General features: G+C 64.8%; 64 protein-coding genes (1 of these 64 only partly in view). 27 read left to right on the plus strand and 37 right to left on the minus strand.

The features are described from left to right. The 3 genes from LHL23_RS17675 to LHL23_RS17685 all read right to left on the minus strand — a co-directional run. The coding region (locus LHL23_RS17675) for a GTP-binding protein (protein ID WP_264181279.1) at positions 1–141 on the minus strand (141 nt) is incomplete at its 3' end. 125 nt (positions 142–266) lie between these two features. Continuing rightward, on the minus strand, positions 267–866 hold the full coding sequence (locus tag LHL23_RS17680) for a hypothetical protein (protein WP_226430913.1): 600 nt from the start codon (positions 864–866) through the stop codon (positions 267–269). Positions 867–995: 129 nt separating this feature from the next. Beyond that, positions 996–3,344: a DNA topoisomerase IV subunit A gene (locus tag LHL23_RS17685; protein WP_226430914.1), complete on the minus strand. Its 2,349-nt coding sequence runs from the start codon at positions 3,342–3,344 to the stop codon at positions 996–998. Positions 3,345–3,575: 231 nt separating this feature from the next. On the opposite strand from LHL23_RS17685, the gene LHL23_RS17690 reads away from it, so the two are divergent. From LHL23_RS17690 to LHL23_RS17715, 6 genes are all read left to right on the plus strand, one after another. Then, a complete protein-coding gene (locus LHL23_RS17690; protein ID WP_226430915.1) occupies positions 3,576–4,214 on the plus strand; it encodes an SH3 domain-containing protein in 639 nt (212 codons plus the stop codon). Between the two features lie 35 nt (positions 4,215–4,249). Then, complete coding sequence (locus tag LHL23_RS17695) at positions 4,250–5,080, plus strand: SDR family NAD(P)-dependent oxidoreductase (RefSeq protein WP_226430916.1); 831 nt, start codon at positions 4,250–4,252, stop codon at positions 5,078–5,080. A 73-nt stretch (positions 5,081–5,153) separates the two neighbouring features. Then, a complete protein-coding gene (locus LHL23_RS17700; protein ID WP_222481618.1) occupies positions 5,154–5,357 on the plus strand; it encodes a twin transmembrane helix small protein in 204 nt (67 codons plus the stop codon). Positions 5,358–5,363: 6 nt separating this feature from the next. Next, complete coding sequence (locus tag LHL23_RS17705; protein WP_226430917.1) at positions 5,364–5,936, plus strand: cob(I)yrinic acid a,c-diamide adenosyltransferase; 573 nt, start codon at positions 5,364–5,366, stop codon at positions 5,934–5,936. A 297-nt stretch (positions 5,937–6,233) separates the two neighbouring features. Beyond that, positions 6,234–6,992, plus strand: coding sequence for an electron transfer flavoprotein subunit beta/FixA family protein (locus LHL23_RS17710; protein ID WP_222481614.1), 759 nt, complete (start codon positions 6,234–6,236; stop codon positions 6,990–6,992). Next, on the plus strand, positions 6,992–7,921 hold the full coding sequence (locus LHL23_RS17715; RefSeq protein ID WP_222481611.1) for an electron transfer flavoprotein subunit alpha/FixB family protein: 930 nt from the start codon (positions 6,992–6,994) through the stop codon (positions 7,919–7,921). Before LHL23_RS17710 ends, LHL23_RS17715 begins: the two co-directional genes overlap by 1 nt. Positions 7,922–7,997: 76 nt before the next feature. On the opposite strand, the gene LHL23_RS17720 is transcribed toward LHL23_RS17715, so the two are convergent. Further along, positions 7,998–8,819 carry a DUF6473 family protein gene (locus tag LHL23_RS17720; protein ID WP_226430918.1) on the minus strand — a complete coding sequence of 274 codons (822 nt, stop codon included), beginning with the start codon at positions 8,817–8,819 and terminating at the stop codon, positions 7,998–8,000. 153 nt (positions 8,820–8,972) lie between these two features. On the opposite strand from LHL23_RS17720, the gene LHL23_RS17725 reads away from it, so the two are divergent. Then, entirely contained in the window at positions 8,973–9,848 is an 876-nt protein-coding gene (locus LHL23_RS17725; RefSeq protein WP_222481608.1) for a 3-hydroxybutyryl-CoA dehydrogenase, read from the plus strand. Between the two features lie 69 nt (positions 9,849–9,917). On the opposite strand, the gene LHL23_RS17730 is transcribed toward LHL23_RS17725, so the two are convergent. From LHL23_RS17730 to LHL23_RS17760, 7 genes are read right to left on the minus strand one after another with little or no spacing between them, the layout of a single operon-like run. Continuing rightward, the gene (locus LHL23_RS17730) at positions 9,918–10,811 is read right to left on the minus strand and encodes a lysophospholipid acyltransferase family protein (RefSeq protein WP_226430919.1); all 894 of its coding nucleotides are present in this window, start codon (positions 10,809–10,811) and stop codon (positions 9,918–9,920) included. A gap of 32 nt (positions 10,812–10,843) precedes the next feature. Beyond that, positions 10,844–11,113 (minus strand): HPr family phosphocarrier protein, encoded by a 270-nt coding sequence (locus LHL23_RS17735; protein ID WP_019296580.1) that lies wholly within the window; start codon positions 11,111–11,113, stop codon positions 10,844–10,846. After that, positions 11,114–11,521, minus strand: coding sequence for a PTS sugar transporter subunit IIA (locus tag LHL23_RS17740; RefSeq protein WP_226430920.1), 408 nt, complete (start codon positions 11,519–11,521; stop codon positions 11,114–11,116). 9 nt (positions 11,522–11,530) lie between these two features. Further along, positions 11,531–12,409: an RNase adapter RapZ gene (gene rapZ, locus LHL23_RS17745; protein WP_222481601.1), complete on the minus strand. Its 879-nt coding sequence runs from the start codon at positions 12,407–12,409 to the stop codon at positions 11,531–11,533. Then, a complete protein-coding gene (locus LHL23_RS17750) occupies positions 12,402–12,839 on the minus strand; it encodes an HPr kinase/phosphorylase (protein WP_226430921.1) in 438 nt (145 codons plus the stop codon). The genes rapZ and LHL23_RS17750 overlap by 8 nt, the downstream gene beginning before the upstream one ends. 14 nt (positions 12,840–12,853) lie before the next feature. After that, positions 12,854–14,566 carry a sensor histidine kinase gene (locus tag LHL23_RS17755; RefSeq protein WP_226430922.1) on the minus strand — a complete coding sequence of 571 codons (1,713 nt, stop codon included), beginning with the start codon at positions 14,564–14,566 and terminating at the stop codon, positions 12,854–12,856. Positions 14,567–14,616: 50 nt separating this feature from the next. Further along, entirely contained in the window at positions 14,617–15,321 is a 705-nt protein-coding gene (locus tag LHL23_RS17760) for a response regulator transcription factor (protein WP_222481596.1), read from the minus strand. A 350-nt stretch (positions 15,322–15,671) separates the two neighbouring features. Between LHL23_RS17760 and LHL23_RS17765 the strand changes: the two genes are divergently transcribed. Together LHL23_RS17765 and LHL23_RS17770 are read left to right on the plus strand one after the other, a co-directional pair. Then, complete coding sequence (locus LHL23_RS17765) at positions 15,672–17,270, plus strand: phosphoenolpyruvate carboxykinase (protein WP_222481594.1); 1,599 nt, start codon at positions 15,672–15,674, stop codon at positions 17,268–17,270. Positions 17,271–17,446: 176 nt separating this feature from the next. Beyond that, the gene (locus LHL23_RS17770) at positions 17,447–18,130 is read left to right on the plus strand and encodes a methyl-accepting chemotaxis protein (RefSeq protein WP_226430923.1); all 684 of its coding nucleotides are present in this window, start codon (positions 17,447–17,449) and stop codon (positions 18,128–18,130) included. On the opposite strand, the gene dgt is transcribed toward LHL23_RS17770, so the two are convergent. The 3 genes from dgt to LHL23_RS17785 all read right to left on the minus strand — a co-directional run bounded on the left by dgt (position 18,121) and on the right by LHL23_RS17785 (position 21,229). After that, on the minus strand, positions 18,121–19,482 hold the full coding sequence (dgt, locus tag LHL23_RS17775; protein ID WP_226430924.1) for a dGTP triphosphohydrolase: 1,362 nt from the start codon (positions 19,480–19,482) through the stop codon (positions 18,121–18,123). The genes LHL23_RS17770 and dgt overlap by 10 nt on opposite strands. Positions 19,483–19,545: 63 nt before the next feature. Continuing rightward, a complete protein-coding gene (locus LHL23_RS17780; RefSeq protein ID WP_226430925.1) occupies positions 19,546–20,442 on the minus strand; it encodes a cation diffusion facilitator family transporter in 897 nt (298 codons plus the stop codon). Positions 20,443–20,461: 19 nt separating this feature from the next. Then, positions 20,462–21,229 carry a sulfite exporter TauE/SafE family protein gene (locus tag LHL23_RS17785; protein WP_226430926.1) on the minus strand — a complete coding sequence of 256 codons (768 nt, stop codon included), beginning with the start codon at positions 21,227–21,229 and terminating at the stop codon, positions 20,462–20,464. On the opposite strand from LHL23_RS17785, the gene LHL23_RS17790 reads away from it, so the two are divergent. From LHL23_RS17790 to LHL23_RS17805, 4 genes are all read left to right on the plus strand, one after another. Continuing rightward, complete coding sequence (locus LHL23_RS17790; RefSeq protein ID WP_226430927.1) at positions 21,228–21,371, plus strand: hypothetical protein; 144 nt, start codon at positions 21,228–21,230, stop codon at positions 21,369–21,371. The two genes, LHL23_RS17785 and LHL23_RS17790, sit on opposite strands and share 2 nt — an antisense overlap. A 3-nt stretch (positions 21,372–21,374) precedes the next feature. Continuing rightward, a complete protein-coding gene (locus tag LHL23_RS17795) occupies positions 21,375–23,060 on the plus strand; it encodes an acyl-CoA dehydrogenase family protein (RefSeq protein WP_222481584.1) in 1,686 nt (561 codons plus the stop codon). Between the two features lie 186 nt (positions 23,061–23,246). Beyond that, positions 23,247–23,921, plus strand: a complete 675-nt coding sequence (locus LHL23_RS17800; protein ID WP_413229485.1) for an SGNH/GDSL hydrolase family protein — start codon at positions 23,247–23,249, stop codon at positions 23,919–23,921. 88 nt (positions 23,922–24,009) lie between these two features. Beyond that, positions 24,010–24,402, plus strand: a complete 393-nt coding sequence (locus tag LHL23_RS17805) for an META domain-containing protein (protein WP_226430929.1) — start codon at positions 24,010–24,012, stop codon at positions 24,400–24,402. Here the strand turns inward: LHL23_RS17805 and recO are convergent. The 3 genes from recO to era all read right to left on the minus strand — a co-directional run bounded on the left by recO (position 24,386) and on the right by era (position 26,504). Further along, on the minus strand, positions 24,386–25,111 hold the full coding sequence (gene recO / locus LHL23_RS17810) for a DNA repair protein RecO (protein WP_226430930.1): 726 nt from the start codon (positions 25,109–25,111) through the stop codon (positions 24,386–24,388). The two genes, LHL23_RS17805 and recO, sit on opposite strands and share 17 nt — an antisense overlap. Before the next feature lie 69 nt (positions 25,112–25,180). Continuing rightward, positions 25,181–25,510 carry a DUF1491 family protein gene (locus LHL23_RS17815; protein ID WP_226430931.1) on the minus strand — a complete coding sequence of 110 codons (330 nt, stop codon included), beginning with the start codon at positions 25,508–25,510 and terminating at the stop codon, positions 25,181–25,183. 88 nt (positions 25,511–25,598) lie between these two features. After that, positions 25,599–26,504: a GTPase Era gene (era, locus tag LHL23_RS17820; RefSeq protein WP_226430932.1), complete on the minus strand. Its 906-nt coding sequence runs from the start codon at positions 26,502–26,504 to the stop codon at positions 25,599–25,601. A 203-nt stretch (positions 26,505–26,707) separates the two neighbouring features. Here era and LHL23_RS17825 point away from each other — a divergent pair, with 203 nt between their 5' ends. Further along, positions 26,708–28,090 carry a multicopper oxidase family protein gene (locus LHL23_RS17825; RefSeq protein ID WP_226430933.1) on the plus strand — a complete coding sequence of 461 codons (1,383 nt, stop codon included), beginning with the start codon at positions 26,708–26,710 and terminating at the stop codon, positions 28,088–28,090. 3 nt (positions 28,091–28,093) lie between these two features. On the opposite strand, the gene rnc is transcribed toward LHL23_RS17825, so the two are convergent. Genes rnc through LHL23_RS17850 form a run of 5 tightly spaced genes read right to left on the minus strand, consistent with a single transcriptional unit; the run spans position 28,094 to position 31,094 of the window. Next, the gene (gene rnc, locus LHL23_RS17830; RefSeq protein ID WP_226430934.1) at positions 28,094–28,771 is read right to left on the minus strand and encodes a ribonuclease III; all 678 of its coding nucleotides are present in this window, start codon (positions 28,769–28,771) and stop codon (positions 28,094–28,096) included. Continuing rightward, positions 28,768–29,604, minus strand: coding sequence for a signal peptidase I (lepB, locus tag LHL23_RS17835; protein WP_226430935.1), 837 nt, complete (start codon positions 29,602–29,604; stop codon positions 28,768–28,770). The genes rnc and lepB overlap by 4 nt, the downstream gene beginning before the upstream one ends. 58 nt (positions 29,605–29,662) lie before the next feature. Beyond that, on the minus strand, positions 29,663–30,094 hold the full coding sequence (gene acpS / locus LHL23_RS17840; RefSeq protein ID WP_226430936.1) for a holo-ACP synthase: 432 nt from the start codon (positions 30,092–30,094) through the stop codon (positions 29,663–29,665). After that, positions 30,091–30,510: an ABZJ_00895 family protein gene (locus LHL23_RS17845; RefSeq protein ID WP_226430937.1), complete on the minus strand. Its 420-nt coding sequence runs from the start codon at positions 30,508–30,510 to the stop codon at positions 30,091–30,093. Before LHL23_RS17845 ends, acpS begins: the two co-directional genes overlap by 4 nt. A gap of 2 nt (positions 30,511–30,512) precedes the next feature. Next, positions 30,513–31,094 (minus strand): MarR family winged helix-turn-helix transcriptional regulator, encoded by a 582-nt coding sequence (locus LHL23_RS17850; protein ID WP_226430938.1) that lies wholly within the window; start codon positions 31,092–31,094, stop codon positions 30,513–30,515. 90 nt (positions 31,095–31,184) lie between these two features. Between LHL23_RS17850 and LHL23_RS17855 the strand changes: the two genes are divergently transcribed. Next, positions 31,185–31,925: a hypothetical protein gene (locus tag LHL23_RS17855; RefSeq protein WP_226430939.1), complete on the plus strand. Its 741-nt coding sequence runs from the start codon at positions 31,185–31,187 to the stop codon at positions 31,923–31,925. Between the two features lie 77 nt (positions 31,926–32,002). On the opposite strand, the gene LHL23_RS17860 is transcribed toward LHL23_RS17855, so the two are convergent. From LHL23_RS17860 to folK, 5 genes are all read right to left on the minus strand, one after another. Beyond that, positions 32,003–32,749, minus strand: a complete 747-nt coding sequence (locus LHL23_RS17860; protein WP_226430940.1) for a pyridoxine 5'-phosphate synthase — start codon at positions 32,747–32,749, stop codon at positions 32,003–32,005. A gap of 105 nt (positions 32,750–32,854) precedes the next feature. Beyond that, on the minus strand, positions 32,855–33,496 hold the full coding sequence (locus LHL23_RS17865; RefSeq protein WP_222481556.1) for a DUF2062 domain-containing protein: 642 nt from the start codon (positions 33,494–33,496) through the stop codon (positions 32,855–32,857). A gap of 43 nt (positions 33,497–33,539) precedes the next feature. Further along, positions 33,540–35,672, minus strand: a complete 2,133-nt coding sequence (locus LHL23_RS17870) for a RelA/SpoT family protein (protein WP_222481554.1) — start codon at positions 35,670–35,672, stop codon at positions 33,540–33,542. A 36-nt stretch (positions 35,673–35,708) separates the two neighbouring features. Beyond that, complete coding sequence (rpoZ, locus tag LHL23_RS17875) at positions 35,709–36,062, minus strand: DNA-directed RNA polymerase subunit omega (RefSeq protein WP_222481552.1); 354 nt, start codon at positions 36,060–36,062, stop codon at positions 35,709–35,711. A gap of 93 nt (positions 36,063–36,155) precedes the next feature. Beyond that, on the minus strand, positions 36,156–36,725 hold the full coding sequence (folK, locus tag LHL23_RS17880; RefSeq protein ID WP_226430941.1) for a 2-amino-4-hydroxy-6-hydroxymethyldihydropteridine diphosphokinase: 570 nt from the start codon (positions 36,723–36,725) through the stop codon (positions 36,156–36,158). Between the two features lie 138 nt (positions 36,726–36,863). Between folK and LHL23_RS17885 the strand changes: the two genes are divergently transcribed. Continuing rightward, entirely contained in the window at positions 36,864–37,433 is a 570-nt protein-coding gene (locus LHL23_RS17885) for a LabA-like NYN domain-containing protein (protein WP_222481548.1), read from the plus strand. 66 nt (positions 37,434–37,499) lie between these two features. Here the strand turns inward: LHL23_RS17885 and LHL23_RS17890 are convergent, their stop codons facing one another. Beyond that, positions 37,500–37,958, minus strand: coding sequence for a c-type cytochrome (locus LHL23_RS17890; protein WP_226430942.1), 459 nt, complete (start codon positions 37,956–37,958; stop codon positions 37,500–37,502). A 140-nt stretch (positions 37,959–38,098) separates the two neighbouring features. On the opposite strand from LHL23_RS17890, the gene ispH reads away from it, so the two are divergent. The 5 genes from ispH to LHL23_RS17915 all read left to right on the plus strand — a co-directional run bounded on the left by ispH (position 38,099) and on the right by LHL23_RS17915 (position 41,482). Next, on the plus strand, positions 38,099–39,049 hold the full coding sequence (gene ispH, locus LHL23_RS17895; protein WP_226430943.1) for a 4-hydroxy-3-methylbut-2-enyl diphosphate reductase: 951 nt from the start codon (positions 38,099–38,101) through the stop codon (positions 39,047–39,049). 101 nt (positions 39,050–39,150) lie between these two features. Next, entirely contained in the window at positions 39,151–39,765 is a 615-nt protein-coding gene (locus LHL23_RS17900; protein ID WP_222481543.1) for a LysE family translocator, read from the plus strand. A gap of 23 nt (positions 39,766–39,788) precedes the next feature. Continuing rightward, on the plus strand, positions 39,789–40,388 hold the full coding sequence (locus LHL23_RS17905) for a class I SAM-dependent DNA methyltransferase (RefSeq protein WP_226430944.1): 600 nt from the start codon (positions 39,789–39,791) through the stop codon (positions 40,386–40,388). Beyond that, positions 40,381–40,842: a ribonuclease HI gene (gene rnhA / locus LHL23_RS17910; RefSeq protein WP_226430945.1), complete on the plus strand. Its 462-nt coding sequence runs from the start codon at positions 40,381–40,383 to the stop codon at positions 40,840–40,842. Before LHL23_RS17905 ends, rnhA begins: the two co-directional genes overlap by 8 nt. 16 nt (positions 40,843–40,858) lie before the next feature. After that, the gene (locus tag LHL23_RS17915; protein WP_222481536.1) at positions 40,859–41,482 is read left to right on the plus strand and encodes a trimeric intracellular cation channel family protein; all 624 of its coding nucleotides are present in this window, start codon (positions 40,859–40,861) and stop codon (positions 41,480–41,482) included. 21 nt (positions 41,483–41,503) lie between these two features. Here the strand turns inward: LHL23_RS17915 and LHL23_RS17920 are convergent, their stop codons facing one another. The 5 genes from LHL23_RS17920 to def (LHL23_RS17940) form a co-directional block, all read right to left on the minus strand. Further along, complete coding sequence (locus tag LHL23_RS17920; RefSeq protein WP_226430946.1) at positions 41,504–42,496, minus strand: glycosyltransferase family 2 protein; 993 nt, start codon at positions 42,494–42,496, stop codon at positions 41,504–41,506. A 129-nt stretch (positions 42,497–42,625) separates the two neighbouring features. Continuing rightward, complete coding sequence (locus tag LHL23_RS17925) at positions 42,626–42,862, minus strand: GlsB/YeaQ/YmgE family stress response membrane protein (RefSeq protein ID WP_222481532.1); 237 nt, start codon at positions 42,860–42,862, stop codon at positions 42,626–42,628. 12 nt (positions 42,863–42,874) lie between these two features. Next, positions 42,875–43,780 carry a methionyl-tRNA formyltransferase gene (fmt, locus tag LHL23_RS17930; RefSeq protein WP_226430947.1) on the minus strand — a complete coding sequence of 302 codons (906 nt, stop codon included), beginning with the start codon at positions 43,778–43,780 and terminating at the stop codon, positions 42,875–42,877. Between the two features lie 165 nt (positions 43,781–43,945). Beyond that, entirely contained in the window at positions 43,946–44,443 is a 498-nt protein-coding gene (def, locus tag LHL23_RS17935; RefSeq protein WP_222481528.1) for a peptide deformylase, read from the minus strand. A gap of 14 nt (positions 44,444–44,457) precedes the next feature. Then, on the minus strand, positions 44,458–44,976 hold the full coding sequence (def, locus tag LHL23_RS17940; protein ID WP_226430948.1) for a peptide deformylase: 519 nt from the start codon (positions 44,974–44,976) through the stop codon (positions 44,458–44,460). Between the two features lie 99 nt (positions 44,977–45,075). Between def (LHL23_RS17940) and LHL23_RS17945 the strand changes: the two genes are divergently transcribed. Next, on the plus strand, positions 45,076–46,248 hold the full coding sequence (locus tag LHL23_RS17945; protein ID WP_226430949.1) for a MalY/PatB family protein: 1,173 nt from the start codon (positions 45,076–45,078) through the stop codon (positions 46,246–46,248). Between the two features lie 2 nt (positions 46,249–46,250). Next, positions 46,251–46,781: a L,D-transpeptidase family protein gene (locus LHL23_RS17950; RefSeq protein WP_226430950.1), complete on the plus strand. Its 531-nt coding sequence runs from the start codon at positions 46,251–46,253 to the stop codon at positions 46,779–46,781. A 16-nt stretch (positions 46,782–46,797) separates the two neighbouring features. Here the strand turns inward: LHL23_RS17950 and LHL23_RS17955 are convergent, their stop codons facing one another. Further along, positions 46,798–47,166, minus strand: a complete 369-nt coding sequence (locus LHL23_RS17955) for a hypothetical protein (RefSeq protein ID WP_222481520.1) — start codon at positions 47,164–47,166, stop codon at positions 46,798–46,800. Between the two features lie 215 nt (positions 47,167–47,381). On the opposite strand from LHL23_RS17955, the gene LHL23_RS17960 reads away from it, so the two are divergent. The 4 genes from LHL23_RS17960 (at position 47,382) to LHL23_RS17975 (ending at position 51,571) form a co-directional block, all read left to right on the plus strand. After that, positions 47,382–48,356, plus strand: a complete 975-nt coding sequence (locus LHL23_RS17960; RefSeq protein WP_226430951.1) for a glutathione S-transferase family protein — start codon at positions 47,382–47,384, stop codon at positions 48,354–48,356. Between the two features lie 128 nt (positions 48,357–48,484). Beyond that, positions 48,485–49,447, plus strand: a complete 963-nt coding sequence (locus tag LHL23_RS17965) for a threonine-phosphate decarboxylase (RefSeq protein WP_226430952.1) — start codon at positions 48,485–48,487, stop codon at positions 49,445–49,447. Further along, positions 49,444–50,355, plus strand: coding sequence for an adenosylcobinamide-phosphate synthase CbiB (gene cbiB / locus LHL23_RS17970; RefSeq protein ID WP_226430953.1), 912 nt, complete (start codon positions 49,444–49,446; stop codon positions 50,353–50,355). The genes LHL23_RS17965 and cbiB overlap by 4 nt, the downstream gene beginning before the upstream one ends. 46 nt (positions 50,356–50,401) lie before the next feature. Continuing rightward, positions 50,402–51,571, plus strand: coding sequence for a lytic murein transglycosylase (locus LHL23_RS17975; RefSeq protein ID WP_226430954.1), 1,170 nt, complete (start codon positions 50,402–50,404; stop codon positions 51,569–51,571). Here the strand turns inward: LHL23_RS17975 and LHL23_RS17980 are convergent. The 3 genes from LHL23_RS17980 to LHL23_RS17990 all read right to left on the minus strand — a co-directional run. Next, positions 51,568–51,912 (minus strand): hypothetical protein, encoded by a 345-nt coding sequence (locus LHL23_RS17980; RefSeq protein ID WP_319005219.1) that lies wholly within the window; start codon positions 51,910–51,912, stop codon positions 51,568–51,570. The genes LHL23_RS17975 and LHL23_RS17980 overlap by 4 nt on opposite strands. 70 nt (positions 51,913–51,982) lie before the next feature. Then, positions 51,983–52,450, minus strand: a complete 468-nt coding sequence (locus LHL23_RS17985) for a YbjN domain-containing protein (protein WP_226430956.1) — start codon at positions 52,448–52,450, stop codon at positions 51,983–51,985. A 65-nt stretch (positions 52,451–52,515) separates the two neighbouring features. Next, positions 52,516–53,433, minus strand: the end of a protein-coding gene (locus LHL23_RS17990; RefSeq protein WP_226430957.1) for a chromosome segregation SMC family protein. Its footprint extends 2,538 nt past the window's final position; 918 of the gene's 3,456 nt are visible here — the last part of the coding sequence; its start codon lies beyond the right edge, outside the window; it ends in the stop codon at positions 52,516–52,518.

Genomic DNA, 53,433 nt, shown 5'->3' on the forward strand with positions numbered 1-53,433 from the left:
GCCGTCGATCTGGTCGTAGGCTTTGAAGTCACCGAAGTATTTGGTGATAGCCGCGGTCAGAGTGGTCTTGCCGTGGTCAACGTGGCCAACGGTGCCGATATTGACGTGCGGTTTATTACGTTCAAACTTTTCCTTAGCCATTGCTTAGGCGCCCTTTTGAAATGAGGGGTCGCTTGCCGACCCGGTTTCCTCTGCGCCGGCGGATTATTTGGTTTGCCGGCAAAAATCAACCCGTTCCTGCTTGACAGCAGCGGTTTTCGCAGGGCTCAGCCAGCCGGTGCCGCTTTGGCCACAGCCGCGTCCGTGCCGCTGCCGCTTTCCGCCGCCGCGCGGGGGGCAAACCAGCCCTCCGCTTCGTGCTGTTCGGCCATCCATTCCTCGACCTTGTCGGCGATATTGACCGCCAGACCCTGGATCTGCTCCTGCTTGGTGCGGGCATGGCCGGAGCCCAAGAGCGCGCTTTCGCCGGTGGTGCTTTCGAAGATTTCCATCTGGTGCTTCTTGGCGAGGAATTTCTCCTGCGCCACGTCGTAGACAAAGACGTTCACCACCACCGCGCTTTTGGGGGAGAACAGCACCGGCACCCCGGCGGGCGCCAGCATGAAGCCTTCGAGCGTCACCGCCACGTCGTACTCCTGCGCGCCCTCGTAGCGGCGCAGGCGGGTGTTCAGCGCGTTCTCGATCGGGGCGGTCCATTCGCTGTGGTCGGCGTCGCGCGACATCGGCCATTGCAGCGCCTTTTCGGTATAGACATGAGTCACGCGGGCCTGGAACGCGCCCAGATCCTCCGGCGCCTCATCCAGGCGGGTTTCACCGCAGGCGGCAAGCAAGGCCAACGCAGCCAGCATGGAAAGAATGCGGATCATGGAAATCCCCCAAGAGAAATTCGGTCCCGCCCAGATAGCCGGGAGCGGCGGTTAGGGTAAAGGCCCGGAAGCAGCAACCCCCGCGCCGGTGGCGCGGGGGGCACAGGCAGGCGGCAGCTTTCTGCCGCCCTACTTGAACTTGTAGTTGCGCGGGAAGCCGTGCGGCGGGCGCTTGCCGACGCCGGCGCGCTTGCCGAGCCACTGGGTGAGGTCAGCCTCGTGGCGGGTCTTGCCGCCGCCCATTTCCCACTTGAGCCCGTCGTCCCAGTTGAAAGTGGTGATATCGCTGAGGCCGCCGTCCAGTTCCAGCGAGCCCTGCTTGCCGCGGGCCATGTTGTATTTCTGCAGGCGCACGCCCTTGCCGCGGGTCAGCTCGGGCATTTCCTCGACTGCGAAAACCAGGAACTTGCCGTTCTCGGAGACCACGGCGACGTGGTCGCCCTCGACGGGGATGCAGATCTTGGCGCGCTCGTCGTCCTTGACGTTCAGCACCTGCTTGCCGCTGCGGGTCTGGGCGACGATTTCCTTTTCGGCGCAGATGAAGCCGTTGCCCGCATCCGAGGCGACCAGCAAGCGGCCTTCGGGGTTGTGGATCAGGAGATCGACGATCTCGGCCTCGTTCGGCAGGTCGACCATCAGGCGCAGCGGTTCGCCCATGCCGCGCCCGCCCGGCAGGTTGGCGGCCGACAGGGTGTAGAAGCGGCCGTTGGAGCCGAACACCAGGAGGCGGTCGGTGGTTTCGGCGTGGAAGATGAAGCGCGGGCCGTCGCCGTCCTTGAACTTCAGTTCGCGACCCAGGTCGATATGGCCGGTCATCGCCCGGATCCAGCCCATCTGGGAGCAGACCACGGTGATCGGCTCGCGGTCGATCATCGCCTCCAGCGGCACGTCTTCCACTTCGCCTGCTTCGGCAAACAACGTGCGGCGGGCGCCGCCTGCGTAGTCCTTGCCGAACTGCTTCTTGGTTTCCTTCAGCTGTTCGGAGATGCGGGACCACTGCAGGTCTTCGGAGGCCAGCAGTTCGACCAGCCCGGCGCGCTCTTCGCGCAGGGCGTCGCGTTCGCGGACCAGTTCGATCTCTTCCAGTTTGCGCAAGCTGCGCAGGCGCATGTTGAGGATCGCCTCGGCCTGCACCTCGGTCAGCTCGCCGGTGCCGGGGGCCGGAGAGACATACTCAGCCTCGGTGAAGGCGCGGGGGTGGTCCTTGCTCCAGTCCTCGCGGATCAGCGCTGCCTTGGGGTCCTCGTCATAGCGGATGATGTCGATCACCCGATCGAGGTTCAGGAAGGCAATGATGAAGCCCTCCAAGACCTCCAGCCGGTGGTCGATCTTTTCCATCCGGTGGCGTGAGCGGCGCTGCAGCACGTCGCGGCGATGGTCTAGGAAGGCGCGCAGCACCTCCTTCATCGAGCAGACCTTGGGGGTCACACCGTCGATCAGCACGTTCATGTTGAGGCTGAAGCGGATTTCCAGGTCCGAATTGCGGAACATCATGTTCATCAGAACCTCGGGGTCCACGTTCTTGGACTTGGGTTCCAGGATGATGCGGATGTCGTCCGCCGATTCGTCGCGCACGTCGGCGAGGATCGGCACCTTCTTGGTCTGGATCAGCTCGGCGATCTTCTCGATCAGCTTGGACTTCTGGACCTGATAGGGGATTTCGGTGACAACGACCTGCCACTGGCCGCGGCCCAGGTCCTCGACCTCATGCTTGCAGCGCAGGCGGAAGGAGCCGCGGCCGGTGCTGTAGGCCTTGGCGATGTTTTCCTTGGGCTCGACGATGATGCCGCCGGTCGGGAAGTCCGGGCCGGGCACGTAGTTCAAGAGCGTGTCGTCGCGGGCGTCGGGCGTCCGGATCAGATGCAGGCAGGCGTCGATCAGCTCGGCAATGTTGTGCGGCGGGATGTTGGTCGCCATGCCCACCGCGATGCCGGCCGCGCCGTTGGCCAGGATGTTCGGGAAGGTCGCGGGCAGCACCGCCGGCTCAGTGAGGCGGCCGTCGTAGTTGTCGCGGAAATCGACCGAATCCTCGTTGAGGCCTTCCAGCATCGCCTCGGCCACAAAGGTCATCCGCGCCTCGGTGTAGCGCGAGGCCGCCGGGTTGTCGCCGTCGATGTTGCCGAAGTTGCCCTGGCCGTCGACCAGCGGGTAGCGGACGTTGAAGTCCTGCGCCAGGCGCGCCATCGCGTCATAGATCGCGGCGTCGCCGTGGGGGTGGAAATCGCCCATGGTGTCGCCGGAAATCTTGGCCGACTTCAGAAAGCCGCCGGTGGAGCTGAGGCGCAGGCGGTTCATCGCATAGAGGATGCGCCGGTGCACCGGCTTCAGCCCGTCGCGGGCGTCGGGCAGCGCCCGGTGCATGATGGTGCTGAGCGCATAGGTCAGATAGCGCTCGCCAATGGCGCGGCGCAGCGGTTCCAGGATTTCACCCTGTTCGGGGGCAGACGGCATGTCGGGATCTTCTACCAGGTCGGTCATGAAATCGTGATACTGCCGCCGCCGGAATTGGTAAAGCGGGCGCGCGCGAATTTCACGAGGTGCAGCGCGGCGCCAACGCATTGCGGGGGAGAATACGCGCGACTCTCCCCTGTTTCCCCGCCGTTAACTTGCCCTAGATAGAAGGGAACCAGGCAGCCGCGCCGCGCGTTTACTTCCAAACCAATGCAATTCAGTGCAGCTGCCCGCGTGGTGGTACTAGGGGGACCTGTTATGTCGCGTTTTATTTTTGTGTCTTTCGCTTTTCTGGGCTGGGGCTTTTATGAGCTGAGCGGAGGTACGGATTTCACGCCGCCTGAACGGCCGGAGCCGGTGGCCGCCGCTGAACCAGCCGCCCAAGCGCCGAAGCCCGCAAGAATCACCGCAGCATCGCTGGCCGCGCAGCCGGTCCTGACCCGGCGCACCGAAGCCCCGGCACCTGCCCGCCCGGCAGCGGACCCGAACTTGCGCCAGCGTGTGGCCGCCAGCCACTTGGTCAGCGCATCCGGTGTGCTGGCATCGACGCAGACAGCGTTTTCGGCGGCCGCAGAACCCGCGGGATTGCAGCTTGCCTCGCTGGATGGCGGGCTGGCGGCAATTGCCGCCGCGCCGGCCCCGCTGGCACCGGAGACGGCTGCGGCACCCGCCTCACCCGCTCCCGAAACCTATATCGACCGCCGCAGCATCCGCGCTTCGCGCGTGAACATGCGCCAGGGGCCGGGCACCAATTATCCGGTGATTGCCCGCCTGCTCGGCGGCGAGGAAGTGATCGTGTTCGAGGACAGCGGCACCGGCTGGCTGCACCTTCGGGCGCCCGGCAAGGGTAAGGTGGGCTGGATTGCCGCTTCCCTGGTGAGCAAGAAACGCCCATAACTGCACCGGAGTTTTCCGGGCAGAAGGGCACAACTGTGAAAAAGTCGATTCTGATTACGGGCTGCTCCTCCGGCATCGGCCTGGATGCGGCCCGCGGCATGCGCGCGCGCGGCTGGCGGGTGTTTGCCTCCTGCCGGCAGCAGCGCGACTGCGACCGGATGCGGGCCGAAGGATTCGAGAGCCCGCGCATCGACTATACCGACCCGGAAAGCATCACCGCAGGCCTGGCCGAGGTGCTGGAGGCCACCGGAGGCACCCTGGATGCACTGTTCAACAACGGTGCGCACGGGCTGCCCGGCGCGGTGGAGGATCTGCCGACAGACGGGCTGCGCACGATTTTCGAGGCCAATTTCTTTGGCTGGCACGAGCTGACCCGGCAGGTGATTCCGGTGATGCGCAAGCAGGGGCACGGGCGGATCGTGCAAAACTCCTCGATCCTGGGCTTTGTCACCTTCCCCTGGCGCGGCGCCTATGTGGCGACGAAATACGCGCTGGAAGGGCTGACCGACACCCTGCGGGTGGAGCTGCAGGGCAGCGGCATCCATCTGGTGCTGATCGAGCCGGGACCGGTCACATCGAAGATCCGCGAGAATTCCATCCCGCATTTCGAGCGCTTCATCGACTGGAAGGCGTCGCCGCTGCGCGAACTCTACGAAACCCGGCTGCTGAAGCGGCTTTACGAAAGCAGCGGCCCGGACCGGTTTGAGCTGCCGGCCTCTGCCGTGACGGCCAAGCTGGCCCATGCCTGCGAATCCCGGCGCCCGCGGCCGCGCTATTACGTGACCACCCCGACCCATATCGCGGGATTCCTGCGCCGCATCCTGAGCACCCGGGCAATTGACCGCATCCTGGTGCGGCTCGGCTGACGCATTTGCGGTCGCCAATGGCCCGGCCTCAAGTTAGATGAAGGCAACGGAATAAACGCGCGTGGGGGACAGGATGAGCGATCCGCTGTATTATCTGGCACTGGCAGCCGTGGCGGCTGTGGTTGTGGCGCTGGTCATCGGCATTGGCGGCTTTGGCAAGGGCGGCGAGTTCAACCGCCGCAATGCAAACAAGATGATGCGGCTGCGCATCCTGTTCCAGTTCGTTGCGGTGGTGCTGGTGCTGACCTACGTCTATCTGCGCAACCAGGGAGGATAAGCGGCGATGGTCGTTCTGAACAAGATTTACACCCGTACCGGCGACAAGGGTGAAACCGCGCTCGGCAACGGCGAGCGGGTGGCCAAGCATTCGGCGCGGGTCAATGCCTATGGCACCTCGGATGAGCTGAACTCCTTTGTCGGCGTCGCCCGGCTGGAAGCGGACGGCGAAATGGATGCGGCGCTGGCGCGCATCCAGAACGATCTGTTCGACCTGGGCGCCGACCTGTGCCGGCCGGAGATGGAAAAGGACGCCGATGCCGAATACCCGCCGCTGCGGGTTGCGGCGGCGCAGGTCGAGCGGCTGGAGGCCGAGATCGACGTCATGAATAAGGATCTGGAAGCGCTGCGCAGCTTCATCCTGCCCGGCGGATCCAAGCTGGCGGCGCATCTGCATGTCTGCCGCACCGTGGCACGCCGCGCCGAGCGCCTGGCCACCGACCTCAGCACAACTGAGGACGTGAACCAGGCGGCGGTGAAATACCTGAACCGCCTTTCCGACTGGTTCTTTGTTGCCGCCCGCACCGCCAACAACGGCGGCAAGGACGATGTTCTGTGGGTGCCCGGCGCCAACCGCTGAGGGCCCCTGCCCCGGCTTGATCGCGGTCTGATTCGCCCTTTGGCGCCGGATTTTTGCGAATCCGGCGTCAAACGCGTCATGCAGGCCGCCTGCGCCCTGCCGTCGCGGCAGGTGGATTTCCCACCGGAAACATTCTTGCAAAAATGATGTTCCAAATGAGCAAACGCGACGTCGGCGTGCGCTAACGTGACGATTTTGCCCTGTTGCAGGCGCACACCAGCCGGTATCAACGCTGCGAGAGCATAGAGGGGGAGTCGCCCTGGGGCGGCTTGCCGTTTGTTAAGGAGAGAACGCAAAATGAAGGTACTTGTGCCTGTCAAACGCGTGATTGACTACAACGTGAAGGTCCGCGTCAAAGCGGACGGCAGCGGTGTCGATCTCGCCAACGTGAAAATGTCGATGAACCCCTTCGACGAAATCGCTGTCGAAGAAGCCATCCGCCTGAAAGAAGCCGGCAAGGCTGACGAGGTGGTTGCGGTTTCGATCGGCGTGAAGCAGGCCCAGGAAACCCTGCGCACCGCGCTGGCAATGGGCGCGGACCGCGCCATCCTCGTGGTTGCTGCCGACGACGTGCACACCGACATCGAGCCGCTGGCCGTTGCGAAAATCCTGGCCAAAGTGGTCGAGGAAGAGCAGCCCGGCATCGTGCTCTGCGGCAAGCAGGCGATCGACAACGACATGAACGCAACCGGCCAGATGCTGTCGGCGCTGCTGGGCTGGTCCCAGGGCACCTTCGCCTCCGAGCTGGACATCGAAGGCGAAAGCGCCAAGGTGACCCGCGAGGTCGACGGCGGCCTGCAGACCATCTCTGTGAAGATGCCCGCCATCATCACCGTGGACCTGCGCCTGAACGAGCCGCGCTATGCGTCGCTGCCGAACATCATGAAGGCGAAGAAAAAGCCGCTGGACGAGAAAACCGCCGCCGACTACGGCGTCGACGTCACCCCGCGCCTGGAAATCGTCAAGACCGAAGAGCCGCCGGCACGCGCCGCAGGCATCGTGGTCGGTTCGGTGGACGAGCTGGTTGAGAAACTCAAAGAAGCGGGGGCTGTGTAATGGCTGTTCTTCTCCTTGCTGAAGTGACCGACGGCGCGCTGGCGCTGGACGCGACCGCAAAAGCCGTTGCCGCTGCCTCCAAGCTGGGCGACGTGACCGTTCTGGCCGCCGGCGCCTCCGCTGCCGCGGCTGGCGAAGAAGCTGCCAAGATCGCAGGCGTTGCCAAGGTGCTGGTCGCCGAGGACGCATCGCTGGGCCACCGCCTGGCGGAGCCGACCGCGGCGCTGATCGCAGGCCTGGCCTCCGACTATGAGCACATCGTTGCTCCGGCCACCACCGACGCCAAGAACGTTCTGCCGCGCGTTGCAGCGCTGCTGGACGTGATGGTGATCTCGGACGTGTCCGGCGTTGTCGACGGCAACACCTTCGAGCGCCCGATCTATGCCGGCAACGCAATCCAGACCGTGAAGTCCAGCGACGCCAAGAAAGTCGTCTCCTTCCGCACCGCGTCTTTCGACGCGGCCGGCGAAGGCGGCTCGGCATCGGTCGAGACCATCTCGGCTGCTGACAACCCCGGCCTGTCCGAGTGGATCGAAGACAAGGTTGCCGCAAGCGACCGTCCCGAGCTGACCTCGGCCGGCATCGTTGTCTCCGGCGGCCGCGGCGTCGGCTCCGAGGAAGACTTCAAACTGATCGAAAACCTGGCCGACAAGCTGGGCGCCGCTGTTGGCGCATCCCGCGCGGCTGTCGACTCGGGCTATGCCCCGAACGACTGGCAGGTGGGTCAGACCGGCAAGGTTGTTGCACCGGACCTGTATGTTGCCATCGGTATCTCCGGCGCCATTCAGCACCTGGCCGGCATGAAGGACTCCAAGGTCATCGTGGCGATCAACAAGGACGAAGAAGCACCGATCTTCCAGGTTGCGGACTTTGGCCTGGTTGCCGACCTGTTCGAAGCCGTCCCGGCCCTGACCGAGAAACTGGGCTGAGCCCAGCCGGTCAGCTGACCAAAAGGAAGGCCCGCCATCTGGCGGGCCTTTTTCCGTTCGGGCGGTTCGGGCGGTGTTATCTGCGCAGCAGCGGGTCCAGATCGCGGGCCAGCGCCTCTGCGATTTTCAGGTGTTCCTTGGGGCCGATCATGTGCCGCGCAGCCGGCAGTTCCATCGGGCCGAAAATCATGCCGGAGATGTCCTGCGCCGCTGCAGCAGATGCAGCCTTGATCTCCAGGATGCCCTGCACCTTGGGGCGCAGCGCCTCAGCCATGGCGCGGTCGACCAGCACCGGCTCCTCCGGGAAGCCGGCACCGGCGTCCAGCTCGTAGCGCAGCCACAACAGCAGAACGCGGCCGTCCAGCTGGTCGATCAGCGCCGTCATCCGCTCCACCCAGCTGCGCTGAAGCTGGTCGCGCACCTGCTCGAACCGCTGGGCCGAGATGTCGCGCAGGGTGCACAGCAGGTGCTTGTTGAAGTGGAACTCCGTGAAGTCGACCTCAGGATACAGCGTCTTAAGCGCGGGATGGGCCTGCAGGAACCGGTCGTTGCGGCGCGGATGCACCCGGTAATAGGGGTTTGAGATATTTTGCGCCCCGAGCATCTGCACCACGGTCAGCCGGGCCTTGCGGGCAACTTCGATCAGGGTGTCGTCCTGCGCAAAACTGTCCAGGCCCGCATTCACGCTGCCCAGGTTGACGCAGTCCACCCCCAGCCGGGCCTGCAGCGAGTCGACAAACGGAAATTCAACGAATCGCCCGTAGACTTCGGTTCCGCCGAGGAAGGCAACGTAGGGTTCATCCAGGGGCTTCCGCGGCCCCCGCACCAGCAGTCTGGATTGACCATACCTGCACGGTTCCCCCGCAAGCGCCCCCGCGCTTTTGAGTTCATAGCTCATAGTACCACCAATTTTTCACCCGAGACTCACTCTGGCGGGCAAGCATTGCAATTTCCCTAAAGTGAGAATTTGCCTCAAATCCGGGCCAGCTACCCTTGTGTCTGCCCTTCCCCGGCCAGTAAGGTTGCCGCAGATATTTCAGGAGCCTGAGGCATGGAAATTCAGAAGGTTGGAGTGATCGGCGCCGGGCAGATGGGCAATGGCATTGCCCATGTCATGGCGCTGGCCGGGTATGATGTTGTGCTGAATGATGTCAGCCAGCAGGCGCTGGACGGGGCGCTGAGCCTGATCCACAAGAACATGGAGCGCCAGGCCGGCAAGGGAAAGATCACCGAGGCGGACATGAAGGAGGCGCTGGCGCGCATCCAGCCCTCGCTGAAACTGGCGGACGTGGGCGCAACCGATCTGGTGATCGAGGCGGCGACCGAGCGGGAGACCGTGAAACAGGCGATTTTCGAAGACCTGCAGCCGCACCTGCAGCCGCATACGATCCTGACCTCGAACACCTCCTCGATCTCGATCACCCGGCTGGCCAGCCGCACCGACCGCCCCGAGCGCTTCATGGGGTTCCATTTCATGAACCCGGTGCCGGTGATGCAGCTGGTGGAGCTGATCCGCGGCATCGCCACCGACGAGCCGACCTTCAACGCCTGCCAGGAAGTGGTGGCGCGGCTGGGCAAGACCTCGGCCAGCGCCGAGGATTTCCCGGCCTTCATCGTCAACCGCATCCTGATGCCGATGATCAACGAGGCGGTCTATACGCTCTATGAGGGCGTGGGGTCGGTGAAGTCGATCGACGAATCGATGAAGCTGGGCGCCAACCACCCGATGGGGCCGCTGGAGCTGGCGGATTTCATCGGCCTGGACACCTGCCTGGCGATCATGAACGTGCTGCACGACGGCCTGGCGGACACCAAGTACCGCCCCTGCCCGCTGCTGACCAAATACGTCGAGGCGGGCTGGCTGGGCCGCAAGACCCAGCGCGGGTTCTATGACTACCGCGGCGAGGTGCCGGTCCCGACCCGGTAACTGCCCGGACAGAACAAAGAAGCGCCCCGCGGGGCGCTTTTTCGTTTGCGGCAGCGTGATCAGGCGGGCTCAGCCCTGCTTGCCGAGGCTCAGCGTGTGCTCGCGCAGCCAGGCCATGAAGCCGCGCGGATCGGTGTGCAGCTGCTCCATCTGCTCATCCGTCAGCGGCTTGCCGACCACCGGTGCCTGCGGCTTGTTGCAGGAGCGGACGATCTCGTGCAGCAGCAGGCCTTGGCGCAGGATCGGCGAGACCTGGCAGGCGATCTGGTACCAGCGCGAGTTCGAGCCGGGGAAGTAGATCGGCACCACCCGGGCGCCGGAACGGCGGATCAGCTGGGCGGTGAAAACGTTCCATTCGCGCTCTACTGCGGGGCCGAACCAGCTGTCAGAGGACATCACCACGCCGGACGGGAACAGCGCCACGGCGCCGCCTTCCTTGAGGAACGCCATGGTCTTGGCCCGCATGTCCACCATCTTGCGCTGCGCTTCGGGGTCATGCGGGAAGGGCACCGGGATCATGAAGGAGGTTGCGGCCTCGTCCAGGCCGGTAAGCACCGAGCGGGTCAGAATCCGGTAGTCCAGGCGGCGGCGGCCGATGAGATCGGCAAAGATCATGCCGTCGACCATCCCGTGCGGGTGGTTGGCGACGATCACCACCGGGCCGTCGGCGGGGATATTTTCGATCTGCTCCTGCGGGGTCTGCAGGTCGATGCCCATGATGTTGAGCGCGCCGCGCCAGAACTTCTGGCCGCGGTAGTTTGCGTTCTGCTTCTCGAACCGGTTGACCATGCGCAGAATCGACAGTTTGCCGGTCAGCCATTCGATGGTCTTGATTGCCAGCGACGTCCAGCGGTCGTCGAAAGAATTGGCATAGGTCAGCGTGCGCCGGTCATAGACCTCGCCGGTCTGATCAGCGGTCTCCGGCGCGACGCCGGTATTCCTGTCGTGTGCGGTATCCGCCAATGTGCCTTATCCCGTTCCGCTGCCGGCGCGGCCTAGTAGCCCTCGCCGAACTTGTCGGCCACCAGGGCCTCCAGCGCATGCGCCAGCGCATCAGCATCGGGCCCCGAGGTCTCGACGTCAATAGTCGTTCCTTTCGAGGCTGCCAACATCAAAAGGCCCATAATGCTGTCGCCGGACGCGGACATTCCGTCCTTCAGCACCTCCGCGGTGGCGTCAAACGCTTCGACCACCTCCACCAGCTTGGCGGAGGCGCGGGCGTGCAGCCCCTTTTCATTGATGATTTTCAGCGTCTTCAGAGCCATTTAATGTGCCTGCTCCCCGTCAGGGTTTACGTTCTGGGCGTTGATGTACTTGCGCCCGGCCTCCATCGCCTGCCGCACCGCGTCGGCAACCGGCAGATGGCGGGATTTTGCCAGTTTGATCAGCATGGGCAGGTTGGCGCCATAGAGGATTCGCCGGTCCGCGGGCGCGCAGGCCTTGAGACTGAGGTTGGAGGGCGACCCGCCGAACAGATCGGTCACCACCACAACACCGCCGCCGCTGTCGACCTTGTTGGCTGCCGCGCAAATCTCGTCCTGCTTGGCGGCCCGGTCGTCGTCCGGGCCGATGGCGATGGCCATCAGGCTGGGCTGCGGACCCACGACGTGTTCCACCGCGGCGAGGTACTCCCTAGCCAGTCCGCCATGCGCTACAATCACAATCCCGATCAACCCGGCCTCTCACTTCTTTTGCTGGCCTTGCAGCTCGCGGTGTCTAATTGACACTTGCAGGCCGTCTTCCGCAAGGGCCTTGGCCAGGGTTTCCGCCATTGTGACCGATCTGTGCTGGCCGCCGGTACAGCCGAAGGCGATGGAAAAATGCGACTTTCCTTCCTCGCGGTAGGCCGGCAGCAGCAGACGGGTCAGATCCAGCACCCGGTCGAAGAACGGGGCGAAGCGGTCATCCGCCTTGACGTAGGCCTGCACCGCGGCATCGGTTCCGTTGCGCTGGCGCAGCTCCGGCTTCCAGTACGGATTGGCCAGGAACCGGCAGTCGAACACCATGTCGATGCCATGCGGCATGCCGCGCTTGTAGGAGAAGCTTTGCACCGACAGCGCCAGGGTGCGCCCGCCGGGGGCGAACCAGCGTTCGATCTCTGCCTTCAGCTGGTGGACGTTCATGTCGGAGGTGTCCAGCAGGATATCGGCGCGGTCGCGGATCAGCGCCATCAGATCCAGCTCGCGGCGCACCCCTTCCGCCGGGGATTCGGCGGGTGCCAGCGGGTGGCGACGGCGGGTCTCGGAGTAGCGGCGCAGCAGCACGTCGGGGTGCGAATCGAGGTAGAGCACGGTCAGCTCCAGCTCGCGGCGGCCGGACAGCATGTCGATCACATCCAACAGCGCGCGCGGCGAGAAATCCCGGTTGCGGCTGTCCAGCCCCAGCGCCATCGGCCGCGGCGCGGCGGCGGCGTCGAACAGGCCTGGCAGCAGCCGCAGCGGCAGGTTGTCGATCGCCTCAAACCCGAGATCCTCGAGCACGTTGATCGCGGTGGTCCGGCCGGCCCCGGAGGGGCCGGTGACCAGAACCGCCGGAACGGCCTTGTTCTTCTGTTCAGGCATCCGGATCCAGTGCTCCGCATCTGAGGAATTGCATCAGGGCGGGGGCGAAATGCGCGCCGTCCACCCGTTTGACCCGGGCGACCTCCTGCCCCAGCAGCCGGGTGGTATGGCGCACCGGCAGGCGTTCGGTCTCGGCCTCGTCCAGATCAGCCAGCAGGGCCACCGGCACCGGGCTGCGGATCTGCGCGTGCAGCAAGCCCATGAAGCGGGCCTCGACCAGGCCGCGGATCGGTTCCGGGGCGCTGGCAACCACCTGCCCGTCCATCCGCCGCAGCAGCACCCGGTCGTCCGCCACCAGCTGGGCGCCATAAGCCATCAGCTGCAGCGCCAGGGCCGACTTGCCCTGGCCGGAGGTGCCGGTGATCAAAAGCCCCCGCCCCTCCAGCGCGACGCAGGAGGCATGCAGAATGAGGCTTTGTGTTTCAGGCATGGGCTAAATCGGCTTCAGACAGGCAAGCCTACCACAAAACGCGCGCCAAGCGGCTCAGAAGTGACGTCAGCCTCGGTGGGACGGATGTTTTCGGCCCAGATCACGCCGCCATGCGCCTCGACGATCTGCTTGGAGATCGCCAGGCCGAGGCCCGAGTTATTGCCGAAATGCTCCACCGGGCGCTGCGAGTAGAAGCGTTTGAAGATCTTCGACAGCGCCTGGTCCGGGATGCCGGGGCCGGTGTCCTCGACCACCACCAGAACCCGGTTGGCGCGGCGGCGTGCCCAGACGCGGATGGCGTCGCCTTCCTCGCAGAAGGAAATGGCGTTGGTGATCAGGTTGACAAAGACCTGCGCCAGCCGCGCCTCCAGGCCCTGCAGCAGAATCGGCTGGGCGGGCAGATCGGTGATGTAGTCGATCCCCTTGGCGCGGGCGTCTTCGCCCAGGTACTGGTTCAGGTTGCCCAGCATCGCTAGCAGGTCGAAATCCTCTTCCTCCTCCTTCACCAGCTCGGCGTCGAGCCGCGAGGCGTTGGAGATGTCGCTGACCAGCCGGTCGAGGCGGCGCACGTCGTGCTCGATCACGTCCATCAGCTTTTCGCGCTGGTCGTCGCGGCGGACCATGCGCAGGGTGCCAACCGCAGATTGCAGGCTCGCCAGCGGGTTCTTGATCTCATGCGCGACGTCGGCCGCAAACTGCTCGTTGCTGTCGATCCGGGAATACAGCGCCTTGACCATGCCGCGCAGGGCACGGCTGAGGCGGCCGATTTCGTCGGGGCGGGCCGACAGGTCCGGGATCCGGATCCGGCCCGGGTTGGATTTGCGGCTGCCGCGCTCGCGGCCGAGCTCAGCCGCCTCTGCCAGATCGGCGAGCGGGTTGGCAATGGTGGAGGCCAGCACCAGGCTGAGGCCGACAGATACCAGCAGGGCCACCACGAACATCTGCAGCACCCGCTCCTGCTCGCCGCGCACCAGCGCGTCCACCTCGCCGGTGGGCGAGGTCAGGGCAATCACCCCGACGGCGGTGCCGTTGTGCATGATCGGGGTGGCCGCGGAAATCACCCGGCTGCCGCCGGTGTCCACCACGGTTTCAACCCCGGTGCCGCCGTTCATCGCCCGGTCGACCAGCCCGCTGAGGCGGGTCTCCAGCGACAGGCCGCCGGCGGCAGGGTCGGCGTCCGGCGCGCCGCCGTCGGCAATCCCCCACAGGCGCGACAGCGCATCGCTGATCAGCGTCGGGCGCTTGCCGCTGTCATTGAGCACGTTCAGGGCATCGCTGCGGTCCACGCCCTTGATGCTGGAAATCAGGTTGCCGGTGGTGTCGAACACAAAGGCCTCGACCCCGCCGCGCAGGCTGAGGCCGGCCAGCGTGTCCTCCACCTGGATGCCGTCGCCGGCGGCAAAGCTGACGGCCCCCGCGGCCGGCATCTCCGCCTCGAACACATCTGCGGCCAGCATCGCCTCCGACACAAGCGCGCCGGCGCGCTGCTGCACCAAGCTTTGCCGCGACGAGTTCAGGTAGAGGATGCCCGCGACCAGGATGATCAGCGCAATCAGGTTGAAGGTGATGATCTTGCGGGTCAGCGGCGAGCCCTTGAGCGACAACAGCCCCCGGCGGGCGCGCTTGACCTGCATTTCCCGCGCGACCGACTGATCGGGGGTGACCCAGTCCTCCCCCAGAACCACATCGCCGTCCTGCTGGCGTTGCATAACACTGGTATCGCGCATCCGCGCCGCTCCCCTGGCCGGGGGCACTTGGCCCCGCTTAGATGTGCCGCTTATTCTTCATTATAACGGTAACCGATACCATAAAGGGTTTCGATCGCCGCAAAATCCGAATCCGCGCTGCGCATCTTCTTGCGCAGGCGCTTGATATGGCTGTCGATGGTGCGGTCGTCCACATAGACCTGGTCATCATAGGCCACGTCCATCAGCTGGTCGCGGCTTTTGACAAAGCCGGGCCGCTGGGCGAGCGCCTGCAGCAGCAGGAATTCGGTCACCGTCAGCGACACGTCCTTGCCCTTCCAGCTGACCGCGTGGCGCAGCGGGTCCATCCGCAGGTTGCCGCGCTCCATCACCTTGGCCTCGGGCGAGGCGCTGCCGGCGGCATCGCTGCTGATCGCCTCCTGGCGGCGCAAGAGCGCCCGGATCCGTTCCACCAGCAACCGCTGCGAAAACGGTTTCTTGACGTAATCGTCCGCGCCCATGCGCAGGCCCAGCACCTCGTCGATCTCATCGTCCTTGGAGGTGAGGAAGATCACCGGCATCTGGGTTTTCTGGCGCAGCCGCTGCAACAGGTCCATGCCGTCCATGCGCGGCATCTTGATGTCCAGCACGGCCATATCCGGAAGCTTCTTGTTGAATGCATCCAGCGCGGCCTGGCCGTCGTTATACGTTTCGACCTCGAAGCCCTCGGCCTCAAGCGTCATGGAAACCGATGTCAGGATATTCCTGTCATCGTCAACCAAAGCAATCTTCGACATCGGAATTGCCCCTAATCTGCTCTGTTCTGTTTGTTTTTACCACTTTCATCGCCGTTATAGTGCGCCGAATCAATCCCATTTGAAGAATCGGGGCTATCTTTGGGCCCGATTAGGGCAAAAATACCTTAGCGCCAGCTGAACAGAGCCAAACATTCAGGCAGCTGCCTGCGGCGAAATCAATGGTTGCGCTAAACATTGGCTTGGTGGCGCTAACTAGATGAAACCGGCCTGTTCACCGCCTAAAACGCCATGTTAAGACCTTCGCACCGGCAGCGATGCCGTTTCTATTGCCCCATTGGCGCAGCCGCGCAGCCTGCGTGCCGCCCGCGCCGCCACAGGAGAAAAAACGCATGACATCTGGACGGGTTAACCCGCAATTCCGCCTCGAAGATCAGGGCATCGAGGGTCTGGGCAATGTCTATTACAACTTCATGGAGCCGGCGCTGATCGAAGCCGCGCTGCAGCGCGGCGAAGGCACGCTGGGCAATGGCGGCGCCTTCCTGGTCACCACCGGCAAATTCACCGGCCGCTCGCCCAAGGACAAGCATGTCGTCAAAACCGACAGCGTGCGCGACACCATCTGGTGGGACAACAACGCGGCGATGAGCGCCGAGGGCTTTGACGCACTCTATGCCGACATGCTGGAGCACATGAAGGGCAAGGACTACTACGTCCAGGACCTGGTGGGCGGTGCCGACCCGGCGCATGCGATCAACGTCCGCATGGTGACCGAGCTGGCCTGGCACAACCTGTTCATCCGCACCATGCTGCGCCGTCCGGACCGCGAAGACCTGGATGATTTCATCGCCGATTTCACCGTCATCAACTGCCCCAGCTTCCAGGCCGACCCCAAGCGGCACGACTGCCGCAGCGAGACGGTCATCGCGATGAACTTCGACAAGAAGATGATCCTGATCGGCGGCACCGAATACGCGGGCGAAAACAAGAAATCGGTGTTCACCCTGCTGAACTACCTGCTGCCTGAAAAAGGCATCATGCCGATGCACTGCTCCGCCAACCACGCCAAGGGCAACCCGGTCGATACCGCCGTGTTCTTTGGCCTCTCGGGCACCGGCAAGACCACCCTGTCGGCCGACCCGGACCGGGTGCTGATCGGCGATGACGAGCATGGCTGGGCCAATAACGGCACCTTCAATTTCGAGGGCGGCTGCTATGCCAAGACCATCAACCTGAACCCCGAGGCAGAGCCGGAAATCTACGCCACCACCTCCAAGTTCGGCACCGTGATCGAGAACATGGTGTTCGACCCGGAGACCAAGGAGCTGGATTTCAACGACGACAGCCTGACGGCCAACATGCGCTGCGCCTACCCGCTGCATTACATCTCCAATGCATCGTCCAGCGCCCGCGGCGGCCACCCGAAGAACATTATCATGCTGACCTGCGATGCCTTCGGCGTGCTGCCCCCGATCGCGCGGCTGACCCCGGCGCAGGCGATGTACCACTTCCTGTCCGGCTTCACCTCCAAGGTGGCCGGCACCGAGCGCGGCGTGACCGAGCCGGAGCCGACCTTCTCCACCTGCTTCGGCGCGCCGTTCATGCCGCGCCGCCCGGAGGTTTACGGCAACCTGCTGCGCGAGAAGATCGCCCAGCACGGCGCCACCTGCTGGCTGGTGAACACCGGCTGGACCGGCGGCGCCTATGGCACCGGCAGCCGGATGCCGATCAAGGCAACCCGCGCGCTGCTGACCGCGGCACTGGACGGCTCGCTGGCGGATGCGGAATTCCGCAAGGACGCGAACTTCGGCTTTGACGTGCCGGTCAACGTGCCGGGCGTGCCGGAACTGCTGCTGGATCCGCGCCGCACCTGGGACGACAAGGACGCCTACGACACCCAGGCGGCCAAGCTGGTGCAGATGTTCTCTGACAACTTCGAGCAGTACCTGCCGTTCATTGACGAGGACGTGAAGGCCGCAGCCATCGGCTGACGCTTCGCAAATTCCTCTGAGTAAAGAAAACCCCGGCCTTTTGGCTGGGGTTTTTCATTTCAGGAAATAAAATTTCACGGAAACCATTTCTTAACCCTTTCCTCCGCAAATTTTCCGCAAGCACAGCTTTGCGGCTGTTTCTTTCAGATTTGCGCCGCACCCAGGGAGGGGCCAGAATGGACAAAGAGGCTTTGACAGTTTTCAACAGCATTTTCAGCTCCGGCAGCGCCTTTGTGTACCGCTGCGCCAATGACGAGAATTTCACGATGCAGTTCATGGCCGGGCAGGTCGAGAAGCTGTGCGGCTGCCCGAAATCAGACATTATTGGAAATTCGAAGGTGTCATACGTCGGCTTGACCCATGCCGACGACATTGATCGCGTTTATGCCGACGTGGACGCCGCCATAGAAGCCGGGGAGAACTGGGACGTTGCCTACCGGCTGCACCGGGCCGACGGCTCAGCCGCCTGGGTCCGCGAGCGCGGCAACGCAGTCTACGACGACAGCGGAGAGATGGTTTTCCTCGAAGGGCTGGTGGTGGATGCCTCGGCCGAAGTCAGCCTGCGCAAGCAGCTGGAAGTCACCCTGCAGAAGACCGAAGCGGACAATGCCGAAATCCTGAAATTGGCAGAGAACATCCTGCGGTCGGTACAGAAACTGTCCATTCTGGCCATCAACGCGGGAATCGAGGCTGCCCGGGCCGGGAAAGCCGGCCAAGGTTTTGCCTTTCTGGCGCGTGAGATCAAGGCGCTGGCGGACGAGAACAACGCCTGGGCAAACCGGATCACCGATCAGATGGCGGGCCGCGACAGCGCGGCCCGGGAAAAGATCATGCGCGCCAGGGAAGCCGATCAGGCCTGAAGGGACCCGGAAACCATGTCCCGGACCTTGACCGCGTAGCGGTCGGTCATGCCGGAGACGAAATCCGCCAGCGAATGCATGGCGGTATATGGGTCCTCCACCCCGCGCAGGTCCAGGTCCACGGCGCGGATCAGCTGTGCCCAGTGGGGATGCTCCTTGCCGAGCCTGGCCGGGTCCCAGCCGCAGGCGGCAAGGTCAGTGTACAGCCCGTGGAAGTGATCAAGGATGCGGTGCAGGACCTGGCGGCCCGCGACCTCAAGCTCTGTCTTGCGGCGGGCGGCAAAGATCCGCTCCACCGACAGGCGCTGCAGCTCGGCAAAGGCGTCGGCCTTGGCGGATGCGCCGATCAGGTCACCGTCGAATTCGCCGCTCATGATGGCGTCGTAATTGTCCAGGAAGGCCTGCATGGCGGCGCTGGTGGCGGCGCCGATGGCCAGTGCACGCAACAAGGCGACACGCTCGCCCAGCGGCATTGCGGCGTCTTCCTCGCGGTTGCGCTTGCCGGTGATGTCTTCCAGCACCGCGGCCACGTCCGCGCGGTCCAGATCGCCCACCGCGCCTGCGTCCTCGATATCCATGATCCGGTAGCAGATGTCGTCCGCAGCTTCGACCAGGAAGGCGAGCGGATGGCGGCGGTACCAGCCGGCGCCTTCGCGGATCATGCCGGTGGCGGCGCAGATTTCATCCAGCAGCGCGGTGTCGGAGGCAAAGACGCCGAATTTCTTGAGGCCCGCGTAGGGCGCCGGGCCATCGCCGCAAACGGCATCGCGCACCTGGCGGGTGCAAGGATATTTCAGAAAGGCGGCCAATGTCGCGTAGCTGAGCCGCATACCGCCCTCGCGCCGGGCCATTTCCAGCCGCCCGGCGATGCGCAGGCCCTGGGCGTTGCCCTCGAAATGGGCAAACTCGGCCTGCTGGGCTGCCGGCACCTGAGAGGCCAAGCCCTTGTCTGCGCGGAACTGCATCGCGAACCAGCCGCCGATGCTGTCCTCGCCGGAATGGCCGAAGGGCGGGTTGCCGATGTCATGCAGCAGGCAGGCGGCCTGAACGTGGCCCGCTATGCGCAGCACTTGATCGGGGGTGATGCGGTCTGCCACCAGCAGCGCCTGGCCGACACCGGAACCCAGCGAGCGGCCGACGCTGCAGGTCTCCATGCTGTGAATCATCCGGTGGTGCACGTGGTCGTGGCTGTAAAGCGGGTGCACCTGGGTTTTCTGCGCCAGTCGGCGGAACGGCTCGGAGAACAGGATGCGGTCATAGTCCTGCAGATAGGCCTCGCGCCCCGGGGCTTCGGGATACTCCGGGCGGCACAGCCGCCCCGGGTTCAGCAGCCTGTTCCACTCCATTGCCATGTGCCTGCTCCTTTGCCTGTTTGAGAGCGCTTAAACGGGAGGCGGCAAGGAAATGCAAACGCTTCAGCGCGGCGCGATCCCGGCGGGCTCCAGCTTGTGCTCCGGCTCCACGTGAATCACCACCTGCATGCCCGGGATGGCGGCGCGCAGGGCGGCCTCTAGGCGGTCGCAGATGTCATGGGCGGCGCGCACCGTCATGGCACCATCGACCACCATGTGGAACTCGACAAACAACGCGCGGCCGGCGCGGCGGGTTTTCAGCCCGTGCACCTGCATCGCGCCATTGGCGGTGCGGTGGATGATCTCCTCGATCCGGGCGCGCTCGCCTTCGGGGGCAGCGGTGTCCATCAGGCCGTTCACGGATGCGGCGATCACCAGCCAGCCCTCGCGCAGGATGTTGACGCCGACCAGCAGCGCCAGCAGCGGATCGAGCACCGCCCAGCCGGTGGCAAGCGCCAGCCCCAGCCCCGCCAGCACCCCGGCGGAGGTCCAGACATCGCTCATCAGGTGGCGGCCGCCGGCTGACAGGGCCGGGGATTTCAGCCGCCCGCCTGCGCGCAGCAGAACCCGCGCCCAGGCCAGGTTCACCAGCATCGCCAGCGCGTTCACCCCCATGCCCGCCGCGCCCCAGTCGGCATCACTTGCGCGGGTCAGCGCGCTGATGGCCTCATGCAGGATCACTAGGGCAGCAATCACGATCAGGATGCCCTCGATCACCGCCGAGAAGTATTCGGCCTTGTGGTGGCCGTAGGGGTGGCCTGCATCGGGAGGCCGCTGGGCATAGCGCACCGCGAACCAGGCCATCACCGCGCCGCCGATGTTCACCAGCGATTCCAGCGCGTCCGACAAGAGCGCCACGGAGCCGGTCATCATCCAGGCAGCAACCTTCAGCGCCATGACCGAAAGCGCGACCAGGATGGAACCGGTTGCCAGCTGTTCTGCGCTGAGCCGTTGATGCATGGCGCCCCTGCCCTTCCCGCTACATCAGCAAGCCGCGGCGCAGCAGGTTCAGACCGGCGATCAGCAGCACCACCAGCGTCACCCGCCGGAACAGCGCCTGGTCGATCCGGTCGTGCATCTGCCCGCCGATCCACATGCCCGCCACGGCCGGAACAATCAGCGCCAGTGAGAAAGGCGCGGTTTCCGCCCGCATCACGCCCGACCCGATGTGGGCCACCAGCAGCGCCACCGCGCCGAGACCGTAGATCACCCCCTGAACCCGGATCTGCTCTGTCTTTTCAGTATTCAGGGCCGTGAGGTATGCAACCGTCGGCGGTCCCCAGACGCCGGAAACACCGCCAATCAGACCCGCGATACCGCCCACCACGGCCTCGCTGCGGCGGGAGGGGTTGGAGATGGAGAATGTCATTCCCATCAGTTGGATACAGGCAAAGACCGTGACCGGCAGGCCGATCACCAGGAGCAGCGCCTGCTGCGGCAGCAGCCGCACCGTCTGGGCGCTCAGCAGCAGGCAGACAAGGCCGATCAGCAGAAACACCCGGAACTTGCGGATCGAGGCCGCCGCCGCGCCCGGCCCCTGCCGCAGCGCCTGCATCCCGTTGGTGATCAAGGTGGGCAGGATCAGGCCGGCCAGCGCCAGATCCGGTGCCAGAAACATGCTGAGGCCGGAGATCAGGATCATCGGCATGGCAAAGCCAACCAGCCCCTTGACCGTGCCGGCCAGCAGCGCAATGCCAAAACCCGCTGCCAGCTCTGCCGGGGAAAGAAGCGAAAACAATGCAGTCATGCCTCCGCTCTATCACATCTTCCGCGTGCTGCACGGGCAAAATCAGCACGCAAGATTTGATCCAAATGACGCACCGATGAGTATTTTTGTTGCGCTGCACCTGCAAAATGATTTACCACCGGGCGACCGAAGAAGGATCTGATTCATGGCCCACGACGGACAGGACTTGCATATGAAACCGACTCTCATTCCCGACCTGCTGGCGCTGACCGCCGCATCGCTGGAACCGCTGGACCAGCTGTTTGAGGCCGCGCGCGCCTCGGTCCGGGACATGGTGAGCGAGGAAGGCCGGGTATCCGGCCGCCTGATCGAGGAAAACCAGGTGGCGGCACACGGGCTGTCGTGGCTTGCCACCTACGTCTACTGCCTGCGGCAGATGCAGAAATGGGCGGAGAAGCTGCAGGCCGAGGGCAAGTTCGGCGAGATGGAGCAGCTGATCCACCAGATCGGTTTCGGCGAGTACCTGCTGCAGGTGAGCGGCGGCATCCAGATGAACCAGGGCGAGATCATCCGCCTGCAGGATCTGGGCGTGGGCCAGGAGTCCCTCAGCGGCCTGAATGTGCCTGCGGTGGAAACGCTCTGCGCCCAAGGCAACAGCCAGGCCGCCCGCACCCGGCTGGTGGAGCTGATGGAGGAACAGGCCGGTTCCACCATGTTCGGCAACTCCGGCCTGGAGGAAGAGCTGGAGATGATCCGCGACCAGTTCCGCCGCTACGCGGTGGAGAAGGTCGAGCCGAATGCCCACGAGTGGCACCTGAAGGATGAGCTGATCCCGATGGAAGTGATCGAGGAACTGGCCGAGATGGGCGTCTTCGGCCTGACCATCCCGGAGGAATACGGCGGGTTCGGCCTGTCGAAGGCCTCGATGGTGGTGGTCTCCGAGGAGCTGTCGCGCGGCTATATCGGTGTTGGCTCGCTGGGCACCCGCTCTGAAATCGCGGCGGAGCTGATCCTGTGCGGCGGCACCGACGAGCAGAAGGCCAACTGGCTGCCGAAACTGGCCAGCGCCGAGATCCTGCCGACCGCCGTCTTCACAGAGCCGAACACCGGCTCCGACCTCGGCTCCCTGCGCACCCGCGCGGTGAAGGACGAGAACGGTGATTACAAGATCACCGGCAACAAGACCTGGATCACCCACGCCGCCCGCACCCATGTGATGACTCTGCTGGCGCGCACCGATCCGAACACCACCGACCACCGCGGATTGTCGATGTTCCTGGCGGAAAAGACCCCGGGCACCGACGAGGCCCCCTTCCCCACCCCGGGCATGACCGGCGGCGAGATCGAGGTGCTGGGCTACCGCGGCATGAAGGAATACGAGCTTGGCTTCGACAATTTCCACGTGAAGCAGGAAAACCTGCTGGGCGGCGAGGAGAACAAGGGTTTCAAGCAGCTGATGGAGACCTTTGAATCGGCCCGCATCCAGACCGCGGCCCGTGCCATCGGCGTGGCGCAGTCGGCGCTGGATATCGCCATGCAATACGCGCAGGAGCGCAAGCAGTTCGGCAAGTCGCTGATCAACTTCCCGCGCGTATCAGGCAAGCTGGCGATGATGGCGGTGGAGATCATGATCGCCCGGCAGCTGACCTATTTCTCGGCCTGGGAAAAGGACCACGGCCACCGCTGCGACCTGGAGGCCGGCATGGCCAAGCTCCTGGGCGCGCGGGTTGCCTGGGCGGCCGCCGACAACGGGCTGCAGATCCACGGCGGCAACGGTTTTGCGATGGAATACAAAATCTCCCGCGTGCTGTGCGACGCCCGTATCCTTAACATCTTCGAGGGCGCTGCGGAGATCCAGGCGCAGGTCATTGCCCGCCGCCTGCTGGGCTGAGCGCCGCCAGTTACTACCGCAGGGGAGCAATCCCCTTCTTGCCCGGCGTTCGCGCCGGGCTTTTTTGCGCCGCACGGAACTGCGCTGCATGCGTCCGGCCTGCAACCGCAGCGCAAAATAAATCTGTTTCCGTTTCGGGCTGTTCGCACCCGGGGGAAACCTGTTTATCAAGGGGGCATGACACTTTTGCGCCGCCTCCTTCTGCCGTTTCTGCTTCTGCTGTCCGCCTGCGGCAGTGCGGTGCCGCCGGACCAGTCCCCCCGCATTCTGGCGATGGGGGATTCCCTTCTGGCCTGGCACAGCCTCGCGGGCAATTCCATCTCGGACACGGTGTCGCGGGAATTGCAGGAACCGGTGGTGGACCGTTCGGTTTCAGCCGCGCGGATTCTTTACAAGCTGCCCATATCGGGGGCCGCCGGGATGAACATCGGCAAACAGTACACCCCCGGGGAATGGGACTGGGTGATCGTGAACGGCGGCGGCAACGACCTGTGGCTCGGCTGCGGCTGCTTTGCCTGCGACCGCAAGATGGACAAGCTGATCTCGGCTGACGGGCGCAACGGGGCCATTCCCGCGATGCTGTCGGAGCTGCGCGCGACCGGCGCCAGGGTGATCTATATCGGCTACCTGCGCAGCCCCGGGGTGGGGTCGATGATCGAGCATTGCCGCGACGAGGGCAACGAGTTGGAAGCCCGAATTGGCAGGATGGCGGAACAGGATGAGGGCATCTACTTCCTGTCGAACAAGGACATGGTGCCCTATGGCGACCGTTCCTATCACGCGCTGGACATGATCCACCCGTCAGTCAAGGCCAGCAGCGAGATCGGCCGCAAGGTCGCTGAAATCATTCGCGCGAACTGAGGCTGTGTGACCACTTTCCCGGTTCCGGTCTTGTGTTGCCTGCTGCCGCCTTTCAAACTGCGCCTGTCCATGGCTGCTGGAGGCCCTGATGCGGTGTGCCGCCCTGATCTGTTCCATGCTGCTGGCCAGTGCCTGCACCGGCGATGAAACCCTGTCGGCCTATGGCGCCGCGGGCAAGACGTGGCAGCTGCACAGCATTGATGGCGACCCGTTTGCCGCCGCCGCTACCCTGTCCTTCCCTGAACCCGGCAGGATTGCCGGCCGCGCACCCTGCAACAGCTTTCACGGCGGCCAGACCGCGCCCTATCCCTGGTTCGAGACCGGGCCGCTGGCGGTGACCCGCGCAGCCTGCCCGCAGCTGGCAGAGGAGGCGGTATTTCTCAAGGCGCTGGAGGAAATGTCGCTGTCGGAAGTGTCCGGCGATGTGCTGATCCTCAGCAATGAGGAAGGGCGCGAGATGCTGTTCAAAGCCGGCGGCTGAGCAAATCCAGCAGCCGGCCGCGCGCCTCCGGCGGCGGGTGGTTGCCCAGCGACGGTGCCAGATGCGCCTCCAGGAAATAGCCAGTGGTGCGCAGCGCCAGCACGATTTCGGCATCTTCTGCATCGCCCTGGCCCAGCATCACCGGCGGCAGCGGCAGCAGCCGGTCCGCCCAGCCGCCAGCGCCTTCACGTGAAACAGCCCGCCCCGTTTTCGGCGAGACATAAGCCAGCCCGAAGCGGCTGCCCGTCACGGCGCAGGCCGACAGGTCCAGTCCAAAGCCCATCTCCTCCAAGAGCGCCATCTCCCAGCGCAGGTAGGCGAGCGGCCAGAGCGCCTCATTTCCCAGAAGATCCAGCAGCCGTTCGCTGCGGGTATATAGGTCCGGATGCGGCTCGCGTTCCGGCAAGCAGAAGGACAAGAGCGCGGTGACCGTATTGAGCCCCGCCAGCGCCAGCCGCCCGGACAGCGCCGCCGCCGCCCGGCTGCGCAGCGGTTCGGCGTGGTAGCTGCCGAGGTGATCCTCCAGCCGCGCCCGCCAGGTCACGTCCAGCTGTGCACCGGGCTGCAGGATGGGCGCCATTTTGCGGCTGGCGCCGCCGCGGACCATGCCCGCGTGACGCCCGTGTTCCTCGGTGAAGACGTCAATGATGGCCGAGCTTTCGCCGTGGCGGCGCACCGAAAGCAATATGCCGTGATCACGCCACTCCAACACCGGGCCTCCCTGTCCTGCGGTCCGCCCCACCAGAGCGCATTGCCGGGCGGGCTGCAAGCGGCAGGGTCATTCCAGACCGGGTTCGTCCAGCAGGTGGCGGCCCTGCCGGTCCTCGACCTCAATCACCCAGAGGTCGGGGTCGAATTGGCGCTGGCGGCGGATGGAACCGTCGACCTCTGCCTCGCCCCCGGCGGCCAGTTCATCCCATTTGCGGTTACCGCTCATCAGGTCATAGGTGCGGTGAAAGGCGCGGGCCTGGCCGTCCAGCGTGTTGAGCTTGACCAGCACCGCGCCGGCGGTGTCGTCGCCATGAGAGGTGATGAAGGCCGGGATGTCCTGAAACCGCAGGCGGGCCAGGTAGGCGTCAACCCAGAACCGGGCGGTGAGGCGGGTCATGCCGCACCTTCGCCAGCGCCCGCGCGCAAGGCGAGTGCGGGCGCCTCCGGCGGGAGTATTTCTGCAAAGGTGAAATGCATGGGCGGCGTCAATTGCCGTCCTTGAAGTCGAGGCCCATTTCGGAATAGCGCTCGGCCTCTTCCAGCCAGTTCGGGCGCACCTTCACCTGCAGGAACAGGTGCACCTTGCGGCCCAGGAATTCCTCCAGCTCGGCGCGGGCGGCCTGGGAGACGGACTTGATGGTCTCGCCGCGCTTGCCCAGAACGATGCCCTTATGGCCGTCGCGGACCACATAGATGATCTGGTCGACCCGGGCGGAGCCGTCCTTGCGCTCTTCCCATTTCTCGGTCTCGACGGTCAGCTGGTAGGGCAGCTCCTGGTGCAGGCGCAGGGTCAGCTTCTCGCGGGTCATTTCCGCCGCGATCATCCGCATCGGCAGATCGGCGATCTGGTCCTCGGGGTAGAGCCAGGGGCTTTCCGGCAGCTTGCCCGCCAGCCACTGGCGCAGGTCGTCGACGCCGTGGCCGCGCTCTGCCGAGATCATGAAGGTTTCGGCAAAGGTGTAGCGGCTGTTCAGATCCTGGGTGAGGCCCAGCAGTTTTTCGGCCGGCACCTTGTCGATCTTGTTGATTGCCAGGGCCACGGTGCGGCCCTCGCCGATTTCAGCAAGGCCTTCGAGGATGGTTTCAACGCCTTCGGTAATGCCGCGGTGGGCCTCCACCATCAGCACCACAACGTCAGCGTCCGCGGCACCGCCCCAAGCGGCGGCCACCATCGCGCGGTCCAGGCGGCGGCGGGGCTTGAACAGGCCGGGGGTGTCAACGAACACCAGCTGCGCGTCGCCCTCCATCGCCACGCCGCGGATGCGGGCGCGGGTGGTCTGTACCTTGTGGGTCACGATCGAGACCTTGGCCCCGACCATGCGGTTCAGAAGGGTGGATTTGCCCGCGTTGGGCTCTCCGATCAGGGCAACGAATCCGGCGCGTGTGGTCATCAATACACATCCTGTTTGCAGAGCCGATCCCCTACAGGATTTTACCCACAGGGGCCAGAGGCGTTTTGAAACCGGGTTTCAGGCGCAATCTCACAGGCTTGCCCTATGTCAAAGACCTGTGGCAGATCCCGTGTGAAAACCGCAGCGCCAAGCCAATCCGACAGCCAGGCCTTTCTTCGAGAGCACACAAGGGGGCCTGCCTGATGAACCGCCGGGACTTTCTGTTTAGCACTGCTGCATCTGCCGGGGCGCTTGGCGCGGGGGGATGGAGCCTCGCGGGCGCGCCTGCAGCGCATCAGCTGACGATCCAGCCTGCCAGCTTTACTTTCCGTGAGACGCCGACCCAGGGGTTGGTGAGCCTGTCGCCGGATGCGCCGCCGCCGGTTCTGTATGGCACCCGGGGCAAGCCCATGCGGCTGCGGGTGGCCAATGGCACCGAAGATTACACCGCGATGCATTGGCACGGGCTGCGGATTGCCAACGCGATGGACGGGGTGCCGTACCTGACCCAGATGCCGATCGCGGGCGGCGAGGTGTTCGAGTATGAATTCACCCCGCCGGATGCCGGCACCTATTGGTATCACCCGCACTGCATGACCATGGCGCAGATGGCGCATGGGCTGACCGGCGTGATGGTGATCCGGGAAGCGGAAGATCCCGGGTTCGACGCCGATCAGGCGGTTAACCTGCGGGATTTCCGGCTGGATGAGGACGGCGCCTTCCTGCCCTATTACACCGCGCGCGGGGCCGCACGCGGCGGGACACATGGCAATGTGCTGACCGCGAACTGGCTGCAAGCGCCGGTCTATGATCATCCGGCCGGCGGTTTGGTGCGGCTCAGGGTGGTGAACTCCGACACCACCCGGATCTACAAACTGCACCTCAGCACCGCTCAGGCGCGGATCATTGCCTGGGACGGGCATCCGGTAGCGATTGAGCTGCCCCTGCCCTCGGCCAAGGAGCCGTTGCTGGTTGGCCCCGGACAGCGGGTGGATTTTGCAGTGCGGATGCCCGCAGACGAGGGGCAGTCGGCGGAGCTGCTGGCAGAGCTTCCAGGCCAGCCCACGCGCACCATGGCGCGGCTGAGGTCCGTTGGCGCGGACCTGGTGCGGGATTTGCGGGAGCTGAAGCCGCTGCCTGCCAACCCGGTTTCCAGGCCGGACCTGGCACAGGCTGAGGTTCATGATTTCGTCTTTGGCTGGACGCCGGAGGGCGGGCCGCCGAATGACGGCTACTGCGGCTCGATGGGCTACAGCTTCTGGTCGATCAACCGCACCCCCTGGGCCGGCGATGCGGCCAAGGGCACTGGCCCGCTTGCCACCCTGAAGCGGGGCAAGAGCTATGTGCTGCGGCTCAGGAACGAATCGCCGAACCTGCACCCGATCCATCTGCATGGGCTGGCCTTTGTGCCGATCCGCTCCAACCTGCGGACACTGCCGCCGCTGGTGACCGACACAATGCTGCTGCTGAAGGACGAGGTGGCCGAGATTGCCCTGGTCGCGGACAATCCCGGCGACTGGGCGTTCCACTGCCATGTGATCGAGCACCAGAAAACCGGGCTTGCGGGCTATATCCGCGTGGTCTGAGACTTAGCCCAGCTGTTCCAGCAGCGCCTTGGCGGCAGCCTGTTCGGCCTGACGCTTGGAGCCTGCGGTGGCCTGCGCCTCGGTGCCGTCCTGAAGGCGCGCCGCGATGGTGAAGACCGGCGCGTGGTCCGGGCCGCTGCGGGAAACCTCAACATAGGCCGGCGGCTTCTGCCCGCGCGCCTGCGCCCATTCCTGAAGCGAGGTCTTGGCATCGCGCGCATCGCTTTCGACCTGATGGATGCGATTGCCCCACAGGCGCAGGATCATCTCCGCCGCTGCGTCAAAGCCCGCGTCCTTGTAGACTGCGGCAATCACCGCCTCCATCGCATCGCCCAGCAGCGCCTGCTTGCGGCGGCCGCCGGACATCATCTCGGAGCGGCCCAGCTTCAGCACCGCGCCAAGGTCGATTTCCTTGGCGACATCGGCGCAGGCCTCCTTGCGCACCAGCGCGTTGAAACGCGGCGCCAGCTGGCCTTCGCTGGCGGTCTTGTCGTGCTCCAGGAGCGCGGTGGCCATCACCAGCCCCAGCACCCGGTCACCCAGAAACTCCAGCCGCTGGTTGTCCTTGCGGGTGGAGGAGGAGACGGAGGCATGGGTCACGGCGCGCTGCAGCAGGTCGGGGCGGGCAAACTTGTGCCCGATCCGCTCCTCGAACGCGCGCAGTTCCTTGGACAGCTTCACTGGATCCCCTTGAAGAAACGGTCGCTCCGCCAGGTCCAGAAATAGAGCATCGAACGCCCGGCAGAGGAGAACATGATCCGGTCGGCGCGGCCGATCAGGTTTTCAAACGGCACGAAACCCACACCGCCCGCGGACTGCGGCAGGCGGCTGTCCGAGGAGTTGTCGCGGTTGTCGCCCATGAAGAAGTAATGCCCTTCGGGCACCTGGTAGACGCTGGTGTGGTCCATGCCCTGGTTGGTGATGTTCAGGATCACATGCTCGTTGCCGCCGGGCAGGGTTTCGACCTGGCGCGACTTCTTGCAGACGGCGCCCTGGCCCACCGGCGCGTTTTCGCAGCGCGGCATCGAGCCCTGCGGCCCCTGGCGCTCCATCACTTCCTCGAACTCGCCGGCATCCTGCAGCTTCACCGCTTCACCGTTGATGAACAGCACCCCGTTCTTCATCTGGATCTTGTCGCCCGGAAGGCCGATCAGGCGCTTGATGAAGTCATTGCCGTTCACCGGATGGCGGAACACCACCACATCGCCGCGCTCCGGCTCGCCGCCCATCAGGCGGGTGTTGTCGCCGTCCAGGAAGCCGCAGATGTTCTTGGCGTCGATGTTCAGGCCGACCGCCGGGAAACGGATGCTGGGGCAGGAGGCATAGGAATAGCCATAGGCCATCTTGTTCACGAACAGGAAATCCCCGATCAGCAGGGTTTCCTTCATCGAACCGGACGGAATCCAGAAGGGCTGGAAGAACAGGGTGCGGAAGACACCGGCGATCAGCAGCGCGTAGACGATGGTCTTCACCGTCTCGAGGATCGAACTGCCGGTCTTTGCTTTGGCCGTCATCAGGCTCTCCGGTTTGGAAACAGGGTCCGGGGCTACATGCGGGCCTGAAGGGGGCAAGTCAAGTTCCGGAGGGCAATTCCGCCGGGTTCACGGCAATGGGACGGGCTTCGATCAGCACAAAGGCCTGCGCCCAGGGGTGGTCATCGGTCAATGTCACGTGAATCACCGCCTCGTGGCCGGGCGGGGTCATCTCTTGCAGCCGCTCCGCGGCCCAGCCGGTCACATGCATCACCGGCTGGCCGGTGCGCAGGTTGGTGACCGCCATGTCCTTCCAGGCGATGCCCATGCGCAGGCCGGTCCCCAGCGCCTTGGAGCAGGCCTCCTTGGCGGCCCAGCGCTTGGCGTAGGTGCCGGCCACGTCGCGGCGGCGCTCGGCCTTGCGCTGCTCGGTCTCGGTGAACACCCGGTTGCGGAAGCGGTCGCCGAACCGGTCCAGCGTGCGCTGGATGCGCTCGATATTGGCGAGGTCGGTTCCGATGCCCAGGATCATTCTTCCAGCCGCTTCAGACCCAGTTTGATGCCATGGCCCAGGAAAAGGCGGTTGACCATCAGGATGACGGCCAGCAGGAGCAGGAAAATGCCCGCGAGGTAGACAAAGGGAATTGTCTGCCGCGCCTCTGTCACCATCGGGCTGTTCCAGTAGAGCGGCAGCTGGATGATGGTCAGCACCGCCACCACCCCGGTCATTGCCGCGGCGCAGAACCAGGCATCCCTGCCCGGCAGGGGTGCGCGGGTCGCCCGGGCAATGCGCATCCCTTCCACAACAGAGGCGATCATCGGCGGCAGCACCGTCGCCAGCCCTGCGGGCATGGCGATCCCGAACTGCCCCAGCAGGAGGCCTGCCAGCAGCATCGCGACAGAGGCCCCCATCCACCAAAGACCGTAACGGATCAGATTGACTTGCATATTCACCTTCCCCCCGCATCGCAGCCATCGGCCTGCGTATTTTCAGCGCTGCCCGACTCATGCTCCTGGCAGATCTGCGTTGTTTCCTCGTCTTGCAGCGGCACGTCCAGCAGCGCGCAATGGGCGCCCTGAGCAGACGTCCGGTGATGGCGGCAGCTGCGGCACAGGCCGAAGCTGCGCCCGCCGCGGGCTTTGATCATGCCCCTGACCAGTTGCTGCAGCGCATCCCGGACGTCCTCCATCTGGCGGTCCGGCAGGTCCACGGGCGGCGTAGCGTCCAGCGCATCGGCCACAGCCCGGCCTTGCGGTGTCAGGTCATAACGCCGTGAACGCCGGTCGCTGCCGCCCGGCCCTTCCTCGGCCAGCCCCTTGGCGGCCAGCGACTTCAGCGTCTGGGAAACCGTGCCGCGGGTGGCTGACAGGTAATCGGCCACCGCCGACGGCGTCCGGGAGAACCGGTTGGCGCGCGCGAGGTAGTCCAGCGCCGACGCCTGCGCCGGATTGAGCCCGGCGGCCCGGCGCCCGGTGCCATGCAGGCGCGAGAGCCGGTCAAGGAGGCTGGCGATTTCATGTGCCGCTGTCATGCAAGCTTGATAGCGAGTCAAAATTACCATTGCAATATTATCGACTCGCTACTATCAAAATGACGTCGAGTCGAAACCAAGGAGGTCGAAATGAAACTCGCGTATTTTGCGGCGGCGCTTACCGCCTTAGCAGCCGGGCAAACAGCACAGGCGGGCGGCAGCCACGCCGCTGCCCATGCAGAGCCGCTGCTGTCGGAAGCAAAGGAGGGAATTGCGCCGGACACCGACATCCGCAGCGTGCAGGCCAGCCGCAGCGGCGGGCATGTCACCTTCCGGATGGCAACCGGCGGTGAGGCCGGCAGCACCGTGCCGGCCGCCACAGGCTCGCTGGGCGGTGCCGGGGTGCAGGCCTATGTCTGGCCGCTGTCGCTGGATCCGTCAGCCGCGGGCTTTGAGGCTGGCAGCGGCACGCTGGCGCTGGTTGCCACCGCGCATCCGGATTTTGACGACACGCCGCTGTTTGACGAGAACGGCGATGGCGATCTGGCCAACGATGGTGCCGGCTGGCACAGCCATTGGGTCGTGCTGACCCCCAACGATGGCTGCGGCGAAGGGATGCTGTCGGTCAAGGACATCCCCGAAGGTGCGGCGCCTGCGCTGCCCGCGACGTGGCCGGGTCTGCCGCTCTACATCGACAGCCCCGGGTATTCCCCGGTCCTGAACGGCAAGGAGGTCAGCCTGACGGTGCCGCTGGCGGCTGAGGCGCTGGCCTTTGACGGGGTAACGGCAGGACTGCAGGTCAATGAAAACATCCACGCCCCGCTGCTGTGCGTGACCGATGTGTTCGATATCGCATCAGGCGACCTGAGCCTGCCCGGCAAGCTGGAGTGACCACCCCCGCGAGGAAAAGAACTGGCCCGGGGCAGCGGCAATTGCCTGCCCCGGCTTCATATTTTGACCGGCAGCTCTCAGCCGCGCGCCGCGTCCATCAGGCGGCGCATTTCCTGCACCGCCGGCGTGAGGCCGCAAAAGATGGCCTCGCCGATCAGGAAGTGGCCGATGTTCAGCTCTTTCACCTCCGGGAAGGCCGCAACCGGCTGCACGGTGTCAAAGGTAAGGCCATGGCCCGCGTGCACCTCCAGTCCCAATGCATGCGCATAGGCGGACATTTCGAGCAGCGCCTCCAGCTCGCGGTCGCGGTCTTCAAACCGGCCTTCGGCGTGGTAGTCGCAATAGGCGCCGGTGTGCAGCTCGATGACCTCGGCGCCGATGCGGTGGGCGGCGTCGATCTGCCTGCGGTCGGCAGCAATGAAAATCGACACCCGGCAGCCCGCATCGCGCAGCGGCGCGATGAAATGGGCCAGGCGGTTTTCCTCCCGAGCCACGTCCAGCCCGCCCTCGGTGGTGCGCTCCTCGCGCTTTTCCGGCACGATGCAAACCGCGTGCGGCCTGTGGCGCAGGGCGATCCTCTGCATTTCCTCCGTCGCCGCCATCTCGAAGTTCAGCGGCACGTTCAGCGCCGCCATCAGCGCATCGATGTCGGCATCTGTGATGTGGCGGCGGTCTTCGCGCAGATGCGCGGTGATACCGTCGGCGCCTGCCTCTTCCGCCAGTTTTGCGGCGCGGACCGGATCCGGATATGCGCCGCCGCGGGCGTTGCGCACGGTGGCCACATGATCGATGTTCACGCCCAGGCGCAGCTGATTTTTTGCCATGAGAGATATCTCATCCGTCTGAAGTCAAAGCCTTGCCAGAAAGACTAGACAGACGGCAGGCAAGAGCAAGCCTGCAGGCAATAATGGTACAATCCGGCGGGCGGCTCAGGCGCCGCTGTCGACTTCGGCGCGCTTCTTGATCGCGTCGAACTTGGCCTTGATCTTGGCCCTGCGGCGCTGCTGGTAGACCCGGATCACCGGCAGGCTGAGCATATAGCAGACCGTCGCCGAGATGACGCCGGGAATGATGCCGCCGATCATGTAGGGATAGAACACCTCGTTATAGAACAGGTGCAGGCCCTGCCAGTCGGCGGGCCGGTCCATGAACAGGGCGATCAGGTTGTCCTTGAGGTCGCCCCCGGCGGCCAGGAACTTGCCCACCAGGGATTTGTCGACCTCCTGATCGAATTCGGTTCCCAAAATCCAGTGCCCCGTCTGCAAGGACGCGACGCCAATCGGCACATAGGTGAGCGGATTGCCGAAGAATGTGGCGCTGAGCGAGGCCAGAATGTTGCCGTTCATCATCCGCGCGATGAAAGCAGCGATGAAGAAATGCAGGCCGTAGAACGGTGTGAAGGTGGTGAATACCCCGGCCCAGATGCCGCGGGCGATGCGTTCGGGGGAATCGGGCAGCCGCCGCACCCGGTGCTTCACATACAGGAACGCACGGCCCCAGCCGCCGCGCGGCCAGAGGAAGTCAGCCAGCGCCCGGAGGGGCGGACGTCTGTCCCGGCGCCTGAATACCAAAGCTGTCCGTCCTTCCCAGTTCCCGGCTCAGAGTTTCGGCGGCTTATCCCGTATAGTGGCGCTCTTCCGGTTTGTTCCGGAACCGCGCCACCGCGGCAACATCGCTTTCCGCCTCGAGCGTCAGCATCAGCGAGTGCAACTGCTCCACATCCCGCAGCTCCACATTGATCATAAGCCGGTAAAAGTCTGGTTTCCTGTCTACAAATTCCAGATCCGAGATATTGGCCTTTTTCTCGCCGATCAATGTGCAAATGCGCCCCAGCACGCCGGCGTCGTTGCCGATGGTCAGCTCCAGCGTGGTGCCATAGACAGCCGGATGGGTGCCGCTGTGCCATTGCACGTCCATCCAGCGCTCCGGCTGGTCCTCGAACTCGCCCAGCTTGTCGCAATCAGCGGAATGCACCACCACCCCGCGGCCGCGGTAGGTGATGCCGATGATGCGCTCCCCCGGCAGAGGCTGGCAGCAGGGCGCGCGCTCAAAGCTCTGCCCCGGCTCCAGGCCGATCACCGCCCTGCGCGGCGAGATTTCGTCGCCGTCGCCGGTGGTCAGTTCCGGATAGACCGACTGCACCACATCATGGGCGGTGATTTCGGCCGCGCCCAGCCGCGCCAGCAGCTCATTCACCCCGCTGGCGCGCAGCGCGCGGGCAGCGGTTTCCAGCGCCTTGTCGGTGGCCTTCTTGCCGACGTGCTCAAACGCGGAGCGCGCCAGCTCGTGGCCCAGCTTGACGAAGCGCGCCCGGTCCGCCTCGCGCAGGGCGCGGCGGATGGCGGTGCGGGCCTTGCCGGTGGTGGCGATCTCCAGCCAGCTCACCTGCGGGGTCTGCCCCTCGGCGGTGATCACATCCACCGACTGGCCGTTCCGCAGCCGGGTCCACAACGGCACCCGGATGCCGTCCACCTTGGCGCCGACGCAGGCATGGCCGATGCGGGTGTGAATGGCATAGGCAAAGTCGATCGGCGTGGCACCCTTGGGCAGCTTGATCACGTCGCCCTTGGGGGTGAAGCAGAACACCTGGTCCGAATACATCTCGAGCTTCACCGCCTCGAGGAATTCGTCGTGGTCGTCCTCGGCGTCAAACTGCTCGGTCAGCGAGGCAATCCATTTGGCGGGGTCCACAGCAAAGGGGTTCTCGGTGCGCACACCGTCCCGGTAAGACCAATGCGCCGCAACCCCGGTTTCTGCCACGTCGTGCATCTGGCGGGTGCGGATCTGCACCTCCACCCGCTTGCCGTCGCGGCCCGACACCGTGGTGTGGATCGAACGGTAGCCGTTGGACTTCGGCTGGCTGATGTAATCCTTGAACCGGCCCGGCACCGCCCGCCAGCGCTGGTGGATGGCGCCCAGCGCGCGGTAGGCGTCCTCTTCCGACCCGGTAATCACCCGGAAGCCGTAAATGTCGGAAAGCCGCGAAAAGCCCTGGTCCTTGGCCTGCATCTTGCGCCAGATCGAATAGGGTTTCTTGGCGCGGCCAAAGACCTCCGCCTCGATCCCGGCCTTTTCCAGCTCCAGCCGCATGTCGCCGGTGATCCTGTGGATCACGTCGCCGGTTTCGCGCTGCAGGGTCACGAAGCGGCGGATGATCGACTGACGGCCTTCGGGATTGAGCACGCGGAAGGCCAGATCCTCCAGCTCCTCGCGCATCCACTGCATCCCCATGCGGCCCGCCAGAGGCGCATAGATATCCATTGTCTCGCGCGCCTTCTGGGCCTGCTTCTCCGGGCGCATCGCCTTGATCGTGCGCATGTTATGCAGGCGGTCCGCGAGCTTCACCAGGATCACCCGCAGGTCCTTGGACATCGCCATGAACAGCTTGCGGAAGTTCTCCGCCTGCTTGGTCTCCCGGCTGCTGAGCTGCAGGTTGGTCAGCTTGGTGACGCCATCGACCAGCATCGCCACCTCATTGCCGAAGCGGCGGGCGACTTCCTCGTAGTTGGCCTTGGTGTCTTCGATGGTGTCGTGCAGCAGCGCGGTGATGATGGTCGCATCATCCAGGCGCTGTTCGGTCAGGATGGCGGCCACCGCCACCGGATGCGTGAAATAGGGCTCGCCCGAGTGGCGGAACTGCCCGTCATGCATCTGCTCGCCAAAGGCATAGGCTTCGGCGATCCTGTCCGCGTTTGTCTTGGGGTTGTAGTTGCGGACCAGAGCAATCAGGTCGTCAGGGGAAATCATGTCCGGTCCGCAGCCTCAATAGTCCAGATGCGCGCCTCAGCCCTGGCCCTGGGCCTCCATCAGAGCGCGCAGCAGTTTCTCTTCCGACATGTCGTCGTCGGCCGGCTTGTCGTTGTCCGCACCCATCAGCAGAGCCATGGAATCCTCTTCCGGCTCGTCGACCTCGATCTGGGTCTGGTTGCTCTCGATCAGGCGCTCGCGCAGCTCATCGGCGCTCTGGGTCTCGTCGGCGATTTCGCGCAGGGAAACGACCGGGTTCTTGTCGTTGTCGCGATCGACGGTGATCGGGGCACCGGCCGAGATTTCGCGGGCACGATGCGCTGCCAGCATCACCAGCTCAAAGCGGTTGGGCACCTTATCTACGCAATCTTCAACCGTCACGCGGGCCATCAGCGACTCTCCAATTCATTCCGTGTCCAGAAGGCAGACATTTACGCCCAAATCTTTCTCTTGACAAGGGCGGAAAACAAAGCATTGCGCCGCTCAGAGAGGCGTCACCTCAGCCACATCCCGAGGCTGCAGTTCCGCCAGCATCTCTGCCGCGGTTTTCTGCAGCACCGGGTGGCGCCAGCGCGGCGCGATATCGGCCAGCGGCACCAGCACAAAGGCGCGGTCCTGAATGCGCGGGTGCGGCAAAATCAGCTGCCCCGGCGCATCCTGCATCTGCTTTTCCAGCGGCAGCCCCTGCCAGCGCGCATATGCCGCCGCGTCCGGCAGCACAGCCCCGTCATAGTCCACCAGGTCCAGATCCAGTGTCCGCATCCCCCAGCGCTGCTCCCGCACCCGGGCGAACTGCGCCTCGACCGCATGCAGGCGCGCCAGCAGATCTTCGGCTGACAGGGCGGTTTCCACCGCCACGGCCGCATTCACATAGTCCGGCCCCGCGCCAGCCGGAAAACAGGGGGTTTGAAAGAAGCGGGACACGCTGCGCAGCGCGACCTCATCCGTCTGCAGCGCGCCGATCGCTTTTGCCAGCGTCACCTGGGGCGCATCAGCGCCGGCCGGCAAGTTTCCGCCAAGCGCAATCAGCGCCATTTTCCGGTTTGCGGCCATTTTTAACCCTATTTCAGCAGGACAGTATACTTGCGGCAAATGACAAATAACTTACATTAAGTCTACCCGTTTCGCCGTTTTCAAAAACTCACTCACGGACCCCCCGGCCGAAACGGTTATACCGGAAGGAAAATTTTGATGTTTTACAAGGACGAACGGCTCGCGCTGTTCATAGACGGGTCAAACCTGTACGCCGCGGCCAAGGCGCTCGGGTTCGACATCGACTACAAGCTTCTGCGGCAGGAATTCATGCGCCGCGGCAAGCTCCTGCGGGCCTTTTATTACACTGCCCTGCTCGAGAATGACGAGTATTCACCGATCCGGCCGCTGGTTGACTGGCTGCACTACAACGGGTTCACCATGGTCACCAAACCGGCCAAGGAATACACCGACAGCATGGGCCGCCGCAAAGTCAAAGGCAACATGGACATCGAGCTTACCGTTGATGCCATGGAGCTGGCGCCGCGGGTGGACCACATCGTGCTGTTCTCGGGCGATGGGGACTTCCGCCCGCTGATTGCCAGCTTGCAGCGCCAGGGCGTGCGGGTTTCGGTGGTGTCGACCATCCGCAGCCAGCCGCCGATGATCTCTGACGACCTGCGCCGCCAGGCCGACAATTTCATCGAGCTGGAAGAGCTGCGGGACGTGATCGGCCGTCCCCCGCGCGAGCAGAACGAACCGCGTTCCGCCACAGCCGCCCACGGCTGACCCCGGCCGCTAGGAATATCGGACCGGAACAGGCTCCAGATGGGGCGGCGCCTGTTCCGGCTGCGGTCATTTGCCGTCCTGACTGTTGATCTGGTTATGGCGGGCGATGATGTCCGCAGGCCAGCGGCTTTTGATATAGGCCAGCACTTCCAGCATCTCCTGCTCGCTCAGCACCCCGGCATAGCCTTGCATCCGGCTGCGGTAGCCGTTCCCGACCAGCTGTGCCATGCCGTGCCGGGTGATTTCCAGCAGCTGCGCGTCCGGATGGTGCCAAGTATGGCCGCTCGCATCCTGCGGCGGCGCTGGCATGTAGCCCTCGCTGTCCCGCGTCTGCCAGTCCGGCTCGCCCTGCAGGCCGGCGCCGTGGCAGCTGGCGCAATGGTCCTGATAGATCCGCTGCCCGGCGGCAACTGCCTGCGGATCCTGGTAGGGCAAAATACCGGCTGTCCGCGTATCCGCGCCCGCCAGCCAAACATACCCCGCGCCCGCCAGCCCTGCGGCAACGGCGGCAATCATCCGCTTCATTTTGTCCTCGCTCCTGATGCCATCCGGAACATCTCTCTGCCGCCTTCCGCCGCTGGAGGCTCCAATCACATCCGCGTGAGACCTGCGGCACTGGACCTTGCCGCCCGAACCGCTTACCTCTGGCGCGCAAGGAGACACCCATGACCAAGCCAGCCCTGACCCTCTATCTCGCCGCGCCGCGCGGTTTCTGCGCCGGCGTCGACCGTGCCATCAAGATCGTTGAAATGGCAATCGGCAAATGGGGGGCGCCGGTCTATGTGCGCCACGAGATCGTGCACAACAAATTCGTGGTCGACTCGCTGCGCGAAAAGGGCGCGGTTTTTGTCGAGGAGCTGGACGAATGCCCCGATGACCGCCCGGTGATCTTCTCCGCCCACGGGGTGCCGAAATCGGTGCCCGCCGCGGCCGAGGCGCGCGAGATGATTTATGTCGATGCCACCTGCCCGCTGGTGTCCAAGGTGCATATCGAAGCCCAGCGCCACGCCGAGGCCGGGCTGCAGATGATCATGATCGGCCACAAGGGCCACCCGGAAACCATCGGCACCATGGGCCAGCTGCCCGAGGGCGAGGTGCTGCTGGTGGAAACCGCGGCGGACGTGGCAACGGTTGAGGTGCGCGACCCGGACCGGCTGGCCTATGTCACTCAGACCACCCTGTCGGTGGATGATACCAAGGGCATCGTCGCGGCACTTGTGGAACGCTTCCCCAACATCATCGGCCCGCACAAGGAAGACATCTGCTATGCCACCACCAACCGCCAGGAAGCGGTGAAATCGGTGGCGCCCAAGGCGGACGCCCTGCTGGTGGTCGGCGCGCCGAATTCCTCGAACTCCCGCCGCCTGGTTGAGGTCGGCGCCAAGAACGGCTGCGGCTACGCCCAGCTGGTGCAGCGCGCCGAAAACATCGACTGGCGCGCGCTGGAGGGCATCCGCTCGGTTGCCATCACCGCCGGCGCTTCGGCTCCGGAACTGCTGGTCAACGAGGTGATCGACGCCTTCCGCGCCCGCTATGACGTGACGGTCGAGGTGGTTGAGACCGCGGTGGAAACAGTGGAATTCAAGGTGCCCCGCGTCTTGCGGCAGCCTGCGTGAACGCACAGACCAGCGTGCATACCAAGTGACAGAAATTGCACCCGCTCCGGGCCAACCGTGCTACGCATGAGGTCCCGGGCATTATTTCTGGAGCCGCTTTTATGATCACGCTGCACTTTCTGATTACCGCCTTTGTTGTCGTCCTCGCACCCGGCACGGGTGTCATCTACACACTCGCGCTGGGACTTGGCCAAGGCTGGCGCGCTTCCATCTGGGCCGCAATAGGCTGCACCTTCGGCATCGTCCCGCATCTGGCCGCTGCCACGCTGGGGCTGGCGGCGGTGCTGCACAGCTCCGCCCTGCTGTTCCAGATCGTCAAGGCGGCGGGCGTTGCCTATCTCCTGTACCTGGCCTGGCAGGCGCTGCGCAGCGGCGGCGTGCTGGCGGTGACATCAAACCGCACCAGCCAGCCCGGCTGGAAGATCGCCTGGCGCGGGGCGCTGATCAATATCCTGAACCCCAAGCTGTCGGTGTTCTTCCTGGCGCTGCTGCCGCCGTTCCTGAGCGGCAATCCTGCCAGCGCCACGCTGGAGATGTCGGTTCTGGGGCTGGTGTTCATGGCGATGACCTTTGCCATCTTTGTGCTCTACGGCCTGTTTGCCGCCCAGGCCCGCGCGTACCTTCTAAACAGTGAGAGGGTGCTGAAGTGGATGAGCCGCGGCTTCGCCGCCGTTTTCGCAGGCCTTGCCGCACGGCTGGCAGTGGAACGGGCCTGACGGCTTATCCTGGAGAAACCCAGATGAGCGATGACAGAACCATCAGCGTGTATAATGACCGCGCAGCGGAATACGCCGCGCTGTTTGCCGCCAGAACGGATGCGGGGGAGGAGGCCGATTTCCAGGCTTTCACCGCTCGCCTGCCGGAGGGCGGCACGGTGTTGGACCTTGGCTGCGGCCCCGGCCATTGGGCAGCGCGGTTCCGGGATGCAGGCTTTCGGGTGGCCGCACTTGATGCCGCGCCGGAAATGGCGGAAGCCGCCCGCGCCGCCTTTGGAATAGAAGTCATCACCGCAGGGTTTCACGCCCTGGATGCAGAGGCGGTGTTTGACGGTATCTGGGCCTATTTCAGTCTGCTGCATGTGCCGCGGGAGGAGCTCTCCGTCCACCTGTCCGCCGTCCGCCGGGCGCTGACCGAAGGCGGCACGCTATGCCTGGCAATGAAATTGGGCGAGAGCGAAGGCCGCGATGAGCTGGGCAGATTCTATGCGTACTACAGCGAGGACGAATTGCGCGAAAAACTCGAAACCGCCGGCTTCACCCTGCTCGGCGCCCGCCGCGGCGAGGGCAAAGGACTGGCTGGCACTGCCCAGGAGTTCGTAGTACTGACCGCCCATGCCTGAATTATTTGCTTATACCGACGGCGCCTGTTCTGGAAATCCCGGCCCCGGCGGCTGGGGCGTTCTGCTGCGCGCCATGGACGGTGACACCATCGTCAAAGAAAAAGAACTGAGCGGCGGCGAGGCCGAGACCACCAACAACCGGATGGAACTGCTGGCTGCGATCAATGCGCTGGAAAGCCTGGCACGGCCCTCCACGATCACCGTGGTCACCGACTCGGCCTACGTGAAAAACGGCGTCACCAGCTGGATCTTCAGCTGGAAGAAGAACGGCTGGAAGACGTCCAGCAAAAAGCCGGTGAAAAACGTCGAGCTGTGGCAGCGGCTGGATGAGGCCCAGCGCCGCCACAAGGTGACATGGGAATGGGTCAAGGGCCATGCAGGCCACCCCGAGAACGAACGCGCGGACGAACTGGCGCGGGCGGGCATGGCTCCCTTCAAGAAGAAAAAGGCATGATGCGCGAGGGCCGCGCATGACCTTTCTGGCGCTGCTGGACTATGCCTCGGTGCTGGTCTTTGCCCTCTCTGGCGCGCTGGTCGCCAGCCGGGCGCAGCTGGATATTGTCGGCTTTGCCTTTGTTGCCTGCCTGACCGCGCTTGGCGGCGGCACCCTGCGCGACCTTCTGTTGGACCGCAATCCGGTGTTCTGGATCGGCAACCCCAATTACATCCTGCTGGCCGCGCTTGCTGCGGTGGCGGTGTTCTTCACTGCGCATCTGCTGGAAAGCCGCCTGCGCTGGGTGGTCTGGCTGGACAGCTTTGCCCTGGCGGTTGCCGTGTCCGCAGGAACCGGCGCCGCGATCTCGCTGGACAGCCCGCCGGTGATCGTTGTGCTGATGGGCATGGCCACCGGCACCATGGGCGGCCTGATGCGGGACGTGGTCTGCAATGAGGTGCCGCTGGTGCTGACGCAGGGCGAGCTGTACATCACCTGCGCCATGGCAGGCGCCATCACCGCCGTTGCTGCCATCTGGCTGGGGTTTGAGCTGAAGTTCGCATTGCTGGCCTGCGCCGGGGTCTGCTGGGTGCTGCGGGCGGGCTCCATCCTGTTCGGCTGGCATCTGCCGGTCTACAAAAGCCGCCCGCCGCGCAGCTAGGGCGTGCCTTCGCAGCAGCGCCTAGGCGGTGCTGCGGCTGCCTTCCAGGTTCCTGAGAAAGGCCTGCCCCTCGGTGCTGATCCTGGCCTTGCGGCCCTTGCGCCGGTGCCAGACCAAAGCCAATTCGTGATACTCCCGCAGCTTGCCGTCCTGCAGCAGCTCCTCCTTGATCTGCAGCGCCGCCGAGAAGCTGTCCGCCAGGCGCCGGTCCTCCTCCTGGTTCTTGTCGAATTTCAGCCAGTAGCCCGGCTCGATCGAAGAGGTGAAGTGGTTCGCCCGGCCGCGGGCCTTCTTGTTCAGGAAGCCGTCGCGCGAACGCAGGGCATAGTGGTTGAGCTGCGCCGCGGAGTAACCGTAGCTGCCGCGCACATGCAGGGCGCCTTCCAGCTCCTGCTCAGGCAGCAAAGTGCCATCGGCCAGCTGCCAGTTCACCTCCGCCGGCGGCACCGCCAGGAACGGCCTGTGCACGCCCATGCGGTCAAACTTGCCGTTGTTGCGGAAGGCGGTCTTGAAAAAGCGGTGCTCGTCCGGGCGCCCCTCCTCCGGCTCCGCCCTGACAAAGGCCTGCGGCACCGGGGGATGATCCACAAGCTCCACCCCGGCATTGCCGAAAATGCGCCAGACAAAGGAGACCGCATCGGCATCCGGCCGCGCCGCCAGCAGGCCCGGCAGGGTGCCGTCCCCGGAGTTGATCTGCAGGAATTCGTCGACATCGACCACCAGAACCCAATCGGCCTGCGCCACCTTGGGCTCGTATTCTGCCCACATCAGCGCGCTCTTGTGCGGTCCGCGCCGCATCACCCGGCTGAAACGGTGCTCGACCACCCCCATCCGGTGCAGGCAGCGCAGGATGTGATCCGTGGGATCAGAGCAATCATTGGTGAAGATGACAAAATCGCTGACGCCGATAGATTTGTAGTGGCTGATCCAATCGAGGATATAGGCGCCTTCATCCTTCATGGTGGTCACAACCACCACTTTCGGCGTGCCGGCCCGGCCGCTGTCCTGGGTCATCTGCAAATGCTCTCTGCCTCGGTTATCCGCCGTTTTGGCGTGGTTAACCCACCTTAACCATCCCATACGCCAGCGCAGCAGAATTTGCGCACTCTGCCGCAGGCTGTGGCGCTGGCGCCGCAACAGGGATTATTTGCCGGTATAGCGCTGCCAGAGCCAGATCAGCACCAGCGCCCCCAGAACCGCACCGACGAAACCGGCCATGAACCCCATAACCGCCAGCAGCCCGCGCAGCACCAGACCGCCGACCAGCGCCCCGGCCATGCCGATGCAGACCGTGGTGATGATATCGGTTTCCAGTTTCATCAGCCGGGTCGCTAGAAAGCCTGCCGCGGCGCCGATGATGATCAGGGCTATGATGGGCATCAGACCCTCCGGTTACAGGCGGCTGCCCTTGGGAACCGGGAAGCCGCGCAGGAATACATCGGGATCCTGCGCGCTTTTACCTGCCCGTTGCAAGCGCAAGAGCTGTACTGCCCCCTCCCTGCAGGCCACGGTCAAGCTGTCGTCCAGCACCTCTCCGGGCGCGCCCTGCCCGTCCGCAAGCCGTGAGGCCAGCAGCTTGACCCGCTGGCCTTCCACTTCGCACCAGGCGCCGGGAAAGGGGGACAATCCGCGGATCTTGCGGTCCACTTCCGCTGCCGGGCGCGACCAGTCGACCTGCGCCTCTGCCTTGTCGATCTTCTCGGCATAAGTGACGCCCTCATCGGGCTGCACTTCCGGTGTCAGCTCCGGCAGGCGGCTCAAGGCTTCGACGATCAGCGCCGCGCCCATCCCCGACAACCTGTCGTGCAGCTGCGCGGTGGTTTCTTCCATGCCAATTGCGGTCGCTTCGCGCAGGAGCACCGGACCGGTGTCCAGCCCCGCCTCCATCTGCATGATGCAGATGCCGGTTTCCGCGTCGCCGGCAATGATCGCCCGGTGAATCGGCGCCGCGCCGCGCCAGCGCGGCAACAGGCTGGCGTGTATGTTGAGGCAGCCGTGCCGGGGCGCATCCAGAATGGCCTGCGGCAGGATCAGGCCATAGGCCACGACCACCGCCACATCGGCATTCAAAGCGGCAAAGGCGTCCCGCTCCTCCGCGCCTTTCAGCGAGACCGGGTGACGCACCTCCAGCCCCAGGGCCGCGGCGCGGGCGTGGACCGGGGTTGGACGGTCTTTCTTGCCGCGGCCCGCAGGCCGTGGCGGCTGGCAATAAACGGCGGCAATGTCGTGCCCGGCCTCCACCAGCGCGTCCAGCACCGGCACCGAAAAATCAGGCGTTCCCATGAAGATGATGCGCATCGGCGTCCCCGTCCCTGCCCCGCTGCCATGCCGCACATCCGGTTGAACCGGCCTGCGTCAACGCAGGGTCTCGCCCGGTTCCGGAGTGGGCGTTTCGCGCTTGCCCTGGGGGCGGGGCCGGGCGCGAACCGGGCCGCAGGCGGCCCGGGAGTTCAATCTCCGGCCTCAGCCGTTCAGCTTCTTCGCCTTGCGGATCAGCATGTCGCGCTTCACCTTGCTCAGATGGTCGAAATACATCCTGCCGTTCAGGTGGTCGATCTGGTGCTGCACCGAGGTTGCCTCGATGCCGACGAAATCCCTGCGGTCCACCATGCCCTGCTCGTTGATGAAGCGGACAGTGACGGCGCGCGGGCGTTTGATCTTGGCGGAAACGCCGGGCAGGTTGGGGCTGGCCTCGTCATGCTCGCGCAGCTCGACCGAGGAATGCAGGATCTCCGGGTTCGCCAGCTTCACCGCGCGGCCGCGCTCGGTGGAGCCGTCCACCACCGCCAGCCGCAGCATCACGCCGATCTGGTTGGCGGCCAGGCCCACACCCGGCATCGCCTCCATGGTGTCGACCATGTCGTTCCAGATGCCGCGGATCTCGTCGGTGATCTCTGTCACCTCATCAGCCTTGGTGCGCAGGCGCTTGTCGGGCCAGGGCAGGCAGGTGCGGACGGTCATGTCTGTGTGTTTCCTCAGGCGCGGGCGCGTTCGCGCTTCAGCTTCTGCATCTTGCGGGTGATCATCTGGCGCTTCAGCGGCTTCAGGTAATCGATGAACAGCTTGCCGTTCAGGTGGTCGATCTCATGCTGCACGCAGGTCGCCCACAGCCCGTCGAAGGTCTCGCGCTGCGCATTGCCGTCGCGGTCCATCCATTCGACCTCCACCACCTTGGGGCGGGTCACTTCGGCGTATTGATCCGGGATCGACAGGCAGCCTTCCTCATAGACATTGGTTTCGTCCGAGGCGGAGATGATTTCAGGATTGAACATCACCAGCGGGCGCGGCTCGCCGTCCTCTTCCTTGACGCAATCCAGCACAATCAGCCGCTGCAGGATGCCGATCTGCGGCGCTGCCAGGCCGATGCCGGGCGCGGTATACATGGTTTCCAGCATGTCGTCCGCCAGCGCGCGCAAATCATCGCTCAGGTCCGGCACGGGCACGCAGACCTTTTTCAGGCGGGGATCGGGATGGATCAGGATCGGTCTTTTCATGTGCTTCATGTATGCGATCAGCGGCCCCATCGCAACGCCCCCCTTGCGCGCGCCGCTGCAGCGATTAGCTTCGCAGCCAACGACACGGGAGTTCACCACATGAATTTTGACAAGATCACCGACCGCCGCGGCACTCACAGCTCGAAATGGGACAAGATGGAACAGCTGTTCGGCGTCTCCCCCGAGGACGGTCTGGCAATGTGGACGGCGGACTCCGACTATGAAACTGCACCTTGCGTGATCGAGGCGGTCAGACAGGCCGCTGAGCACGGCGTGTTCGGCTACTCCTGGCAGCACCCGGAATATCTTCAGGCGGTGCAGTGGTGGATGAAGAACCGCCACAGCTGGGACATTAAAACCGATTGGATCCTGACCTCTCAGGGCCTCGGCAACGCCATTGCGCTTTGCCTCGATGTCTGGAGCCAGCCGGGCGACGGCGTTGTGATCTTCTCGCCCGTCTACCATGAATTTGCCCACAAGGTGAACAAGGCGGGCCGCAAGGTGACCGAATGCCCGCTGGCGCGCGACGGCGGCACCTACAATCTGGACCTCGACGATGCGCAGGCGCGCCTGAACGGGACAGAGAAGCTGCTGCTGTGGTGTTCGCCGCAGAACCCTTCGGGCCGGGTGTGGACCCCGGAGGAGCTGCGCGCGGTGGCCGAATTCGCCAAGCGCAACGGGCTGATCCTGGTCTCGGATGAGATCCACCACGATCTGGTCTACCCGGGCAGCACCTTTGTGCCGATGGACGTGGCCGCGCCCGAGGCGCGGCCCTGGACCGTGACCCTGACCGCGGCTTCCAAGACCTTCAACATCGCAGGCCAGCGCACCGGCAACATGATCATCCCGGACCCGGATCTGCGGGCCGCGATGCGGCACCGTCTGAACACGCTGGATTATGACCCCAGCGCCCTTGGCGTGGCGATGATCACCGCCGCCTATTCGCCCGCAGGCGCCGAATGGGTCGATGCCCAGATTGCGCATCTGGAAGGCAACCGGAAACTGTTCGACGAGACCGTGAACGCACTGCCGGGGCTGAAGTCGCTGCCGCTGCAGTCGACGTATCTGGCCTGGGTCGATTTCTCCGGGACGGGCATGAGCCGCGAAGAATTCATCAAGCGGCTGCGCGAAGACGCCAAGATCGCCACCTCGCCCGGCGACGGCTTCGGCACCGGCGGCGAATTCATGGAGCGGTTCAACCTCGCCACTCAGCGGTCGCGGGTGGAAGAGGCCTGCCGCCGCCTGACCAAAGCCTTCTCGGACCTGCAGTAATCATGAAGCGCCTGCTGCGCCTGCTGGCGCTGGTTGTCCTGACCGGCGCCGCGTGGTTGGCCTGGCAGGCCTTTGCCCCGCGTCCCGCGCCGCCGCCGCAATCTGCGGCGGTGGACCGGATCGACCGCATCCTGATCGAGAAATCCGCCCGCCGCCTGACCGCCAGCCGGGATGGCGAGACGGTGCTGGAGTTTCCCATCGCGCTTGGCTTTGCGCCCGCAGGCGACAAACAGCAGGAAGGCGACGGCAAGACGCCCGAGGGTGTTTTCCTCATCGACCGCCGCAATCCCAACAGCGCCTATCACCTGTCGCTGGGAATCAACTATCCGCAGCCCGAGGACCGCGCCCGCGCGCAGGCCGCGGGTGTCAGCCCGGGCGGCGATATCTTCATCCACGGGCAGCCGAACGCGGTGGGCAATCTGGTCACCCTGCCCGGCGACTGGACCGCCGGCTGCATTGCCGTCAGCAATCAGCAGATGGAAACGCTATGGCGCCTGGCAGAGATCGGAACCGAGGTGGAAATCCGCCCCTGAACGGGGAACCTTTGCCTCAGATCTTGCCCTGTGACTGATCGAAGGGGATCAGCCCGGCAGGCCCGTCCGGCGACTTGTAGAAATCCAGGGGCGCTTTGTCCGCGGCGGGGGTCGAGCGCTTGAACTCATAGCGCATCTCGCCGCCCTCTTCCTCACCTGCCACGATCAGGCATTGCGACACGTGCCGGGCGCCGTCGTAGATATCGACCAGCCCGCGCAGCATCGGCGCGGTCTCCGCCTCGACCGAGAAGCCGGTCTTCCACAGCCGCAGCACCGGATACAGCTCATTGTCCGCCATCACCCGCAAACGGCTCTTGCGCCGCATCCCCTGCAGGCGGGCGGTGTCCAGCGCTTCCTGCACGGCTTTGGGTACGTAGGTATTCATAGCAGCAGCCTTCCAAATGCTTGGGTTTACACCGGTCCTTTCTTTCAACGGTGCGTCACAAATATATAAAATCAAGTGAACATTTTCGAAAATTTGACGGCTGCGCAATTTTGTTGCTCCTGTGCAGTGGCGCAGAGCGCTTGCGCGCGGGCTTGCATAGGCGCAGGCCTGCGGCAGGCCTATGTATATCCTGCACAGCAGCAGGAGCAGACGCGATGGGCCTTTTGATCGACGGGAAATGGCACGACAAGTGGTATGACACCAAATCCACCGGCGGCGCCTTCAAGCGCAGCGAATCGCAGTTCCGCAACTGGATCACCGCCGACGGCAGCGCAGGCCCTTCGGGCGAAAGCGGATTCAAGGCGGAAAGCGGCCGCTACCACCTCTATGTCTCGCTGGCCTGCCCCTGGGCTCACCGCACGCTGATTTTCCACAATCTGAAAGGGCTGGAGGACCACATCTCCGTTTCTGCCGTGCATCCTGACATGCTGGGCGAAGGCTGGACCTTCGAGACGGACCAGCACGGCGCCACCGGCGACAGCCTGTTCGGCAACTCGCATCTGCATCAGGTCTACACCCGCGCCGACGCGGAATACACCGGCCGGGTGACGGTGCCGGTGCTGTGGGACAAGGCAAATTCCACCATCGTCTCCAACGAAAGCTCCGAGATTATCCGCATGTTCAACTCGGCTTTTGACGGCATCACCGGCAACAGCGACGACTACTGGCCGGAGGAGCTGCGGGAGCCGATCGAGGCAGTGAACGCCCGTGTTTACAGCACCATCAACAACGGCGTCTACAAATGCGGCTTTGCCACATCGCAGGAAGCCTACGACGAATCCGTCGTGCCGCTGTTCGAAAGCCTGGACTGGCTGGAGGACCTGCTGTCCCAGCACCGCTACCTGCTGGGCGAGCGCATCACCGAAGCCGACTGGCGGCTGTTCACCACCCTGCTGCGCTTCGATCCGGTCTATCACACCCATTTCAAATGCAACCGCAAGCGGCTGATGGATTACCCGAACCTCTGGGCCTACACCCGCGAGCTGTACCAGTGGCCGGGGGTGGCCGGGACGGTGGGAATGGAGCACATCGTGCGCCACTACCACTACAGCCACGACACCATCAATCCGCACCGCATCATCCCGATCAACCCAGAGATCAACTGGCAAGAGCCGCACGGGCGCGGCTGACACCGGGCTGTTCCGCTGCCCAGCCGTAAATAGGGAGTTCACGCACTGCGCGGCTTAGGTTAATACGCGCAGAGCCGCACATGGCAGCCGGCCCAGGCCGGAGCGAACTCTCACCGGTGGCGACCGCGATGCATGACCTCTCTCACGACCCTGCAACCCAGCCCCGCGACCACGGCGGCAACCTGAGCGCTGCCATCGCCGAATTCGGCGGCAGCCGCGGCGGCTGGATGGATCTGTCCACCGGCATCAATCCGCACCCCTACCCGCTGCCGGAGTTCACTGCGGCTGACTGGGGCGCGCTGCCGGATGCGGATGCGCTGGCGGATCTGGAACAGGCTGCCCGCGCATTCTGGAACATCCCCGCTCAGGCGGCTGTTCTGGCCGCGCCCGGCGCCTCTGCCCTGATCGCCGCGCTGCCGGCGCTGGCTGATCCGCGCTGGGTGCAAATCACCAAGCCGACCTACAACGAACACGCCGCCGCCTTCGAGGCCCGCGGCTGGATTGTCCGGGTGCATGGACCGGCCGAAGCCAAGGTGGCTGTGCATCCCAACAACCCGGATGGCCGCATGTGGCGCGAGGATGAACTTTCCGCGCCGCTGACCATCATCGACGAAAGCTTCTGCGACATCTGCCCTGACCAAAGCCTGATCCGAATGGCCGCCCGCCCCGGCGTGGTGGTGCTGAAAAGCTTTGGCAAGTTCTGGGGGCTGGCCGGCCTGCGGCTGGGTTTTGCCATCGGCGATCCCAGACTGATTACGCAGCTGGCAACCTGGCAAGGCCCCTGGGCGGTGTCCGGCCCCGCACTGCGCACCGGCGCGCTGGCCTTGCAGGATCACGCCTGGGCGGAGGCCGCGCGCACCCGGCTGCATCAGGACGCCGCCCGGCTGGACGAACTGGTGCTTGCCAAGGGCGCCAGCCTGGCGGGCGGCACCGATCTGTTCCGGCTCTACAATGTGGATGATGCCGCCGCCTGGCAGGAAAAACTGGCCCGCGCCCATATCTGGAGCCGCATCTTCCCCTATTCGAAAACCTTCCTGCGGCTTGGCCTGCCCCCCGCGGACGGCTGGGCCCGGCTGGAGGCGGCGCTATGACCACCGCCGGGATGCTCGCTGTTGCGCTGCTGCTGGATGCCGCCCTGGGCGAGCCGAAGTGGCTGTGGTCGCGCCTGACCCACCCCGCGGTGCTGATGGGCAAGCTGGTTGGTGTCCTCGACCGCAAGCTCAACAGCGGTCACAACCGCCGCGCCAAAGGCGTTCTGGCAGCCGCGGCCCTGGTTCTGGCAGGCTTCGTCGCCGGCAAGCTGCTAGCCCTGCCCGGCACGCTGGTGGAAATCCTTGTGGCCGCCGTACTGATCGCCCAACGGTCGCTGACAGAGCATGTCGCCGCGGTTGCCAGCGGCCTACGCAGCAGCCTGGACGAGGGCCGCGCGGCGGTGGCAATGATCGTCAGCCGCGACACCGCCAGCATGACCGCGCCGCAGGCTGCGCGCTCCGCCATCGAAAGCGGCGCCGAGAACATGTCGGACGGCGTCATTGCCCCGGCTTTCTGGTTCCTGGTCGCCGGGCTGCCGGGGCTGATCATCTACAAGATGGTCAACACCGCCGACAGCATGATCGGCTACCGCAACGAACGTTATCAGGACTTCGGCTGGGCCTCTGCCCGGCTGGATGATCTGCTGAACCTGATCCCGGCGCGGCTGACCGGGCTGCTGATCGCTGCGGCCGGCGGCCAGTTGCGCCACTGGCGCGCCATCGCAGAGGATGCGCGCAAGCACCGCTCCCCCAACGCCGGCTGGCCCGAGGCGGCCATGGCGCGGGCCCTGAACACCTCGCTGGCCGGGCCGCGCTCCTATGACGGGCAGATGCGCGACTTTCCCTGGGTTCACGGAACAGGCGCCAAAAGCGCCAGCGCCGAAACCATCACCCGTTCCGTTGCGCTCCTTTGGCAGGCCTGGGCGCTTGCGCTGGCCCTGACGGTTGCCATCGCCGCGGTTTTCTAGCACATAAGACCCTGTGGGAGCGGTAAGACCAAGGAGCGCCAGAATCATGCGCCTGATACCCTTTGTCCTCGCAGCGGCCCTGCTGCCAGTTGCGGCATCAGCCCAGTGCGGCGGCGGCTTTCAGAACTTCGTGAAGCTGATGAAGGACGAGGCCGTTCAGGCGGGCTATGACAACGCCACGGTCAATGCCTTCTTTGCCGGCAGCCGCAAGGATTCCCGCGTGCTCAAGGCCGACCGCGGCCAGGGCGTGTTCCAGAAACCCTTCATCGACTTCTCCCGCCGCCTGATTTCGCAAAACAGGCTCCAGCGCGGACGCCAGATGGCGCAGAAGCACGACGCCACCTTCCAGCGGATCGAAAGCACCTATGGCATCGACCGCGGCGTTCTGCTGGCTTTCTGGGCGTTTGAGACCGACTACGGCGGCTATCAGGGCGACTTCAACACCCGCGACGCGCTGGTCACCCTGGCGCATGACTGCCGCCGCCCGGAGCTGTTCCGCCCGCAGGTGTTTGCGGCGCTGGAGCTGTTCAAGCAGGGCAACTTCGACCCGAAACGCACCACCGGCGCCTGGGCCGGTGAGATCGGCATGGTGCAGATGCTGCCGGGCGATATCCTGCAGCATGGCGTTGATGCCGATGGCGACGGCCAGGTCAGCCTGAAGACCTCCGCCCCCGATGCGCTGATGTCCGGTGCGCGGATGCTGTCGCACATGGGCTGGCAGCCGGGCCAGCCATGGCTGCAGGAAGTCACCATCCCCGAAGACCTCGACCTGTCGCTCAGCGGCACCGCGCATAAGAAATCCGTGGCCCAATGGCGCAAGCTGGGCGTCGCCGCGCGGGACGGCAGCCTGCCTGAGCCTTCGATGCGCGCCTCGCTGCTGCTGCCGCAGGGCCACAAGGGGCCGGCATTCCTCGCCTACCCGAATTTCGATGTCTTTTTCGAATGGAACCAGAGCTTCACCTATGTCCTGACCGCCGCCTATTTCGCCAACCGGCTGCAAGGGGCGGAAATCTATGATGCCGGATCGCCCGACAACGGGCTGACCGGCGCCCAGATGAAACAGCTGCAGCAGAAACTGCAGGCGCGCGGCCACAATGTGGGTGAGATCGACGGCATCCTCGGCGCCCGCACCCGTGTCGCGGTGCAGAAAGAGCAAGCCCGCCTTGGCCTGCCCGCCGACGCCTGGCCGACACCGGCGCTGCTGAAAAAGCTTTAACGCACCGGGAACCGCTCACCCTTTTCGGTGATCAGGATGACCCGGCTGCCGTTGCGGACATAGAGATCGCAGCGCCCGAAACCGTTGGTGAAGTCCACACATATGCTGCCGTCCCCGGCGATCCGGTACGTGCCCCAGGCGGTGCCGCCGCCGTTCTCCGCGGAGTAGGTGTAGGCATAGGCGCCGCCGCTGCCGTATTGCGATTCACCGCCGTCAAAGAAACGGAAGGATTGGCCCGGCAACGCCTCCAGTTCCTCCTGCGCAAAAGGTATGTCGCCTGCGTGCAGGCGCCACTCGCCGGCCGGGGCACCGCCCGCCATCAGGCAAAAGAAAAGGGGCATGATCCATCTCATGCCCCCACCCTAGCGGTTGATCCTGCAGCCTGCTGTCACGATCAAGTGACAGGCAGAATTACCAGTCGATGAATTCCTCGAAATCCTGCATGGCGCGGTTCCAAATTCCCACGGCATTGGCAAAGTCGTCCGGGCTCATGCCCTTGTCACCCAGCAGAACGTCCATCTCGATCCGCGCAGACCCCTCCTCGGAGACATAGGCACGGGCGAAACGGTTTTCAGTGTTCCACGCGTTGACCTTGGACAGGCGCACGCTGCCGTCGGTCTGATAGCCAGAGAAAAACTGGATCGCATCACAGTCCGTGTTGTTGTCGCAGCCGTAATAGTAGACCGAGAAATCGTTGCCGTAATACTCGACCTTCAGGTTCGGATCGCCGACGCTGTCGGTGGTCACTTCAACCTTGGCGCCTTCGTCCTTGAAGAAATTGGCGACGCTGTCACCGGTCTTGGCCACTACATTATCAGCCATCGCGGCGGCCGGCGCCATCAGCACCGCGGACGCGGCAATTGCTTTCAGCATGTTCATCTATCACTCCACAAAACTTCGCCGTTGCAAACGCAGGCCGGCGCAGATCCCCCCTGCACCGGGCCTCAGGCCACCATCGCCTCTGCCTTCTTGAGGTCAACCGAAACCAGCTGGCTGACACCTTTTTCCTGCATGGTGACGCCAAAAAGCCGGTCCATCCGCGCCATCGTCACCGCGTGGTGGGTGATGATCAGAAAGCGGGTGTCGGTCTGGCGGCACATCTCGTCCAGCAGGTCGCAGAAACGGGTGACATTGGCGTCATCCAGCGGCGCGTCGACCTCGTCCAGCACACAGATCGGCGCCGGATTCGACAGGAACACCGCAAAGATCAGCGCCATCGCGGTCAGCGTCTGCTCGCCACCCGACAGCAGCGACAGGGTCGACAGCTTCTTGCCCGGCGGCTGGCACATGATCTCAAGGCCGGCATCCAGCGGGTCGTCGCTTTCGACCATCACCAGATTGGCTTCGCCGCCGCCGAACAGGTGGGTGAACAGCATGGCAAAGCTGTTGTTCACCTGCTCGAACGCGGTCAGCAGCCGCTCCCGGCCCTCGCGGTTGAGGCTGGAAATGCCGTCGCGCAGGGTCTTCACCGCGCCTTCCAGGTCCAGCTTCTCGGCAACCAGCGTGTCATGCTCGTTCTGCACCCCGCGGGCATCTTCCTCGGCGCGCAGGTTCACCGCGCCCAAGGCGTCGCGCTGCCGCTTGCAGCGGTCGACCTCGGCTTCCAGCTGGTCCGACGGCGGCATTTCGTCCGGCGACACGCCCAGCTTCTCCAGCAAGGCCTGCGGGGTGATCTGCTGCGCCTCGATGATCCGGCCCGCGGCCTGCGTGACCGCCTCCTTGGCGGCATCGCTGCGCGCCTCGGACCGTGCCCGCGCCTCGCGCGCTTCCGAAGCCAGCCGCTCGCATTCGCGTTCCTTGTGCACCGCCTCGCGCAGCTCGGCCTCCGCCGCGATCAGCGCTTCGGTGGCTGCGGATTTACG

Origin of the sequence: Leisingera sp. McT4-56, assembly GCF_020514995.1 — a bacterium.
GTDB classification, from domain to species: Bacteria; Pseudomonadota; Alphaproteobacteria; order Rhodobacterales; family Rhodobacteraceae; genus Leisingera; species Leisingera aquaemixtae_A.

Coding starts and splice junctions, on each gene's coding strand:
- LHL23_RS17825 (WP_226430933.1), top strand. CDS start 26,708: ATGAACCGCCGGGACTTTCTGTTTAGCACTGCTGCATCTGCCGGGGCG.
- LHL23_RS17780 (WP_226430925.1), bottom strand. CDS start 20,442: ATGCATCAACGGCTCAGCGCAGAACAGCTGGCAACCGGTTCCATCCTG.
- cbiB (WP_226430953.1), top strand. CDS start 49,444: ATGACCACCGCCGGGATGCTCGCTGTTGCGCTGCTGCTGGATGCCGCC.
- rpoZ (WP_222481552.1), bottom strand. CDS start 36,062: ATGGCCCGCGTGACGGTTGAAGATTGCGTAGATAAGGTGCCCAACCGC.
- LHL23_RS17805 (WP_226430929.1), top strand. CDS start 24,010: ATGCGGTGTGCCGCCCTGATCTGTTCCATGCTGCTGGCCAGTGCCTGC.
- LHL23_RS17885 (WP_222481548.1), top strand. CDS start 36,864: ATGTTTTACAAGGACGAACGGCTCGCGCTGTTCATAGACGGGTCAAAC.
- LHL23_RS17960 (WP_226430951.1), top strand. CDS start 47,382: ATGGGCCTTTTGATCGACGGGAAATGGCACGACAAGTGGTATGACACC.
- LHL23_RS17855 (WP_226430939.1), top strand. CDS start 31,185: ATGAAACTCGCGTATTTTGCGGCGGCGCTTACCGCCTTAGCAGCCGGG.
- def (WP_226430948.1), bottom strand. CDS start 44,976: ATGAAAAGACCGATCCTGATCCATCCCGATCCCCGCCTGAAAAAGGTC.
- LHL23_RS17845 (WP_226430937.1), bottom strand. CDS start 30,510: ATGCAAGTCAATCTGATCCGTTACGGTCTTTGGTGGATGGGGGCCTCT.
- LHL23_RS17680 (WP_226430913.1), bottom strand. CDS start 866: ATGATCCGCATTCTTTCCATGCTGGCTGCGTTGGCCTTGCTTGCCGCC.
- era (WP_226430932.1), bottom strand. CDS start 26,504: ATGACCACACGCGCCGGATTCGTTGCCCTGATCGGAGAGCCCAACGCG.
- LHL23_RS17925 (WP_222481532.1), bottom strand. CDS start 42,862: ATGCCCATCATAGCCCTGATCATCATCGGCGCCGCGGCAGGCTTTCTA.
- LHL23_RS17850 (WP_226430938.1), bottom strand. CDS start 31,094: ATGACAGCGGCACATGAAATCGCCAGCCTCCTTGACCGGCTCTCGCGC.
- LHL23_RS17725 (WP_222481608.1), top strand. CDS start 8,973: ATGGAAATTCAGAAGGTTGGAGTGATCGGCGCCGGGCAGATGGGCAAT.
- LHL23_RS17735 (WP_019296580.1), bottom strand. CDS start 11,113: ATGGCTCTGAAGACGCTGAAAATCATCAATGAAAAGGGGCTGCACGCC.
- LHL23_RS17860 (WP_226430940.1), bottom strand. CDS start 32,749: ATGGCAAAAAATCAGCTGCGCCTGGGCGTGAACATCGATCATGTGGCC.
- LHL23_RS17955 (WP_222481520.1), bottom strand. CDS start 47,166: ATGAATACCTACGTACCCAAAGCCGTGCAGGAAGCGCTGGACACCGCC.
- folK (WP_226430941.1), bottom strand. CDS start 36,725: ATGGCCGCAAACCGGAAAATGGCGCTGATTGCGCTTGGCGGAAACTTG.
- LHL23_RS17715 (WP_222481611.1), top strand. CDS start 6,992: ATGGCTGTTCTTCTCCTTGCTGAAGTGACCGACGGCGCGCTGGCGCTG.
- fmt (WP_226430947.1), bottom strand. CDS start 43,780: ATGCGCATCATCTTCATGGGAACGCCTGATTTTTCGGTGCCGGTGCTG.
- lepB (WP_226430935.1), bottom strand. CDS start 29,604: ATGACGGCCAAAGCAAAGACCGGCAGTTCGATCCTCGAGACGGTGAAG.
- LHL23_RS17985 (WP_226430956.1), bottom strand. CDS start 52,450: ATGAACATGCTGAAAGCAATTGCCGCGTCCGCGGTGCTGATGGCGCCG.
- rapZ (WP_222481601.1), bottom strand. CDS start 12,409: ATGCCTGAACAGAAGAACAAGGCCGTTCCGGCGGTTCTGGTCACCGGC.
- LHL23_RS17785 (WP_226430926.1), bottom strand. CDS start 21,229: ATGACTGCATTGTTTTCGCTTCTTTCCCCGGCAGAGCTGGCAGCGGGT.
- acpS (WP_226430936.1), bottom strand. CDS start 30,094: ATGATCCTGGGCATCGGAACCGACCTCGCCAATATCGAGCGCATCCAG.
- LHL23_RS17890 (WP_226430942.1), bottom strand. CDS start 37,958: ATGAAGCGGATGATTGCCGCCGTTGCCGCAGGGCTGGCGGGCGCGGGG.
- LHL23_RS17950 (WP_226430950.1), top strand. CDS start 46,251: ATGAAGCGCCTGCTGCGCCTGCTGGCGCTGGTTGTCCTGACCGGCGCC.
- LHL23_RS17760 (WP_222481596.1), bottom strand. CDS start 15,321: ATGTCGAAGATTGCTTTGGTTGACGATGACAGGAATATCCTGACATCG.
- LHL23_RS17980 (WP_319005219.1), bottom strand. CDS start 51,912: ATGCCCCTTTTCTTTTGCCTGATGGCGGGCGGTGCCCCGGCCGGCGAG.
- LHL23_RS17905 (WP_226430944.1), top strand. CDS start 39,789: ATGAGCGATGACAGAACCATCAGCGTGTATAATGACCGCGCAGCGGAA.
- LHL23_RS17915 (WP_222481536.1), top strand. CDS start 40,859: ATGACCTTTCTGGCGCTGCTGGACTATGCCTCGGTGCTGGTCTTTGCC.
- LHL23_RS17795 (WP_222481584.1), top strand. CDS start 21,375: ATGGCCCACGACGGACAGGACTTGCATATGAAACCGACTCTCATTCCC.
- LHL23_RS17870 (WP_222481554.1), bottom strand. CDS start 35,672: ATGATTTCCCCTGACGACCTGATTGCTCTGGTCCGCAACTACAACCCC.
- dgt (WP_226430924.1), bottom strand. CDS start 19,482: ATGGCAATGGAGTGGAACAGGCTGCTGAACCCGGGGCGGCTGTGCCGC.
- LHL23_RS17720 (WP_226430918.1), bottom strand. CDS start 8,819: ATGAGCTATGAACTCAAAAGCGCGGGGGCGCTTGCGGGGGAACCGTGC.
- LHL23_RS17690 (WP_226430915.1), top strand. CDS start 3,576: ATGTCGCGTTTTATTTTTGTGTCTTTCGCTTTTCTGGGCTGGGGCTTT.
- ispH (WP_226430943.1), top strand. CDS start 38,099: ATGACCAAGCCAGCCCTGACCCTCTATCTCGCCGCGCCGCGCGGTTTC.
- LHL23_RS17700 (WP_222481618.1), top strand. CDS start 5,154: ATGAGCGATCCGCTGTATTATCTGGCACTGGCAGCCGTGGCGGCTGTG.
- LHL23_RS17685 (WP_226430914.1), bottom strand. CDS start 3,344: ATGACCGACCTGGTAGAAGATCCCGACATGCCGTCTGCCCCCGAACAG.
- LHL23_RS17765 (WP_222481594.1), top strand. CDS start 15,672: ATGACATCTGGACGGGTTAACCCGCAATTCCGCCTCGAAGATCAGGGC.
- LHL23_RS17945 (WP_226430949.1), top strand. CDS start 45,076: ATGAATTTTGACAAGATCACCGACCGCCGCGGCACTCACAGCTCGAAA.
- LHL23_RS17750 (WP_226430921.1), bottom strand. CDS start 12,839: ATGCCTGAAACACAAAGCCTCATTCTGCATGCCTCCTGCGTCGCGCTG.
- LHL23_RS17755 (WP_226430922.1), bottom strand. CDS start 14,566: ATGCGCGATACCAGTGTTATGCAACGCCAGCAGGACGGCGATGTGGTT.
- LHL23_RS17975 (WP_226430954.1), top strand. CDS start 50,402: ATGCGCCTGATACCCTTTGTCCTCGCAGCGGCCCTGCTGCCAGTTGCG.
- def (WP_222481528.1), bottom strand. CDS start 44,443: ATGACCGTCCGCACCTGCCTGCCCTGGCCCGACAAGCGCCTGCGCACC.
- LHL23_RS17710 (WP_222481614.1), top strand. CDS start 6,234: ATGAAGGTACTTGTGCCTGTCAAACGCGTGATTGACTACAACGTGAAG.
- LHL23_RS17815 (WP_226430931.1), bottom strand. CDS start 25,510: ATGACCCGCCTCACCGCCCGGTTCTGGGTTGACGCCTACCTGGCCCGC.
- LHL23_RS17900 (WP_222481543.1), top strand. CDS start 39,151: ATGATCACGCTGCACTTTCTGATTACCGCCTTTGTTGTCGTCCTCGCA.
- LHL23_RS17770 (WP_226430923.1), top strand. CDS start 17,447: ATGGACAAAGAGGCTTTGACAGTTTTCAACAGCATTTTCAGCTCCGGC.
- LHL23_RS17920 (WP_226430946.1), bottom strand. CDS start 42,496: ATGACCCAGGACAGCGGCCGGGCCGGCACGCCGAAAGTGGTGGTTGTG.
- LHL23_RS17705 (WP_226430917.1), top strand. CDS start 5,364: ATGGTCGTTCTGAACAAGATTTACACCCGTACCGGCGACAAGGGTGAA.
- LHL23_RS17965 (WP_226430952.1), top strand. CDS start 48,485: ATGCATGACCTCTCTCACGACCCTGCAACCCAGCCCCGCGACCACGGC.
- rnhA (WP_226430945.1), top strand. CDS start 40,381: ATGCCTGAATTATTTGCTTATACCGACGGCGCCTGTTCTGGAAATCCC.
- LHL23_RS17790 (WP_226430927.1), top strand. CDS start 21,228: ATGCCTCCGCTCTATCACATCTTCCGCGTGCTGCACGGGCAAAATCAG.